The organism is Streptomyces sp. NPDC046915 (genome assembly GCF_040644935.1).
Taxonomy (GTDB): domain Bacteria; phylum Actinomycetota; class Actinomycetes; order Streptomycetales; family Streptomycetaceae; genus Streptomyces.
The window spans coordinates 81,308-137,102 of sequence record NZ_JBEYXB010000002.1 but is presented as its reverse complement, the minus strand read 5'-3'; the positions used below and the strand labels follow the sequence as shown (position 1 = coordinate 137,102).

Below are 55,795 nucleotides of genomic sequence, written 5' to 3'. Positions count from 1 at the left end.
ACGCCCGCAGCGCCGAAGAGCCCGGCGGCCCCCGCTGCCGCGGCGAGCTCGGCCGGTTCGGCGGGTTCGGCGGCTGAGCGAGCCGAGGCGGCCGAGAAGACCCAGGTGCTCCGGCGCATCAAGGCGACCCAGGCGTCCCCGGCAGCCCCCGCGAATCCCGCGGCTTCGGCAGGTCCGGCAGCTTCGGCAGCCGCGGCGGCCATGGCGAGCGCGACACCCCCCGCTCCCCCCGCGCCCAGGGTGCCCCACCAGCCCAAGGCGGCCCAGGCGGCGCACGAGTCCGAGTCCCCCGCGACCACCCGGCTCCCCCGGCAGACCGCCCCGGCCCCGGCAGCGGCCACCCCCGAGGGCAGCCCGGCCGGCGGCGGAGGCGACGGGACCGGCGGCGGCAAGGGCAAGGGCAAGAAGCCCAAGCGCCCCAAGCGCACCGGCTGGCGCCGGCTGCTTCCGACCTGGCGGATGGTGCTCGGCACCTTCGTCGTCGGCGTACTGCTGCTCTTCGGCCTGTTCTTCCTCGGCTACTCGATGGTGCAGATCCCGCCGGCCAACGCGCTCGCCATGAAGCAGAGCAACGTCTACCTCTACGCGGACGGCTCCCAGCTGGCCCGCGACGGCGAGATCAACCGGGAGAACGTCACCCTCGCCCAGATCTCCAAGGACGCCCAGCACGCCGTCCTGGCCGCCGAGGACCGCGACTTCTACACCGAGTCGGCCGTCGACCCCAAGGCGATGATCCGCGCCGCCTGGAACACCGCCACCGGCAAGGGCAAACAGTCCGGCTCGACGATCACCCAGCAGTACGTGAAGAACTACTACCTCGCGCAGGAGCAGACCGTCACGCGCAAGGCCAAGGAGTTCTTCATCTCGATCAAGCTGGACCGCAACAAGTCGAAGGACGACATCCTCGAGGGCTACCTCAACACCAGCTACTTCGGCCGCAACGCCTACGGCATCCAGGCCGCCGCCCAGGCCTACTACGGCCGGGACGCCGCCGGCCTCGACCCGGCCCGCGCCGCCTACCTCGCCGCGCTGGTCAACGCGCCCAGCGAGTACGACGTCGTCGCCCACCCCGAGAACAAGTCGGCGGCCCTCGCCCGCTGGAACTACGTACTGGACGGCATGGTCAAGAAGGGCTGGCTGAGCCAGTCGAAGCGGGCCGGCATGAAGTTCCCGATGCCCAAGGAGCAGACGATCTCCACCGGTCTGTCCGGGCAGCGCGGCTACATCAAGAACGCGGTCGAGGACTACCTCATCGAGAACAAGATCCTCACCAAGGACCAGCTCGAGGCCGGCGGCTACCGCATCACGACCACCCTCCAGAAGAGCAAGCAGGACGCCTTCGTGAAGGCCGTCGACGACAAGCTGATCTCCAAGCTGGACAAGAAGAACAACAAGGCCGACAACTACGTCCGCGCGGGCGGCGCCTCCGTCGACCCCAAGACCGGCAAGGTCGTCGCGATGTACGGCGGCATCGACTACGTCAAGCAGTTCACCAACGGCGCGACCCGGGGCGACTACCAGGTCGGCTCCACCTTCAAGCCGTTCGTGTTCACCTCGGCCGTGCAGAACGGCTCGGCCACGCAGTCCGGCCAGACCATCACGCCGAACACGTACTACGACGGCACCAACCAGCGGCCCGTGCAGGGCTGGAGCGGCGGCGCCTACGCCCCGGAGAACGAGGACACCAAGTCGTACGGCGAGATCACCGTGCGCAAGGCGACCGACCTGTCCGTGAACTCGGTGTACGCGCAGATGGCCGTCGACGTCGGCCCCGCCAAGGTCAAGCAGACCGCGGTCGACCTCGGCATCCCGCCCGCCACCAAGGACCTCCAGCCGTACCCGTCCATCGCGCTCGGCACGGCCACCGCCAGCGTCCTGGACATGGCGGAGGCGTACGCCACGCTCGCCAACCACGGCAAGCACGGCACGTACACGATGATCGAGAAGATCACCAAGGACAACAAGAACGAGGTGCAGCTGCCCGAGCAGAAGACCAAGCAGGCCGTCAGCCGCGAGGCCGCCGACACCACGACCTCCATCCTCCAGAGCGTCGTCCAGACCGGCACCGCGACGTCCGCCCAGCAGGCCGGCCGTCCCGCGGCCGGCAAGACGGGCACCGCGGAGGAGGACAAGGCGGCCTGGTTCGCGGGCTACACGCCCGACCTGGCCACGGTCGTGTCCGTCATGGGCCAGGACCCGGTGACGGCCAAGCAGATGCCGCTGTACGGCGCCCTCGGCCTGCCCCGCATCAACGGCGGTGGCGCGCCCACCGATATCTGGGCGCAGTACACCAAGGCCGCGTTGAAGGGTAGGTCGGCGAGCGACTTCGACCTGGAGCTCCAGCAGGGCGCGGACGTCCAGGCGCCCAGTTCCAAGGCACCCACCCAGCCGGGCACCGGCGGCACGACCGACGGTGGCACCCCGTCCGCCGGCACCCCGAGCACCGGCAGCCCGGACACCGGGGGCCAGACGGCGGGCCAGACGGACGGCGGCACCACCGCGGGCACCACGGACGGCGGCACCCCGACCAACGGCGGGACGACGACGGGCCAGACGGACGGCGGCACCACCGCCGGCACGACGGACGGCGGCAACACCGCCGGCACCACGGACGGGGGCACCACCGCCGGCACCACGGACGGCGGCACCCCGACGGGCGGCGGCCCCGGAGGCACGGGGGACACGGCAGGTACGGACGCCGGTACCCAGGGGCTGGCCAGACGTCAGTGACCGCGGGCATGTGAAAGGGCTGGTGACCAGAGACGGTCACCAGCCCTTTCGCCGCTACAGGTACCGCTACAGGTACCGCGTACCGCTACAGGTACAGACCCGTGGAGTCCTCCGACCCCTCGAACCGGTCCGCGGCCACCGCGTGCAGATCACGCTCGCGCATGAGCACGTACGCGACGCCCCGTACCTCGACCTCGGCCCGGTCCTCCGGGTCGTACAGGACGCGGTCGCCCGGCTCCACGGTCCGTACGTTCTGCCCGACCGCGACGACCTCCGCCCAGGCCAGCCGGCGCCCGACCGCCGCCGTCGCGGGGATCAGGATGCCGCCGCCCGAACGCCGCTCGCCCTCGCCGGTCTCCTGCCGGACCAGAACCCGGTCGTGCAGCATCCGGATGGGCAGCTTGTCGTGATGGGTGCTGTGCACGTTTCTGTTGGCGCTCACGTTCTCGAACCTACCTGCCTTTGCCGCGCGCGGACGCCGCCGGGTCAGCCCTTACGACGGCGAGTCCCCAGGGCGAGCAGCCCGACGAGCCCGACGGCCACGAGCGCCACGGGCACGACACGCTCCAGCCGGGGAGCTCCGTCCTCGTCCACGAACCGGGCCCGCACCTCGCTCACGGCCCGGTTGACCTGGATGTAGGCGCGCCCGAGGGTGTGGTCGATGTTCGAGACCACCTTGGCCTTGGCGTCTCCGACGATGGTCTTCGGATGCACCCGCACCCCGATCTCGTCCAGCGTCTCGGCCAGCACCTCGCGGCGGAGCTTGATGTCCGCCTCGATCTGCGCCGGGGTTCTGGTGTCCGACGTCTCCGCCACCGTACGGCCTCCGAAGTCTGCTGAGTGCGCTTTGTGCTGGACAGTCTGTCAGCTCCGGGGTCGGCAGCACCGTCAGGACCCCCGGTTACGCTAGATCGATGAGCGAGCGACTCCAGCCCGGGGACGTGGCCCCCGCCTTCACCCTGCCCGACGCCGACGGCACCGAGGTGTCCCTGGCCGACCGCAAGGGCCGCAAGGTCATCGTCTACTTCTACCCCGCGGCCCTGACTCCAGGCTGCACCAAGCAGGCCTGCGACTTCACCGACAACCTCGACCTCCTGGCCGGCGCGGGCTACGACGTCATCGGCATCTCCCCCGACGCCCCCGAAAAACTCGCGAAGTTCCGCGAGAAGGAATCCCTGAGGGTCACCCTTCTCGCCGACCCCGACAAGAAGGTCACCGAGGCCTACGGCGCCTACGGCGAGAAGAAGAACTACGGCAAGACCTACCTCGGCGTCATCCGCTCCACGATCGTCGTGGACGAGGAGGGCAAGGTCGAACGGGCCCTGTACAACGTCCGCGCGACGGGCCACGTGGCCAAGATCATCAAGGATCTGGGTATCTGAGGGCCCCCTTCTCCGCTTGGCGGGCGGCTCGCACCGGGAAGACCCTGCGCGGGCCGCCCTTCGCATGCGGGGCGTGACCGTCCGATAAACGGTTCGTTACTCCGTACGAGGTCGCGAACGGGTGGCCGATACGCGGAGAGGCTAAGAACGTGGGGAACACACCGGAACCGGCAGCGACGATGGCCCGCGGAGCCGCGGTCCCGTCTTCGGACCCATACGGCAAGGAACGACTCGCACGACCCGTGGCCGAGGCCCGCAACTGGACGGATCTGATGCGACGGCTCGGACTCAAGACGAGCGGCGGACAGCGACGCGTCCTCCAGGAGAAGGTTCTCGAGCACGAACTGGACACCAGCCACTTCGTCAAGCGCAGCCCATGGCGCAAGTACCCAGACTCGGCCATTGCCGAGGCCGCAGCGTCGTCTTCCTCCCTCCGCGAAGTAGCACTGAAGCTGGGTGCGACCCCAGCGACAGGAACCCTGTCCCACATCCGGCGTCGGATCAGTGCCGCGGGGATCGACGTCAACCACTTCCCCGGTATCGGCAGCTCCGAGCCGGATCTACCCTTCACGACCGAGGAACTTCGGGCAGCGGCTGCCACCGCCAACAGCGTCCGCGGTGTGGCCCGTTCGCTGGGTGTGCCGGACGACAGCCGCTCCCGCGCCACGCTGGCCCGCATGCTGCGCGCCCGAGGGATCGACATCGGGCACTTCTCACATCGGCGTCTGTCGATCCCCGAGGACCGGGTGCGCACCCTCGTACGAGACTCGACAAGCTACGCCGACGTTGTGCGGGGTCTCGGCTTGGAGGTCAATGACACCAATCACAGGCGGATCCGGCGCACAGCCGCGCGCCTCGGTATCGACACAAGTCACTTCAAGCGACGGAGTTGGGGCCGGCCCGAGCGCCCCGCACCTGCGGCAAAGGCAGACAAGGTCCTCGTTGTCCTGTCAGAACACGCCGGTCGGACCAATAGAACGCAGCTTCATCGGGCCTTGGTCGAGATCGGGATGCCGTACATGTGCGTGGAGTGCAGCAACAGTGGCGAATGGCTTGGTCGGCCGATCACCTTGCAGATCGACCACATCAACGGGAACTGGCGCGACAATCGCCAAGAGAATCTGCGCTACTTGTGCCCCAACTGTCACGCGATGACGGAGGCGTGGTGCCGCCGGAAGGGAGCGGCGCCTCTCGCGGGGTAGTCCTTCCGACACGTAGACTGAGCGCCGCCGGTCGAGCACGATGACCGTTTTTGAGCGGCCGTGATGGAATTTGGCAGTCATGCTGGGTTTAGGTCCCAGTGGGTTCACACCCGTGTGGGTTCGAGTCCCACCGGCCGCACACACGTAGGGGGGCCGTCCAACCGGACGGCCCCCCTGATGTCCCTCAGCCCAACAGCTCCCGAACCACCGGCACCAACGCCCGGAACGCCTTCCCCCGATGGCTGATCGCGTTCTTCTCCCCCGGAGAGAGTTCCGCGCACGTCCGCGTCTCCCCCTCCGGCTGGAGGACCGGGTCGTACCCGAAGCCGTTCGTCCCGGTCGGGGTGTGGCGCAAGACCCCCCGCAACTGGCCCTCGACCACCCGCTCCCGGCCGTCCGGCAACGCCAGGGCCGCCGCGCAGGCGAAGTGGGCGGCGCGGTGTTCGTCCGCGATGTCGGAGAGCTGGGCCAGCAAGAGGTCCAGGTTGGCCTTGTCGTCGCCGTGGCGGCCGGACCAGCGGGCCGAGAAGATGCCGGGGGCGCCGTTGAGGACGTCCACGCAGAGGCCGGAGTCGTCGGCGACGGCGGGCAGGCCGGTGGCCTGGGCGAGGGCGTGGGCCTTGAGGAGGGCGTTCTCGGCGAAGGTGACGCCGGTTTCCTTGACGTCGGGGATGTCGGGGTAGGCGTCCGCGCCGACGAGTTCGTGGGGCAGGCCTGCGTCGGCGAGGATCGCCCTGAGTTCGGTGATCTTTCCGGCGTTACGGGTGGCGAGGATCAGGCGGGTCATGCATCCAGTATCAGTGGGTGCAGACCTTGGTCAGTTCGCCGGTCGCGTCCTTGACCGGGCTGAGGTCGGGGGTGCTGTCGCCGTCCTTGATGGCGGTGCGGACGTTGTGGACCGCCTTGTCGAGGTCGTCGGCCGCCTTGTCTACGTCCGCGTTCTCCGTCTTGTTCTTTATCTCCTTCAGGTCCTTGTCGATGTCGTCGAGGGAGGCGTCGGCCCGTTTCGGATTGACGGCCGCGTGCGCGGCGGCGAACTGTAAGTCGGTGACGTCGTCGGCGACGGAGTGGGCGGTCTGCATGCAGTCCAGGGCCTTGTCGACGGCGGAGCAGCTGGCGGCCAGGCAGGCGGTGAGTGCGATGCCGGCGGCGGCGACGGCGAGCGCGGTACGGCGGTTTCGGCACACGGCCATGGCTGGGTTCCCTCCCCTGGTCGGGCCCCCGCGGGAGGCCCCCGTTGGTATCCGTTGGGACGCGGGGGCGGGGGGCCGGGTTGCGTGCGCCGACCGCCCCGCCTGATGCTCCCGACGCCGGCTAGGGGACGTCTCGAATACCGCCTGAGAACCGCATGAGGCCGGCTACTTCGTGAGGACGGTCTCCAGTGCCTTGCGCTGAAGGTCGGCCAGCTCGGTGCAGCCGGCGACGGCGAGGTCGAGCAGGGCGTTGAGTTCGTCGCGGGCGAAGGGCTCGGCCTCGGCGGTGCCCTGGACCTCGACGAAGCGGCCGTCGCCGGTGCAGACGACGTTCATGTCGGTCTCGGCCTTGACGTCCTCCTCGTAGCGGAGGTCGAGGAGGGGGGTGCCGCCGACGATGCCGACGGAGACGGCGGAGACGGTGCCGGTCAGCGGCTGGCGGCCGGCCTTGATGAGCTTCTTGCCCTGGGCCCAGGCGACGGCGTCGGCGAGGGCGACGTAGGCGCCGGTGATGGCGGCGGTGCGGGTGCCGCCGTCGGCCTGGAGGACGTCGCAGTCGAGGACGATGGTGTTCTCGCCGAGCGCCTTGTAGTCGATGACGGCGCGCAGGGAGCGGCCGATGAGGCGGCTGATCTCGTGGGTCCGGCCGCCGATGCGGCCCTTGACGGACTCGCGGTCGCCGCGGGTGTTGGTGGCGCGGGGCAGCATGGCGTACTCCGCGGTGACCCAGCCTTCGCCGCTGCCCTTGCGCCAGCGGGGGACGCCTTCGGTGACGGAGGCCGTGCAGAAGACCTTGGTGTCGCCGAAGGAGACGAGGACGGAGCCCTCGGCATGCTTGCTCCAGCCGCGTTCGATGGTGACCGGGCGGAGCTGTTCGGGGGTGCGGCCGTCGATTCGAGACATGGCGATGAGCCTAGTCGCAGATGGGGGCGGGGCTCCTCCCCCGATGGGAGGAGCCCCGTCCGGGTGAGCCGGAGGCTCACATCATGTCTTCGATCTCCGCCGCGATCGGGTCGGCGTCGGTGCCGATGACGACCTGGATGGCGGTGCCCATCTTGACGACGCCGTGGGCGCCGGCGGCCTTCAGGGCGGACTCGTCGACCAGCGAGGGGTCGGCGACCTCGGTGCGCAGCCGGGTGATGCAGCCCTCGATCTCCTCGATGTTGTCGATGCCGCCGAGCCCGGCGACGATCTTCTCAGCCTTGCTGGCCATGTCCGTCTCCCTGAATTCCATGGTCCGAACCGCTGTGTCGCGGTAATCACAGTTGGTCCGATTTCGCTCGCTTTCATGCCGGACATACCGAATGATGGCGATCGCGACAGTGGAACCGAACCGTACCGACTGGTCTACACCAGCTGACCGACGGTCGCCAAGCCCGGCAGGCGCGGGCATCCCTGATTGGGAATGGTGGGTTCCTTATGCCGTCTTCATCTGCTACAACATGGTCTACACCACTGAGTGGTGTAGACCAGAGACGCCGCCGTCCTCCCTCCCCACGCTCCGGGGCGGCGCCCTGCCCACATGGAGGAAGTATGAGCACCGCCACCGCGCCAGCGGCGGTCCCCACGAAGAAGCGGGGATCCGGCCTGATCCAGGGCCTGCAGAAGGTCGGCCGCAGCCTTCAGCTCCCGATCGCCGTGCTCCCGGCGGCGGGCATCCTGCTTCGGCTGGGCCAGCAGGATGTGCACGACAAGCTCAATCTGCCCGACAAGGTCACGGCGGTGTTCGCCACGGCCGGTGGCGCGATCTTCGACAACCTGCCGCTGCTGTTCTGCATCGGTGTCGCGATCGGCTTCGCCAAGAAGGCGGACGGCTCCACGGCCCTGGCCGCCCTGGTCGGCTTCCTGGTCTACAGCAACGTCCTGAAGGCGTTCCCGGTCACCGAGGCGAAGATCCAGAAGGGCGCGGACATAGCCGCGACCTACAACAACCCCGGGGTCCTCGGTGGCATCCTGATGGGTCTGCTGTCCGCCGTGCTCTGGCAGCGCTACCACCGCAAGAAGCTGGTGGACTGGCTCGGCTTCTTCAACGGCCGCCGGCTGGTGCCGATCATCATGGCCTTCGTCGGCACCGCCATGGGCGTCTTCTTCGGGCTGGTCTGGAAGCCGATCGGCGAGGGCATCTCGAACGTCGGCGAGCAGATCACCGGTCTCGGCGCCGCGGGTGCCGGTCTGTTCGGTCTGATCAACCGCGCGCTGATCCCGATCGGCATGCACCAGTTCGTGAACTCCGTCGCCTGGTTCCAGATCGGCGACTTCAAGGACTCCGCCGGCGCGGTCGTGCACGGCGACCTCACCCGCTTCTTCGCCGGTGACGCGACCGCCGGACAGTTCATGTCGGGCTTCTTCCCCATCATGATGTTCGGTCTCCCGGCCGCCGCGATCGCCATCGCGCACTCCGCCCGCCCCGAGCGCCGCAAGGCCGTGCTGGGCATGATGATCTCGCTCGCGCTGACCTCCTTCGTGACCGGTGTGACCGAGCCGATCGAGTTCTCCTTCATGTTCATCGCCCCGGTGCTGTACGCGATCCACGCGGTGCTCACCGCCCTGTCCATGGCGATCACCTGGGCGCTCGGCGTGCACGCGGGCTTCACCTTCTCCGCGGGCTTCATCGACTACGCGCTCAACTGGAACCTCGCCACCAAGCCCTGGCTGATCATCCCCATCGGCCTGGTCTTCGCGGCGATCTACTACTCGGTCTTCCGCTTCGCCATCACCAAGTGGAACCTCCCCACCCCGGGCCGGGAGCCCGAGGAGGAGGTCGAGGACCTCACCAAGGCGTGAGTCCCGCCCCGGCACGACGAAGGCCCCGGAACCCGAGCAGGGTTCCGGGGCCTTCGTGCACGCGGGAGTCAGATCTCGTACGACTTCCTCGGCGCCGCCAGCTCCACCGGCCCGTCGAAGACCTCGCGGGCGTCGGTCAGGTTGGCCTGGGGGTCGGTCCACGGGGGGATGTGGGTGAGGACCAGGCGGCGGGCGCCGGCGCGGGCGGCCGTCTCGCCGGCCTCGCGGCCGTTGAGGTGGAGGTCGGGGATGTCCTCCTTGCCGTGCGTGAACGCGGCCTCGCACAGGAACAGGTCGGCGTCCCGGGCCAGCGTGTCGAGCGCGTCGGTGACGCCGGTGTCGCCGGAGTACGTCAGCACTTTCCCGCCGTGCTCGATGCGGATGGCGTACGCCTCCACGGGGTGGCGGACCCGCTCGGTGTGCACGGTGAACGGGCCGATCTCGAACGTGGACGGCTTCACCGTGTGGAAGTCGAAGACCTCGCTCATGGAGGAGGCGGTGGGGGTGTCCGCGTAGGCCGTGGTCAGGCGGTGCTCGGCGCCCTCGGGGCCGTGGACCGGGATCGGGTCGCAGCGGCCGCCGTCGTGGCGGTAGTAGCGCGCCACGAAGTACCCGAGCATGTCGATGCAGTGATCGGCGTGCAGATGGCTGAGGAAGATCGCGTCGAGGTCGTAGAGACCGCAGTGGCGCTGCAACTCACCGAGGGCGCCGTTGCCCATGTCGAGGAGCAGCCGGAAGCCGTCGGCCTCTACGAGGTAGCTCGAGCAGGCCGATTCCGCGGACGGGAACGACCCCGAGCAGCCGACGACGGTGAGCTTCATGAAGCAGAAACCTCCGTTGGCGGAATAACCGGGATAACCGGGATAAGGGGCGAAATTGGGGGCTGACGAGGGTCGTGCGGTGCGTCGAGCGTAAGGCGCAAAAGCGCCGGTCGCTCCTCCGCCAGGGGCCGTTGTGGGCGAACTCACCTGTGCTGTCACCGGTTCGGCTGGACCCGGGGCGCAATAGGCTTACGAGAGGGCGCGCAATGGGAATCGCGCGCCGGTAACGTCATCCGTATGGACACGTCCTGGTGGCTCGCGCTCGCGGCAGTGGTATTGCTCGCGCTGGTAGCCACGCTAGTCGACGGCTGGGGGCGGGGCCGCCGGCCGCCGCGGCGCAGGACCCGCCCGCCGGGCCGCCCCGAGGGCTTCCACGGTCGGGCGGCCGGTCCGCACCCCGGGGACATCTGGTGGGCCAACGTCCCCTACGAGGACGGTCCGGGCGGCAAGGACCGGCCCTGCCTGGTGCTGGCGGTGCGCGGCAACCGGGCGACCGTCGCGAAGATCACCAGCAAGTACCACGACGAACGCGCCGGGGTGATCCCGCTCCCGCCGGGTTCCGTCGGGGACGCGCACGGGCGGCCGAGTTTCCTGGAGACGGACGAGCTCAGGCACGTGGCGGTGTGGGACTTCCGGCGCCGGGTGGGCGTGGTGGACCCGGTCCTGTGGGACCAGGTCCGGCACTTGGCGGGCTGAGCACGCCGTCTCGCAGGCCGCGTGTCGGACTCAGCGGACCTCCACGGTCACCTTCCAGTCCTGGATGCCCTTGCAGGACATCTGGCCGGGGCGGCTCGCGCACAGCGGGCGGGACGAGGTCAGGTGGGCCGTGCCGGGCGCGACGGCCTCGAACGCGGCGACCGCGTCGCCCGGCTGGATCACGAACCCCGGGTTGGCGGCCTTCAGCGCGCCGCCCTCGACGGCGACCGGCTTCCAGGGCCGGCCCTTGGTGCCGTCCAGGGTGAGCCGGAGCGTCTGGCCCTTGGCGAGGCAGACGGTACGGCCGTTGTCGGTGGCGTCGAGCTGGGTGCGGGGGGTGCAGGACCCGGCGGACCCGGTGGGGGAAGGGGAGGACGACGGTGACGTGCTCTGGGACGCCGAGTCGCTCGGGGTCGGGGACTGCGACTGCGGGGGTGACTGTGACTGCGACGGCGAGGGGGACACCGAGCCGCCGGCCTCCCCTCCCCCGTCCTGCGAGCCGCAGCCGGCGAGGAGCAGCGCCGCCGCGGTGGCGGCCACGGCGAAGGTGCGGTGGAGCGTCGTACGGGGCATCGGGTGACGGCGCATGGGTGGGGTCCGCCCTTTCCGCGGTGACCGGTCCTGGTACGGATGTGACGTACCGGACGCGCATCCGGATCCACGGAGGGCCCCGGCCGTCGCGGCCGGGGCCCTCCTATCAGCGGCGGTGCGTCAGCTGGTGGTCACGGCCGTGTCGTCCAGGACGAAGCTGGTCTGGAGCGAGGAGTCCTCGGCCCCGCTGAACTTCAGCGTGACCGTGGACCCGGCGTACGAGGACAGGTCGAAGGACTTCTGGGTGTAGCCGGAAGCCGCGTTGAGGTTGGAGTAGGTGGCCAGGGTGGTCGAACCGGCGGTCACCGTCAGCTTGTCGTAGGCGGTGCTGCTGCTGGTCTCCGCCGTGTCGACGTGCAGGTAGAAGGTGAAGGTGGCCTTGCAGCCGGAGGGGACGGTCACCGACTGGGACAGCGTGTCGGTGTGCGTGGAGCCGTAGCCGTCGAGCCAGGCGTAGTACGAGCCGCCGTGGGCCGTCTCACCGCTGTCGTTGGTGATGACGCCGCTGGAGGCGGTCCAGGTGGTGCTGCCGGACTCGAAGCCGGGGTTGCCGAGCAGTTGCGCCGAGGTGCAGGTGCCGCCGCCCCCGCTGGAGCTCACCGTCCAGGTGAAGGAGGCCGAGCCGGAGGCGCCGGTGGAGTCCTTCGCGGTGACGGTGACGCTGTAGGTGCCCGCGGTGGACGCCGTACCGGAGATCAGGCCGGTGGAGCTGTTGATCGACAGGCCGGTGGGCAGGCCGCTCGCGCTGTAGGTGAGGGTGGCGCCCGCGCTGTCGCCGGCGCTGATCTGGAGGCTGGCCGAGCCGCCGGTGGTGGTCGACTGGCTGCCGGGGTTGGTGACGGTCACCGTGTTGCCGGTGCTGGTGCCGGAGGTGAAGGCGGCGGTGCCGTCGGGGGTGCCCCAGCCGGTCGGGCCGTCGTAGCCGGTGCCCGCGGTGCAGAAGTACGAGGTCGAGCAGCTGCCGTTGTTGCCGCTGGTGACGTCGTACAGGTTGCCGGTGTGGCTGTAGGGGTACTTCGCCGGGTAGTCGCTGGAGCCCGGGGCGCCGGCGAGGGCGTACACGCCCGCGATGATGGGTGCCGAGGCGCTGGTGCCGCCGTAGACCGCCCAGCCGGAGCCGCCGTAGGTGTCGTAGACCGCGACGCCGGTGGCGGGGTCGGCGACGGCGGAGACGTCGGCCTCCATGCGCTTGGAGCAGCCGGTGTCGGTCTGCCAGCTCGGCTTGGCGTCGTACGAGGAGCAGCCGGAGCCGGTGCCCTCGGTGCTGGACGTCTTCCACACCGACTCGGTCCAGCCGCGGGAGTTGGAGGACGTGGACAGCGCGGTGCCGCCGACGGCGGTGACGTACTGGGAGGTCGCCGGGTATTCGGCGCCGTAGGCCTCGTCGCCCGAGGAGACGGTGATGGCGACGCCCGGGTGCTTGAAGTAGGAGGTGTCCTCGCTGGTCTGGGAGGAGGACTCGGAGCCGCCCCAGCTGTTGGAGACGAACTTGGCGCCGAGCGCGACGGCCTCGTTCTCGGCGGTGCCGAGGTCGGAGTCGGTCGCGGAGTTGGCCTCGACGAGGATGATGTTGCAGTTGGGGCAGACCGCACTGACCATGTCGACGTCCAGCGCCTCCTCGCCCGCCCAGCCGCTGTCGTTGGACGGCAGGGAGGTGGTGGAGCCGGTCTGGCTGACCTGCTTGAAGCAGCCGTTGGCGACCGTGCACGCCGACAGGCCGTAGGTCGAGCGGTAAGTGGCCAGGTCGGAGGCGGCGTTGGGGTCGTTGTAGGCGTCGACGACGGCGACGGTCAGGCCGGAGCCGCCGGTCGAGGGCAGGGCGTACGCGCTGTGCAGGTTGGCCGGGCTGAGGCCGGAGGGCGCGGCGGCGACCGCGGCGGCGAGCCGCTGCCTGATGTCGGTGCGGCGCTGGGCGAAGCAGGCGGCCTGACCGGGCTTCGCGGTGGCGCACAGGTGCTGGGTGGGCACCTTCTGGCCGGCCTTGCCGGTGGAGTGGAAGGTCTGCCGTTCGGGGGCGGTCAGGGCCTTGGCGTTCTGGGTGGTGCGGGAGGTGTGCGCGGCGGCGGGGGCGGCCTGGGCGCCGGCCGTGGGGGCCGCGACGAGTCCGGCGAAGGTGAGGGCGAGGGCGGGCATGGCGACGGCGAGGAGTCTGCGCAGGCTCCGTCTCCGCCTGCTCGGGCGTGACTCACGCATGGGGTACTGCCTCCATCGGTGGGGTCGAACTGGATGGGCAGGCCCGTGACGCGCGTAGCGGCGGCGAAACCGCGCAGTCATGAGCATGACATTACTGGGGAGATGTGTCCGGAAAGGGGAACACCCCGCGTGCCGAGCTGAGCAAGACATGACAGGGTGCGGGCAGAACGTAGCCCCCACGAGCGGGCGACGGCAGACCCGGACCGGCTTCTTTGCCGTCCTGTGGACAGCGCTTAGCCCCCTCATGAGAGGGGGATGGCGCTTCGATGATGAGCCCTATGCCCAGAGCTGGCCCTGGAGCGTCTCGATGGCCTCCTCGGTGGTGGCCGCCGTGTAGACGCCGGTCGAGAGGTACTTCCAGCCGCCGTCGGCCACGACGAAGACGATGTCGGCGGACTCCCCCGCCTTGATCGCCTTGTTGCCGACGCCGATCGCCGCGTGCAGGGCGGCGCCGGTGGAGACGCCCGCGAAGATGCCCTCCTGCTGGAGGAGTTCACGGGTGCGGGTGACCGCGTCGGCCGAGCCGACGGAGAAGCGGGTGGTGAGCACGGAGGCGTCGTACAGCTCCGGTACGAAGCCCTCGTCGAGGTTGCGCAGGCCGTACACCAGGTCGTCGTAGCGCGGTTCGGCGGCGACGATCTTCACGTCCGGCTTGTGCTCGCGCAGGTAGCGGCCGACGCCCATCAGGGTGCCGGTGGTGCCCAGGCCCGCGACGAAGTGGGTGATCGAGGGCAGGTCGGCGAGGATCTCCGGACCGGTCGTGGCGTAGTGGGCGCCCGCGTTGTCCGGGTTGCCGTACTGGTAGAGCATCACCCAGTCCGGGTGCTCGGCGGCCAGCTCCTTGGCGACGCGTACGGCGGTGTTGGAGCCGCCGGCCGCCGGGGAGGAGATGATCTCCGCGCCCCACATGCCGAGCAGGTCCCGGCGCTCCTGCGAGGTGTTCTCCGGCATCACGCACACCATCCGGTAGCCCTTGAGCTTGGCGGCCATGGCGAGGGAGATGCCGGTGTTCCCGGAGGTCGGCTCCAGGATCGTGCAGCCGGGGGTCAGCCGGCCGTCCTTCTCCGCCTGCTCGACCATGTGCAGCGCGGGACGGTCCTTGACCGAGCCGGTCGGGTTGCGGTCCTCCAGCTTGGCCCAGATACGGACCTCGGGGGACGGCGACAGCCGCGGCAGGCGCACCAGAGGGGTGTTGCCCACCGCGGCCAGCGGGGAGTCGTAGCGCATCGCTGATCAGCGGCCGATCAGGCCATGCCGCCGGCGACGGCGGGCAGGATCGTCACGTTGTCGCCGTCGGACAGCTTGGTGTCGATGTTGTCGAGGAAGCGGACGTCCTCGTCGTTCAGGTAGACGTTGACGAAGCGGCGCAGCTGGCCGTTGTCCACGATGCGGGCCTGGATGCCCGAGTGCCGGGTCTCGAGGTCGGCGAACAGCTCGGCGAGGGTCTCACCACTGCCCTCCACCGCCTTCTGACCGTCGGTGTAGGTGCGGAGGATGGTGGGGATGCGGACCTCGATGGCCATGGTTGCGGGCTCCTGTCGGAAGGTGTCTGGTCTGTGGGCGCGCGGCGGCGCGGAGTGCGGGTCGTGCTCGGGGTGCCGCGGCTCAGGCCGTACGGCGGCAGGGCAGCGTCAACAGATGGCGCTGTTCAGCCTGCACAGGTCGACGTGCAGCCGCGCCACGAGCAGCAAACTCGGCGCCTTCTCGCTCACGTCGTTCAGAACCATGGGCTCATCGTATCGATTCCCGGTGCGGGTCTCGGAGTGTGATCTCGCATGCTGGATGAATTCTGATCGAATAGTGAGATCAGTAGCTCTCCACGACCTTGACCTCCTCCTCCGTGACCTCGCCCTCCACGATGCGGTACGAGCGGAACTGGAAGTCGCCGAGGCCGTCGGTGTCGGCGGTGGACACCAGGACGTAGTGGGCAGCGGGCTCGTTGGCGTAGCTGATGTCGGTGCGGGACGGGTAGGCCTCGGTCGCCGTGTGGGAGTGGTAGATCACCACCGGCTCCTCGTCGCGGTCGTCCATCTCGCGGTAGAGCTTGAGGAGGTCGCCGGAGTCGAACTCGTAGAACGTGGGCGACATGGCCGCGTTCAGCATCGGGATGAAGCGCTCGGGACGGTCCGAACCCGCCTGGCCCGCTATGACGCCGCACGCCTCGTCGGGGTGGTCCTTGCGCGCGTGCGCGACGATCTGGTCGACGAGGGCCTGGGTGATGGTCAGCATGGTGGCCAATATAAGCAGTAGGGCCGCCCCGTACCGAGGTGTGGTACGGAGCGGCCCGTATGCCGGACGCCCTGAGCGGCAGCCGGAGCGGGTGCCACGAGAACCCGCTGCGGCCGGACGTCCGCGGGGAAGGTCAGGGGGCGAAGGTCAGCCCACCTTCTCCATCTCCGGCTCCGGCTCGCGGCGGTCGGCGACCTCCGGGTTCCGGGCCTTCAGCACCAGCCAGCCGACGCCGAGGGCGGCCGCCCAGCCGGCCATCACGTACAGGCAGACGCGCGAGTCGGCATCGTACGCGATCAGACCGGTGACGAAGATCAGGAAGGCGATGGCGATGTACGAGCACACCGCGCCGCCCGGCGCCGGGAAGGAGGAGGCGGGCAGCCGGCCCGCGTCCACCGCACGGCGGTAGAGGACGTGGCTGACCAGGATCATCAGCCAGGTCCAGATGCCGGCCGCGGTCGCCACCGAGGTGACGTAGCCGAAGGCCTTCTCCGGGACGATGTAGTTGAGGATCACGCCGATGCCCATGAAGGCGACCGAGACGGTGATGCCGAGCGCGGGGGTCTTGGAGGCGGAGAGCCTGCTGAAGGCGCGGGGGGCCTCGCCGTTGTCCGCGAGGGTGCGCAGCATGCGGCCCGTGGAGTACATGCCGGAGTTGCAGGACGAGAGGGCGGCGGTGAGCACCACGAAGTTGACGATGCCGGCGCCGGCCGGGATGCCGATCATCGCGAACGCCTTCACGAAGGGGCTGACGCCCGCCGCGAACTGGGTCCACTTCACCACGCACAGGATGACGGTGAGGGCGCCGACGTAGAACAGCGCGATGCGCCAGGGCAGCGTGTTGATGGCCTTCGGGAGGGTCTTCTCCGGGTCCTCGGACTCCCCGGCGGTGACGCCGACGAGCTCGACGGCGAGGTAGGCGAACATGACGCCCTGGAGGGTCATCAGGGAGGAGCCGACGCCCTTGGGGAAGAAGCCGTCGAACTGCCAGAGGTTGGCGACGGAGGCGGTGTCGCCGGCGGCGCTGAAGCCGAAGGTGAGCACTCCGAGGCCGATCACGATCATGCCGACCAGCGCGGTGACCTTGACCATCGAGAACCAGAACTCGATCTCACCGAAGAGCTTGACCGAGATCAGGTTGGCCACGAACAGCACGACGAGGAACACCAGTGCCGTCACCCATTGGGGGATGGCGGGGAACCAGTAGTTGACGTAGATCGCCGCGGCCGTCAGCTCGGCCATGCCGGTGACGACCCACATCAGCCAGTAGGTCCAGCCGGTGAAGTAGCCGAAGAACGGGCCGAGGAACTCGCGGGAGTACTCCGCGAAGGAGCCTGAGACCGGACGGTAGAGCAGCAGCTCGCCGAGCGCGCGCATGATGAAGAAGATGATCACGCCCGCCAGGGCGTACATCAGGATGAGGCTGGGGCCGGCCTTGGCGATGTTCGCCCCGGCGCCCAGGAACAGGCCGACGCCGATGGCGCCGCCGATCGCGATCATCTGGACCTGCCGGCTGCCGAGCCCGCGCTCGTAGCCCTCTTCCGGGGCCTCAGTGGCCTCGCTGACCTGCGAAGAGGTCATGTGTGGTGCGCCTTTCTCCATGCCGACCCGGGCCGCTGGTCGGCCTCGGACCGGGTTTCGATCCCCCCGGATGACTGGAGTGAGCGGGTTTCGCGAGCCCGCTCGTGCCTGGCCGGCGGTTGCCGGCTCGGTGGCGCACCCGGCCGAACATGGGTGGTGTTCGCCGGGCGGTCGTGAAGATTTATCACGGCCGCAATATTGGTCATCCGTGCGGAATGTGGCGCACCGCATAGGAAAAAGCGGACAAAGAACGCTCGAATGCGGCAAAATGGGCCGCAACGGTAACGCGATCGTTATCCGGATTTGAGCGTCCGCTGAGCGAACAGAAAACGAACAGGAAATCGGACGAAATCAGGGCATCAAGTCATCAAGGCATCAAAGTGGAGACGAGCGTCTCCTGGAGCCCGCCCAGCCAGAGGTACGCCATCACCATCGGCTTGCGCGGGTCCTCGTCCGAGAGCCGGTAGAGCAGGTCCGTGTCGTCCTCGTCGGCGATCTCCAGCCGGGCCCCTATCGCCAGGCGGAGATCGTTGAGGGCGCCCAGCCAGTGCCGGGACTCCTCGGAGCTCAGGCTGAGGACCGTCTCGTCCTCGCCGGCGGACCCCAGCTCGTCCAGCGAGCGGATCACCGACAGCGCGTTCTCCCGCTTGCCCGCCCGCAGGTCGTTCTCGGTGAAGCGGCGGAACTCGGCGGAGTGCGCGCGCTGCTCCTCGGCGGCCCCCGGCGAGGCGGGGGCCTGCTCCGGGTCGCTGTAGGCGTCCGGGAAGAGGCGTCGCAGCACCGGGTCGGCGGGCGGCTCGCTCGGACCCTCGGCGAACAGCTCGGCGAGCGGGTCGGCGGGGGCCTCCTCGGTGGGGCCGGGGCCGATGAGTTCCAGGAGCTGGACGGCCAGCGACCGGATGATGGAGATCTCGACGTAGTCGAGCGCGACGGCCGCGCCGCCGCCGGGGAGCGGTTCGAAGGTTCCGGGCATCGGTGGGTCGTTTACTCCGGTCTATTTCCGGTTACTTCCGGTTACTTCCGGTCCTGCTGAAGGGTGGCCCACAGACCGTAGCCGTGCATCGCCTGCACGTCGCGTTCCATCTCCTCGCGGCTGCCGCTGGAGACGACCGCCCGGCCCTTGTGGTGGACGTCGAGCATGAGCTTGGTGGCCTTGTCCTTGGTGTACCCGAAGTACGTCTGGAAGACGTACGTCACATAGCTCATGAGGTTGACCGGGTCGTTGTGGACGATCGTCACCCACGGGACGTCGGGCTCGGGGACGGCGAAGACCTCCTCCGCCGACTCGGTGCGTTCGATCTCTACGGGAGCAGGTGACGTCACAGTGCCATGCTGCCACGCACGCCAGAAATCGTCACACTGACGAGATTGGAGTAGCATCGACTGCCATGCCGCATACACCGGGGGACAACCCCCGGACCCCCGGCCGGGGCTGGGGGTACCCGGAGAGTCGTGACTAGGAGAGCTTTCGTGGCTGTAGCGGACCTTGGGCTGCCGGTGGACGTTCCCTCGACGGCGCTCTTCACCGACCAGTACGAGTTGACGATGCTCCAGGCCGCTCTGAAGGCGGGCACCGCCGAACGGCGCAGCGTCTTCGAGGTCTTCACCCGGCGGCTGCCGGACGGGCGTCGCTACGGCGTCCTGGCGGGCGTCGGCCGGGTGCTGGACGCCGTGGAGAACTTCCGCTTCGACAACGACGTCCTCGGCTTCCTGCACGAGCGGAAGATCATCGACGGGAAGACACTCGACTGGCTCGCCGGCTACCGCTTCTCGGGCGACATCTGGGGTTACCCGGAGGGCGAGATGTACTTCCCGGGCTCGCCCCTGATGCGGGTCGAGGGCACCTTCGCCGAGTGCGTGCTGCTGGAGACGGTGATCCTGTCGATCCTCAACCACGACTCGGCCATCGCGGCCGCGGCCTCCCGGATGAACTCGGCCGCCGGCGGCCGGCCGCTGATCGAGATGGGCGCCCGCCGCACCCACGAACTGTCCGCCGTCGCCGCCTCGCGCGCCGCCTACATCGGCGGCTTCGCCTCCACCTCCGACCTCGCCGCCGGCTTCCGCTACAACATCCCGACCGTCGGCACCTCCGCCCACGCCTTCACCCTGCTGCACGACAGCGAGCGGGACGCCTTCCAGGCGCAGGTCGACTCGCTGGGCCGGGGCACGACCCTGCTGGTGGACACCTACGACGTCGCGGAGGCGGTCCGGACGGCCGTGGAGGTCGCCGGGCCCGAGCTGGGCGCCGTGCGCATCGACTCCGGCGACCTGCTCCTGGTCGCCCACCGGGTGCGGCAGCAGCTGGACGAGCTGGGTGCGCGGGACACGAAGATCATCGTGACCTCGGACCTGGACGAGTACGCCATCGCCTCGCTGGCGGCGGCGCCGGTGGACGCGTACGGCGTCGGCACCCAGCTGGTGACCGGCTCCGGGCACCCGACGTCCGCCATGGTCTACAAGCTGGTCGCGCGCGCCGAGTCCGACGAGCCGAGGGCGCCGCTGACGCCGGTGGCGAAGAAGGCCAGGGGCGGCAAGACCTCCATCGGCGGCCGCAAGTGGGCCGCGCGGCGGCGGGACGCGTACGGGGTGGCGGAGGCCGAGGTCGTCGGCACGGGCCCGGTCCCCAGGGAGCTCGCCGACCGGCAGCTCCTCGTCGAGCTGGTCAAGGGCGGCGAGATCGTCGCCCGCGAGCCGCTGGACGCCGCCCGTGACCGGCACGCCGCCGCCCGCGCCGACCTGCCCCTGTCCGCGACCCAGCTCTCCCGCGGTGAACCGGTCATTCCGACGGAGTACGTGCACACGGGCTCGGGTAACTAGGTCACATCCCCGGAGCTCCGGGTAGCCGGGGCAGCTCCCCGGAGCGCGGGGCCGCGCCCGCGCGCGGTGCGTGCCCCCTCCCGCGCCGGGTGTGAAGTCTCTAGGCTCGGAGGTTCCCGGCCGGGCCCGCGCCCCCTCACCACCCGAGATCCCATAGCCGAAGGACACCGACCATGCGCCGCGCCTTGATCGTCGTAGACGTGCAGAACGACTTCTGCGAGGGGGGCAGCCTCGCGGTGGCCGGTGGTGCCGACGTGGCCGCCGCCATCACCGAGCTGATCGGGCAGGCCCCCGCCGGCTACCGGCACGTGGTGGCCACCCGCGACCACCACATCGCGCCCGGCGGCCACTTCGCCGACAACCCCGACTTCGTCCGCTCCTGGCCCGCGCACTGCGTCGCCGGCACCGAGGGCGTGGGCTTCCACCCGAACTTCGCCCCCGCCGTGGCCTCGGGCGCGATCGACGCCGTCTTCGACAAGGGGGCGTACGCGGCGGCGTACAGCGGCTTCGAGGGGGCGGACGAGAACGGCCTCGGCCTGGCGGACTGGCTGCGGGCCCGGCAGATCGACGAGGTGGACGTGGTCGGCATCGCCACCGACCACTGCGTGCGCGCCACCGCGCTGGACGCCGCCCGCGCGGGCTTCCGCACGCACGTGCTGCTCGACCTGACCGCCGGGGTGGCCGCGGAGACCACCGAGCGGGCGCTGGAGGAGCTGCGCGAGGCGGGGGTGGAGCTGTCCGGCAAGCCGGTCGTCTCCGCCTGAGCGGGCCCGTCCCCCGCTGCCCCGCTCCCCCTCAGGCCCGGGCGGCCGGCTGTCTCAGCAGGGCCCGGATCGGACGCCACAGCTCCGTGACCAGCTCGGGCGGGGTGACACCGTTGTCAGGGGCCGTTCGCCATATCAGGCCGTCCGGGTGGTGCAGTACGGCGGTGATCTCGTCCGGGGTCGGCGGGGCCGCGTTGCCCCGCAGATAGACCGCGCGCATGCCGAGATTGCGCAGCCTGGTCAGGGCGCGGGCGCGGTTCTGGGCGTGCACGAGCACTCGCACGCTTCCGGGGCCGCCGGCCGGGGGGCGGGGCAGGTTCAGCGCCACCACCACCGTGCCGTTCGGCAACTTGCAGAAACCTCCTGCGGCCATGCGGTCATACCCCCGTGTCGGTCGGTGTCAATAAGAGAGCCACAGGACGCACCTAAACACGATCGGCGGCAGCCCGCCAAGGGGCTACCGCCGATACGCTTCTGACCTGCGAAAACGCGGACTACTTCACCGCGGGTCCGACTTCCAGCTCGATCGTCGAGCCGTCGTGGGCCTGCTTCAGGATCTTGATCTTGGTGTTGGTGTCAGTGATCTTGACCCCGGCCGCCGGGTTCGAGGCGTCGTAGTAGGTGCTGGTGTGGTCGTTGAAGACCGGCACCCCCTTCAACGACTTGATCTTCGCCGCGACGTCCGCCTTGTGCAGGGTGATGCCGTCGGTGCGCTCCAGGCTGAAGGGCGAGTCGTAGGCCTGGATGCGGTTGCGCATCAGCGTGCCGTCGGTCCACTTCAGCGGGGTCGGGTGCGAGTCGATCGGCAGGATCAGGCCGGTGCCGGCGTGGTCCTTGGTGTTGTTGTCCGCCTGGGAGGTGTCCCACTTCCAGATCAACAGACCGTTCTGGTACGGGTAGTGCTCCACCCAGTCCGGACGGGTCGACGTGAAGCCGAAGTTGTACGGGCCGACCTTGAGGGTCTTGTCGTACGACACGTACTCGCGGTTCTCGGCGATGTAGTACTGCTTGTAGTCCTTGGTGAAGGACGAGCCGATGCGGGAGAAGCCGTTCACGGTCCAAGCGGCGTCCGCGCTCTCGGCGTTGTCGGAGAACAGCGCCGAACCGTCGGCGGTCAGCGTGATCTCGTCGGCCGCGAAGCCCTTCAGGGCCACACCGCCGTCCGTCTGGTAGCGGAAGCGGAGCTGGATCTTCTTGCCCGCGTACGCGTCCAGGGAGTACGACAGCTTCTTGTAGCCGTCGACCGTGCCGGTCAGGGCCGGGGTGTTGCTGGCGTCACGCGGGATGGCCTGGCCGTCCACCGTGCCGTCCAGCGCGGTCCAGTTGGTGCCGCCGTCGGTCGACACCTCGGTGTAGACGTAGTCGTAGTTGGCCTCGGTGTCGTAGTAGCCGTCGAGGCTCAGCGTCGCCGAGGACTTGCCGGTGAGGTCCACGGAACGGGTCAGCGTGTTCTTCAGGTCGTTGCCGCTGCCGCTCCACCACTGGGTCGAGCCCTGCGCCGGGGTGACGACCTGGGTGGTGACCGCCTTGTCGGGCAGGTTGACCACCAGCGCCTGCCGGTGCTTGGTGTTGTACTCGGCGACACCCAGCTTGTGCCAGGACTTGATGCCGGCCTTGGCGGTGTCGTAGTTGAGCCAGCCCAGCTGGAGCTTGTCCCAGGCGTTCATGTCGCCGGGGAGGTCACCGATGGCCTCCTTGCCGGTGCCCAGCCAGGAGCCGGAGGACATCAGCGTCCAGAAGCCGGTGGAGTTCTCGCCGCCGTTGGTGTCGTACTCGTCCGGCAGGCCGAGGTCGTGGCCGTACTCGTGGGCGTAGACGCCCAGGCCGCCGTTCTCCGGCTGGATGGTGTAGTCGCCGACCCAGATGCCGCTGTCGCCGATCTGCGTGCCGCCGAGCTTGTTGCCCGTCGGGCCGGTGGCGCCGGCGTCGGTGCCGAAGGCGTACCAGCGGTGGGCCCAGATCGCGTCGGTGCCCTGGACGCCACCGCCCGCGGACTCGTCCTCACCGGCGTGCACGATCTGGAAGTGGTCGATGTAGCCGTCGGGCTCGTTGAAGTTGCCGTCGCCGTCGTAGTCGTAGCGGTCCCACTGGTCGAACTGCGCCAGGTCCGCCTTGACGGCCGCGTCGGACTTGCCGGCCGCCTTCTGCTGCGCGACCCAGGCGGTCACGCCGTCGCTGACGACGTTCCACACGCTCGGGCAGTTGGTGGAGCCGCAGGCGTTGTTGCCGTAACGGGCCTCGTTGTACGGGACCTTGACCCAGTCGGCGACCTCGCCGTCCACCGAGTAGCGGCCCGAGGACTGCTTCTCGTAGTACTTCTTCACCGACTCGGTGTTCTTGCCGGTGCCGAAGTACAGGTCCTGGAAGTGCTTCTGGTTGTAGTCCTTCTGCCAGGCCGTCGAGTTGTCCTTCGTACGGTCCGGCGCGGCTATCTTGTTGTGCAGGGGGCCCGCGGTGCCGCCGTACTTCGGGTCCGTCTGGTCGCCGAACTCGACCAGGATGGTGAAGATCTTGTCGGTCTTCTCCCGGCTCAGCTCGACGTACTTGCCGTCGCCCTTCTTGCTCTTGAGCTGGACGACCTTCGAGCCGTTGCGGTCCTTGGCCTTGGCCTTGCCGGATATGACCTGGTTGAGGGCCTCTTGGCGCTGGGCCTTCTGGGTCTTGCTCAGCGGTCCGTCGAGGTCGTGCTCCCGCTGCTTCACCGGCGCCGGGTCGTGCCGGTTGGTGGCAGCGGACTTGGCGGTGGTGCTCGCCTCCGCAACGGCGAAGGTCGAGAACGTGGCGGAGGCCGCCGCGAGCGCGACGCCGATCGCGGCCGCTCTGAACGTCCAGGGTCTGCTGGTCACTTGAGTTCCTCCCCCGCGCCCGCGCACACGGAAAGAGGGTCCCGGTCATGGAAGGAAGCCCGTGCGCGCCTGATCAACGCGTGTAGTCAAGTGACGACATTTGACTAGAGGTTTAAGAGAAAAGACAGACCTTGACTTGAGCAGGTCAAGTGCACTATGCGGAGCCGGGGTTCGCTTTACGAACACCTCGCGTCCCACTCGACGGGCGCGTGAGCCTGTCCACTTGCTGGACCCCATGACTCCGTGCGCCCCCTGTGCACCGGTACCGTGGGTTAGGTCACGCTTACCAGGCGTTCCACTCGGGCATGCAGGCGAATAGAGTCGAATGGTGGAACGCCCGGAAGTCGGCGGAAACACAGGCCGGCGTCCCGTCTCACCCCCAAATCTTCCGAGGACACGATTGCCATGCCTCGTCCGACCGCCGCACAGCTCGCCTACGGTTCCTGCACCGTGATCTTCTCGACGCTCGCCATGCTGCTGCTGTCACAGACGAGTTCGGGCCTCGGGATCGCGGTCATCGCCCTCGCCGCGCTCGCCCTCGGGCTCCTGGTCGCCATGACGGTCCCGCTGCCGAAGCCACGCACGCTCGCCGGCCCGGCCGAGGAACCGGCCCCGGCCCCGGCCCCGGCCCCGGCCCCGGCCCCGGTGGTCCGCGAGCGGGTGCCCGTGCGGCGGGAGCCGGTGGCCGCCGCCGTCGAGCCGGTGCGCGAGCCCACGGCCCCCTGACACCCCCGGGCCGTCAACCGGTGCTGACCACCACCGTCTTGGCGGCCTTGTCGTGCAGTCCCTGCTTGTAGGGCTTGTCGAAGAAGCTCCAGCCGCCGCAGATCGCCGTCCAGATGCAGGCGCAGCAGAAGGCGAACGGCAGCCACAGCACCAGGGCGCGCAACAGTGAGGTCTGCCTGGAGGGCGTGCTGCCGTCGTTCAGGTTCGCCACCCGCATGCGCAGCCACTTCTTGCCGAGGGTCTGGCCCGACCTGGCGATCAGGATCGTGTCGTAGGCGACGTAGCACACGGCGGCGATGAGCGACTGCGTGAGCCCCTTGCCGACCTCGATCCGCTCACCGCTCATCTGGTACTCGCGCACCCCGAACCCCCAGGTGAGCAGCCAGACCACGATGCCCACCAGGATCATGTCGATGATGCGGGCCAGGGTGCGCTTACCACTGTCCGCGAGCGGGGGCATACCGGCGAGCGGGTCGCTGGGGTAACCGCCGGCTCCGGGAGGACCGCCGTAGGGCGGGGGCTGACTGCCGTACGGCGGCTGCTGACCACCGTAGGGCGGCGGCTGCTGACCACCGTAAGGCGGCGGCTGCTCACCGCCAGGGGGCGGGGGCTGCTGACCACCGTACGGCGAGCCCGGCCCCTGGTCCGGCGGGGGCGGTTTCCTGAACGGGTCGTCCTCCGGGGGCTGCGGTCCGGAGCCGGGGGGCGGTTCGCTGCTCATGGCCCGAGTCGATCGCGAACACCCCGGCTCCGCACCCGGCGGACGGCCGTCCGGAGTACGCGGTCCGCTCAGCCCGCCACGAAGGTGTGGGCCGCCTTGTCGTGCCAGCACTGGTGCCACGGGCGGTCGAACAGGCACCACAGCACGCCGACGACGCCGATGCCGAGCAGGCCGGGGACGCTGTAGACCAGCCAGCGGCGCAGGGCGAGCCCGAACGACGGCGGCTCGTGCCCCTCGATGTCCCGCACCTGAATACCGCACAGCTTCTTGCCCAGCGTGCGGCCCCACTTGGCGGTGGGCAGCACCTCGTACAGCACGCCCGCGAGGAGCAGGACGGCGAGGACGATGCCGAGGCAGGCGCCGGTCGTGCCGTCCAGCAGCCAGACCGTGACGGTACGGCCGGACAGCTTGGCCGCGTCGATCTTCTCCTGGACGTGGTCGGCCACCTTGGCGCCCAGCGGTACGGCGGCCGCGGCGGTGACCGCGCCGAGGACCAGCGTGTCGACCAGACGGGCGGCCAGCCGCTTGCCGAGGCCCGCGGGCCGTGCCGCCGCCTGCCGTCGCGCGACCGCCTGGAACGGGTCCTCGACCGGCGGCTTCCACGGCGTCACGGGCTGCTCGTCCCCGGCGCCCGCGAGCCGGTGCACCTGCTGCGCCCAGGACGACTGCCCGCCGCCCACCCCGCCGGCCATCGGGGTGCCGCCGCCGGACAGGGGGGCGCCCGCCTGGGGAGGCACCGAGGCGGAGGCCGGAGCCCCCGGCGTCTGGGAGACCGGCCCCGCCTGAGCACGGCCCGCGTCACCCTGCGCCTGCCCGGGGACCTGGGCCTGGCCGTGGCCCGGGGCGCTTCCCTGGGGCGGGGCCGAGGCCTGGCCGGGAACCCTGGCCTGGCCCTGGCCCTGCGCCTGCGCGGCTGCCGCGCGGGCCGCGGCGGCCTTCCCGGCGCCGAACCCGGGCCCGGACGGGGCTCCGGAGGAGGCCGCGCCACCCGCTTGCGAGCCGCCGGAACCGGCCCCGACGGGGCCCTGCACACCGAACCCGGACCTGGAGCCGCCCGCCCCCTGGCCACCCGGCGCCCCGCCGCCGCCCTGGCCGGGGGCCGGGCCGTTCGGGGAGACCGGCCGGAACGTCATCGTCCCGTCGTCCGCCGGACCGGCGGAGCCGCCGGTCGGGCGCCGGAAGACGAAGGTGCCGCCCGAGTCGATGTCGCCGGGGGCCGGATCGGCGGGCGGGATCGTCGCCGTGCCGTCGGTGCGGGCCGACCGGCCGTCCGGCTGGGCCGGGGAGTCGGCCGGCACCCGCGGATCGGCGCCCCACGAGACCCGGCGGTCCTGGTCGCCGCCGAAGCCGGACTGCTGCGCCCGGTCGGCACCCCACGCCGACGCCGGCTGCGCCGGGCCGCCACCCGGCGGGTCCTCGTCGAAGAAGTGCGGGCCGGTCTCCTCGACCGACGGCGGGGCCGACGCCGGACCCTGTGACCGGTCCGGCCAGCTGCCGGGCGGCGGGGCGAGCGTCTCGCCGTCCTCCGGCGCCGGCCGGCTGGTGCCCGGCACCCAGGCGGCGCCGTTCCAGTACCGGACGTAGCCGGGGATGGACGGGTCCGGGTAGTAGCCCTCGCGGGGCCTGTCGTCGCCGGGGGCCGGGGTTGGGGCGCTCATGTCCGCGTCGTCCCGTATCTGCTCGGGGGTCGTATAGGGGGCTCCACATCTATCAGACGCACGCCATCCCGAGCGCCAGTCACGCAGGACCCACCCCTTTCCGGGCGACCCCGTGCTAGGGCTTCACACGTCCCGTTGCCCTGGGTTCGAAAAAAGTCCCCGAACCCGCGTAATGCCCGGATCCCGGCCCCCTCTCTCCTCGTACGGGCCACCTCCCGGCGGCCCCGGAGAGAGAGGAACGGCACGTCATGCGGCACACCGTGGTGGAACGCGAACTTGAACTGCTGCTCATCCTGTCCCCCGAGTGGAGCATCCCGGTCCCGGCCCGGCTCGGTTACCGCTCGGACGACCCGTACGCCGTCCACATCACCTTCCACATCACCTCCGAACAGCCCGTGAACTGGACGTTCTCCCGCGATCTGCTGGTGCAGGGGGTGTTCCGGCCGTGCGGGCAGGGCGATGTCCGGGTGTGGCCGACGCGGGTGGAGGGGCGCGGCGTCGTCCTGATGGCGCTGAGTTCACCCGACGGTGACGCCCTGCTCCAGGCGCCGGCCGCCCAGCTGTCCGCCTGGCTGGAGCGCACGCTGCGCGCCGTGCCCCCGGGGAGTGAGGCCGAGCGCCTCGGGATCGACGACGCGCTCGACCATCTCCTCGCCCAGTGACCCTGGCGGGGAACCGTCAGAACAGCTTGCCGGGGTTGAGGATTCCCAGCGGGTCGAACACCTGCTTGACCGCGCGCTGCATCTCCAGGCCCACCGGGCCGACCTCGCGGGCGAGCCACTCCTTCTTCAGGACGCCGACGCCGTGCTCGCCGGTGATGGTGCCGCCGAGTTCCAGGCCCAGGGCCATGATCTCGTCGAAGGACTCGCGGGCCCGGCGGGACTCGTCGGCGTCCTGGGCGTCGAAGCACACGGTCGGGTGGGTGTTGCCGTCACCGGCGTGGGCGCACACGCCGATGGTCAGCCGGTACTTCTCCGCGATCCGCTCGACGCCCTCGAGCATCTCGGCGAGCCGCGACCGGGGCACGCACACGTCGTCGATCATCGTCGTGCCCTTGACGGCCTCCAGGGCGACGAGGGCCGTCCGGCGGGCCTGGAGGAGGAGTTCGGACTCGGCGGCGTCCTCCGCCGGGACCACCTCGGTGGCGCCCGCGGCCTCGCACAGCGCGCCGAGGGCGGCGAGGTCGGCGGCGGGGTCCGGGGTGTCGAAGGCGGCGAGGAGCAGCGCCTCGGTGGTCTCCGGCAGGCCCATGTGCCCGAGGGCGTTGACCGCCTTGACGGTCGTACGGTCCATCAGTTCGAGGAGGGACGGCACATGGCCGCCCGCCATGATCCGGCACACGGCGTCGCAGGCGTCGGCGGCGGAGGAGAACTCGGCGGCCAGCACCAGCTGCCGCGGCGGCTTGGGCCTGAGCGCGAGCACGGCCCGCACGACGATGCCGAGCGAGCCCTCCGAGCCGACGAACAGGCGGGTCAGGTCGTAGCCCGCCACGCCCTTGGCGGTGCGGCGGCCGGTGGACATCAGGCGTCCGTCGGCGAGGACGACGTCGAGGCCGAGGACGTACTCGGCCGTCACCCCGTACTTCACACAGCACAGCCCGCCGGAGCCGGTGCCGATGTTGCCGCCGATGGTGCACATCTCCCAACTGGAGGGGTCCGGCGGGTAGTACAGGCCGTGCTCCTCGACGGCGCGGGAGAGGGCGGCGTTGATCACGCCGGGTTCGACGACCGCGACGCGGTCGACCGGGTTGATCTCCAGGATGCGGTCCATGCGGGTCAGGGACAGCACGACGCAGCCGTCGGAGGCGTTGGCCGCCCCGGACAGGCCGCTGCGGGCGCCCTGCGGGACGACCGGTACGCGCAGCTCGGTGGCGGTGCGCATGACGTGCTGGACCTCCTCGACCGTGCGCGGCAGCACCACCACGGCCGGGGTGCCGGCCGGGCAGAAGCTCGCCATGTCGTTGGCGTAGGAGGCGGTGACATCGGGGTCGGTGAGGATCGCCTCGGCCGGCAGGCCCGCGAGCAGCCGGTCGGTGAGGTTGCCCTGGGCTTCGTCACGCGGGGCTTCGATACGGCTCATGATCACAGCGTCGCACCCGGGGCCATCGGTGTGAACCCCGTCCACGGCTCCCTTGGGCCACCCGGATGTGCTCGTCGTATTGACGCACAGTGTGCGCCATGGAGAAGCGACAGTCCGGTCCGGGAACGTCCCTGGTGGCCGAGCGGCCCCGGCGGCGCCGTCGCCGTCTGCTGCGACGGGTGCTGGTGGTCTCGGTGACGGGCACCGCGGCGGTCGGCGGTGCGCTGATGCTGCTGCCGAAGGAGACCCCGCACAGGGCCGGCCTGCCCGCGGCGGGCCCGAGGGCGCAGGCACCGGCCGTGGTGACCGCCGGGGTGCCGGCCGCGCTGCCCGACCTGACCCGGTTGATCGGGGACCGCGAGAGGCATCTGCGGACGCATCCGCGGGACGCGCGGGCATGGGCGGTGCTGGGCACCGCCTATCTGGAGCGGGGCCGGCGGACCGCCGACGCCGCGAACTACCCGCGGGCCGAGCGTGCGCTGCGGGAGTCCCTCGACGTCAAGGGCGCGAAGAACGTAGAGGCGCTGGAGGGGCTCGCGGCGCTGGCGAACACGCGCCGGGACTTCGAGGTGGCCCGGGACTGGGGCGAGCAGGCGCAGAAGCTGGCGCCGAAGCGCTGGACGACGTACGGGGTGCTGATCGACGCCTACACCGGGCTCGGCGACTACAAGGCGAGCCGCGGCGCGCTGGACAAGCTGCTGGCGTTGCACACCAAGGGCGCCGCCCGCCCGGCAGTGATGGCGCGGGCGTCGGCCGTCTACCGCGACCGGGGCTGGCGCGAGGACGCGGCGGCCCAGCTGGCCGACGCGGCGGCGGCCGCCCGGACCCCCGCCGAGCAGGCCGACTACCTCGCCCGCGCCGGGCAACTGGCCTGGGAGCGCGGCGACCGCGAGGACGCGCTGCGGCACTTCCGGGCGGCCCTGCGCGTCGACCCCGGCCAGCGGGCCGCGGCGGCCGGCCAGGGTCGCGTCCTGGCCGCGCTGGGGCGGACCTCGGAGGCCCTGACCGCCTACCGGGCGGCGCTCGCCGAGCGGCCCTGCCCCGAGTACGCCCTGGAACTGGGCGAGTTGTACGAGTCGCTGGGCAGGGAGGAGGAGGCGAAGGCGCAGTACGACCTGGTGCGGGACCGGGCGGCACGGGACGAGGCCGACGGCGTGGACGAGGAGCTGCTCCTCGGGCGGTTCGAGGCGGACCACGGGGACCGGGAGGAGGCCGTCGAGCGGTTGCGGGACGAGTGGGGGATGCAGCCGGGCATCGAGGTGGCCGACGCGCTGGGCTGGGCGCTGCACCGGGTGGGTGAGGACGAGGAGGCGCTGGAGTTCGCCCGGATCGCGACGGACAAGGACAAGGGGGGCGGGGTGCGCAGCGCGCTGTACTCGTTCCACCTGGGCATGATCGAGGGGGAGCTGGAGCTCACCGCGCCCGCGCGGCGCCATCTCCAGGAGGCGCTGCGGATCAACCCGTACTTCTCGCCGTTGCGGGTGCCGGTCGCGCGGGCGGCGCTGGCCCGGCTCGGCGAGCCGCCCAAGGAGGATCCGCCGGAGAGCTGAGCTACTGCTTGTAGTAGACCGAGAACCGGCGCGCCCCCACCTGACCCGACGCGAAGCCCACGCACAGCCACGGGGTCGGGGACCGGCGCACGGCGAGGCCCTCGGGTTCGCGGAAGTCGAGGGAGTAGCCGGCCTCGGTGCGCCGCTGCTGGAGGAGTGCGCCGGTGCGGATGTCGAGGCAGGACAGGTAGGTGTTGCCGTGTCCGGCGGGCGGGTTGGCGTCGTCGTAGGCCGATCCGGCGAGCTGGTAGAGGTGGTCGCCGCACAGCGCGTACCCCTGGAACGGGATCTCGGGGTCGGGGTGGGCGCCGCTCTGGGCGAGGTCGGCGACGGGGTTCGCGTAGTCGCGGGCGACGAAGGCGTCGAGGTCCCAGACGCGGTAGCGGGGAACGTCGTCCAGGCGGTGGCGGACGGCGATGCGACGGGTGGCCATGCACACGGCCGGCTGGTTGTCCGTCGAGCCCTTGACCGGGTAGCGGATCTTGACGTCCTGGGCCGTACGGGTGGCCCCGTTCGCGAAGTGGAAGCGGGTGACGCCCCTGCCGTAGCCGTGCAGCGCGTCGGCCTCGGTCCAGATCCAGGCGGTGCCGTCGGTGTCGTTCTGCACGCCGGTGCTGACGCCGTGCCCGAAGCCCTTCAGGTACATGTGCCCCAGCGGGGCGCCCTTGTGGTCGAGCCGGTTCAGGCACAGGTCGCCGGCTTCGCGGCCCGCCTTGGTGACCTGGAGGACGTACAGGTGCCGGTTCACCTCGTCGAAGGCGAAGGACTGCGCGACCGTCGGCTCCCGGAGGGTGCCGAGCCGGTGCAGCCAGCGCTGGGCCGGCGCGGCCAGGTCGACGCGCTGGTCCACTGTGCTCACGGGACCACCTCACCTCCTGCGGGTGCCGCTCTGGCACCCGCAGGACATGAGAGCGTCAACCGGTGTTACCCGGTAGCCCGTTCGGCGGATTCACAGGTTCCCGCGGCGCTCCTGCTCCCGCTCGATCGCCTCGAACAGGGCCTTGAAGTTGCCCTTGCCGAAGCCCATGGAGCCGTGCCGTTCGATGATCTCGAAGAAGACGGTCGGGCGGTCCTGGACCGGCTTGGTGAAGATCTGGAGCAGGTAGCCGTCCTCGTCGCGGTCGGCGAGGATCTTCAGCTCGCGCAGGGTCTCGACGGGCACCCGGGTGTCGCCGACCCACTCGCCGAGGGTGTCGTAGTAGGTGTCGGGCGTGTTCAGGAACTCCACGCCGGCCGCGCGCATGGTGCGTACCGTCTGCACGATGTCGCCCGTGTTCAGCGCGATGTGCTGGACGCCGGCGCCGCCGTAGAACTCCAGGTACTCGTCGATCTGGGACTTCTTCTTGGCGATCGCGGGCTCGTTGATCGGGAACTTCACCTTGAGCGTGCCGTCGGCGACGACCTTCGACATCAGGGCGCTGTACTCGGTGGCGATGTCGTCGCCCACGAACTCCTTCATGTTCGTGAAGCCCATGACCTTGTTGTAGAACTCCACCCACTCGTTCATCCGGCCGAGTTCGACGTTGCCGACGCAGTGGTCGACGGCCTGGAAGGTGCGCTGGGCGGGCGGCTCGACCATCGGCTTGGCGGCGACGTAGCCGGGCAGGTAGGGGCCGTCGTAGCCGGAGCGGTCGACGAGGGTGTGGCGGGTCTTGCCGTACGTGGCGATGGCGGCGAGGACGACCGTGCCGTGCTCGTCCTTCAGCTCGTACGGCTCGGCCACCGAGCGGGCGCCGTGCTCGATGGCGTAGGTGTACGCGGCACGGGCGTCCGGGACCTCGATGGCCAGGTCGATGACGCCGTCGCCGTGCTCGGCCACGTGCTGGGCGAGGAAGTGGCCCCAGGTGGTGGCGGGCTTGATCACCGAGGTGAACACGAAGCGGGCGGAGCCGTTCTCCAGGACGTAGGCGGCGGTCTCGCGGCTGCCGTTCTCCGGTCCGGAGTAGGCGACCAGCTTCATGCCGAAGGCGGTGGAGTAGTAGTGCGCGGCCTGCTTGGCGTTGCCCACGGCGAAGACGACCGCGTCCATTCCCTTGACCGGGAAGGGGTCGGCCTGCCGGGCGGTCGTGTCGGGAGTGTGGTGTGTGGTCTGCGTCATGTCCGAAGGGTGGCTCCGGTCTGCAAGGTGCGCAATAGTTTGCGTATTCGCTGAGCATTCTGCTCAGTGGCACGACCGTTTCGACGGGCTTTCTGTACAGGATGACCACCCGGGAGGCGGGTATGGGGATCGATCAGCTGGACGGGCGCATCATCGTGCTGCTGGCCCGGGAGCCGCGGATCGGGGTCCTGGAGATGTCCCGGCGGCTGGGGGTGGCGCGGGGCACGGTGCAGGCGCGGCTGGACCGGCTTCAGTCGAACGGAGTCATCCGCGGATTCGGTCCGCAGGTGGACCCGGCGGCCCTCGGCTACCCGGTCACGGCGTTCGCCACGCTACAGATCCGGCAGGGGCAAGGAGCCGATGTACGGGCCCACTTGGCGACCGTGCCGGAGGTACTGGAGCTGCACACCACCACCGGCAGCGGGGACATGCTGTGCCGCCTGGTCGCCCGCTCGAACGCCGATCTCCAGCGGGTGATCGACCGGGTTGTCGGCTTTGATGGCATCGTCCGGGCCGCCACGGCGATCGTGATGGAGAACCCCGTCCCGCTGCGGATCATCCCGCTGGTGGAGCAGGCGGCGGAACACCCGGAGGAGAGGACGTCCTAGCCGACCTGGGGTGAGGCCGCGTGAGCTTCTGGGAGTATCTGGCCGACCGGCACCAGCAGTTGCTCGCGGATGCCTGGCAGCACGCCTCCGCGGTGCTCCAGTGCATGGTCGCGGCCACCGCGCTGGGCGTGCTGATCGGCGTCGCCGCCTACCGCAGCGACTGGGCGGGCAGCCTGGCGACCACCGCCGGCTCGACCCTGCTGACCGTCCCGTCGCTCGCCATGATCGGCCTGCTGATCCCGGTCGTCGGCCTCGGTGTGGCCCCCACGGTGATCGCCCTGACGCTGTACGGGCTGCTGCCGGTCGTCAGGAACGCGATCGTCGGGCTGCGCGGGGTCGACCCCGACCTGGTGGACGCGGCCCGGGGCATCGGGATGTCCCGCCGGGCCCGGCTGCTGCGGGTGGAGCTGCCGCTCGCCTGGCCGCCGATCCTGACCGGCATCCGGGTCGCCACCCAGATGCTGATGGGCATCGCGGCCATCGCCGCCTACGCCTCCGGACCCGGCCTCGGCAACGAGATCTTCCGCGGGATCGCCTCGCTGGGCAGCGCCAACGCCCTGAACCAGGTGCTCGCGGGCACCCTGGGGATCATCGTCCTGGCCCTGCTGTTCGACGCCGCGTACGTCCTCCTCGGCCGGCTGACCATTCCCAGGGGGATCCGTGCCTGAGCTGTCCACCACGGGGGCGGCCATCGATCCGGAGCACCCCTGGCGGCCGCCCACGACCGGCGTCGCGGCCACCGGCGCCTACACCTCCGGCCCCACGCCTGTCCTGACCGGACCGCCCGCCTCCGGGGGGACCGTGTCTGAGACGTCCACGACCGAGGCCGCCACCGCACCCGAGACCACCCCGACCGGCATCACGGCCACCACCGCCCACCCCTCCGGCCCCACGTACGCCCTGACCGGACCGCCCACCCCCGGGGAACCCGCGCCTGAGACGCCCACGACCGAGGCAGCCACCGAGCCCGAGAACCCCTGGCCGCCGCCCCCGACCGACATCCCGGCCACCGGCACCTACACCTCCGGCCCCACGTGCGCCATGACCGGACCGCCCGCCTCCGGGGGGACCGTGTCTGAGACGCCCACGACCGAGGCCGCCACCGCGCCCGAGACCACCCCGACCGGCATCACGGCCACCACCGCCCACCCCTCCGGCCCCACGCCTGTCCTGACCGGACCGCCCGCCTCCGGGGGGACCGTGTCTGAGACGCCCACGACCGGGGCGACCACCGCGCCCGAGACCACCCCGATCGGCATCACGGCCACCACCGCCCACCCCTCCGGCCCCACGCATGCCCTGGCCAGACCGCTCATCCCTGGAGGGGACCGTGTCTGAGACGTCCACGACCGGGGCCGCCATCGAGTTGGAGAGCCTCACCAAGCAGTACCCCGGCAGCCCGCACCCGTCGGTCGACCACGTGAGCATGACCGTCGAGGCGGGCGAGACGGTGGTTCTGGTCGGGCCGTCGGGCTGCGGGAAGTCCACGACGCTGAAGATGATCAATCGGCTGATCGAGCCGACCGGCGGCCGCATCCGCATCGACGGCGAGGACGTCACCGGCATGGACCCGGTGCGGCTGCGCAGGAGGATCGGGTACGCCATCCAGTCCTCCGGGCTCTTCCCCCACCTGACCGTCGCCCAGAACATCGCACTGGTGCCGAGGATGGCCGGCTGGCCGAAGTCCAGGGTCCGGGAACGGGTGGCGGAGATGCTCCACCTGGTCGGACTGGACCCCGGCGAATTCCAGGACCGCTATCCGCGCCGGCTCTCCGGGGGTCAGCAGCAGCGCGTCGGCGTGGCGCGGGCGCTGGCGGCCGATCCGCCGGTGCTGCTGATGGACGAGCCGTTCGGCGCGGTCGACCCGGTCACCCGCGACCACCTCCAGGACGAGCTGCTCAGGCTCCAGCGGGAACTGCGCAAGACGATCGTCTTCGTCACCCACGACTTCGACGAGGCGATCAAGCTGGGCGACCGGATCGCGGTGCTGCGCGAGCGTTCCCGCATCGCCCAGTTCGACACCCCGGAGGCGATCCTCACCGACCCGGCGGACGAATTCGTCTCCGGCTTCGTGGGCGCGGGCGCCGCCCTGAAGCGGCTGAACCTCACCCGCGTACGGGACCTGAGGGTCGGGAGCTGCCCGACGGCGACCGTGGACACCCCGCTTCAGGAGGTCCTCGGCAGGCTGCGCGGCAGCGGCACCACCGAGATCCTCCTGCTCGACCGGCACCGCCGCCCCCACAAGTGGCTCAGGCGCCGAGACCTGATGCGGGCCCGCGGTTCGCCGGCCCGCGCGGGCAGACCGGTGCGGCACACGGTGACCCGGGAGGCGACGCTGCGGGACGCGCTGGAGGCGGTGCTGAGGAGCGACTCGGGGCGGGTTCCGGTGACGGGACGGCACGGCGTGTACGAGGGCGTGGTGGACATGGAGACGCTGATGAACCGCGTGCGTGAACTGCTGGACGCCGACCGCGTCAACGCCCTGGAGCACCGGAGCGGGTGGCCGCGTGACGGGGAGCGGGCGAGGTGATCACGGCCGAGGTGGAGCGACCGGCGGAACCGGGAGGCGCGGCGGAGCCGCGGGGAGCCGCGCCGCCGACGCGGCCCGCCGGGAGGCGGTTCACCTGGCAGCAGCTGACGCTCGTACCCGCGTTCCTCGTCGCGGTGCTGCTGGCGACCTGGCTGTGGTTCCGGCAGGCGCACCTGGACGCGGTCTCGGCGAACGCCCTGTCGAACGGTCAGGTCTCCAAGGCCCTGTGGCAGCACATCGAGCTGACCGTGATCTCGACCTTCTTCGTCCTGGTCATCGCCGTCCCGCTGGGCGTGCTGCTGACCCGTGCGACCTTCCGGCGGGCCGGCCCGGTGGTGACGGCCCTCGCCAACGCGGGCCAGGCGACACCCGCGATCGGCCTCCTGGCCCTGCTGGTGATCTGGCTCGGCATCGGCCGGAGGGCGGCCCTGGTCGGCATGATCGCCTACGCCGTCCTGCCGGTGCTGGCCAACACCGTCGCGGGCCTGAGGGCCAACGACCCGACCCTGCTGGAGGCGGCCCGCGGCATCGGGATGTCCCCGCTCGGCGTGCTGACCCGGGTGGAACTGCCGCTGGCCGTCCCGCTGATCCTCGCGGGCGTCCGTACGGCCCTGGTCCTCAACGTCGGCACGGCGACCCTGGCCACCTTCGGGGGCGGCGGCGGTCTCGGCGTGCTGATCACCGCCGGCATCACCAACCAGCGCATGCCGGTGCTGGTGCTGGGCGCGGTGCTCACGGTCGTACTGGCCCTGCTGGTGGACTGGCTGGCCTCGCTGGCCGAGGTGCTGCTGCGGCCACGGGGGCTGGAGACGGGGAGTTGAGACGGCTCGCCGCTCCGCTGGCCGCCGGCGCGCTGCTCGTGGCCTCCGGCTGTGGCCTGAGCAGCGGCTCCCCCATGGCCGACGACGTCGGGCCCGGCTCGCTCGGACGGGGCGAGCCGCTCAAGGGCGCCCGTCTCACCGTGACCTCCAAAGCGGACACGGAGAGCCTCATCCTCGGCGCGATGGCGGGGATCGCCTTCCGGGCGGCCGGTGCGGACGTCCTGGACCGGACCGGCATCCAGGGTTCCATCGGCAGCCGGGAGGCGGTCAGGGGCGGGGACGCGGACGCCATGTACGACTACACGGGCACCGCCTGGATCACGTACCAGGGCCACAGCGAGCCCATCCCCGACCCGCACAAGCAGTGGCAGGCGGTACGCGACGCCGACCTGCGCAACGGGCTGACCTGGCTGCCGCCGTCCCGGCTGAACAACACCTACGCGCTGGCCATGAACCGCGCCGCCTTCAGGAAGTACGGCACCCGGACGCTGTCCGACGTGGCCGCGCTGTCCCGGTCGCGTCCCGGGGCGGTGACGCTGTGCGTGGAGGGCGAGTTCGCCAACCGGACGGACGGGCTGCGGGGCATGCAGCGGGCGTACGGCATGCGCGTGCCGGCCAAGGACATCACGCAGATGGACACCGGGATCATCTACACCCAGGTGGCGAAGGGGAGTTGCACGTACGGGGAGGTCTTCACCACCGACGGCCGCATCAAGGCGATGGACCTGGTGGTGATGGAGGACGACCGGAAGTTCTTCCCCGACTACAACGCGGCCCCGGAGATCAACTCCCGGACCCTGAAGCGGTGGCCGGCCATCGCGGGCGTACTGGACCCGGTCACGAGGAGGCTCGACAACACGGTGGCGCGGGAGCTGAACGCGAGGGTGGACGTGGGCGGGGAGGATCCGCATCAGGTGGCGTTGGAGTGGCTGCGGGCGGAGGGGTTCGTGCGGTAGGCGCGCGCCGCTGACGCAAAGGAGTCGATGCAAAGAAGACGATGCAAAAGACCTGTTGCAAAGAAGACTTTGCAAGTCTACCTTTGTACGCATGACGGAGCACGAAGAGCGGAAGTACCGGCGCCTGGATGCCCACGCACTGCGCGGCCTCGCCCACCCGCTGCGGATGCAGCTGCTGGCCGCACTGCGGCAGCGCGGCCCGGCCACCGCATCCCAACTGGCCTCGCGGCTCGGCGAGTCGAGCGGCGCGACCAGCTACCACCTCCGTCAACTCGCCGCACACGGCTTTGTCGAGGACGCCCCGGAGCAGGGCAAGGGGCGGGAGCGCTGGTGGCGGGCCGTGGAGGAGGGGGTGGACTTCGACGGTACCGAGTTCGAGGGCGCCGGCCCCGAGGTGCGGGGGGCAGTCGAGATGTTCCTGCACGAGATCGCGCACACCCATGCCCGGGAGCTGTCCACCTGGCTCGGCACCCGTGACCACTGGCCCAAGGCCTGGCAGCGCGCCACCGACATGAGCGACATGACGCTACGGCTGACGCCCGAACTCGCCGCCGAACTCACCCACAAGGTGCACGACCTGATCGACGACTACCGCAACCGCGTGCCCGACGCGGACACCCCCGGCGCCGAGCAGGTGCGCGTTCACACGCACCTCTTCCCCATCGAAACCGACTGAGACGAACCGAGAGGCTTCCCCATGTACACGCATGTCTTACTCTCCCAGCACCACATGGCCGAACTCCGCGCCCAGGCCGATGCCTACCGCCTCGCCGCCCAGGCCCCCGCCGCCAGGCGCCCCGGTGTACTGCGCACCCGCCTCGGCTGGACCCTCGTGGAGGTCGGCCTGCGTCTCGCGGCCACGCGCGAGCCGTCCCCGGCGATGGCCTAACAGCTCGACGATGGCCTAACAGCTCGGTACGGAGCCCTTCCCCTTCTCCAGGGCCACCAGGGAGTTCACCGCTCCCTTCAGCGTGGTCACCGGAACCAGCCTGAGCCCCTTCGGCAGCTCACCCTTGGCGTCGGCGCACTCGGCCTTGGGGACCAGGAAGACGGTCGCCCCGTCCCGCCGGGCGGCCTGCGTCTTGAGGCCCACACCGCCGACCGCGCCCACCGTGCCGTCGGCGTCGATCGTGCCCGTACCGGCGATGGTGCGGCCACCCGTCAGGTCGCCGCCGCTGCCGTCACCGTGCAGTTTGTCGATGATCCCGAGGGAGAACAGCAGTCCCGCGCTGGGCCCGCCGACATCGGCGAGCTTGAGGGTGACCTTGACGTCCTTGCTGTTCAGGCTCAGGTACTTCAGCGCCGCCTCGGTCGCCGCGTCCTGGGACTGCTGCATCTGCTCGATGTTGTGCTTCTCGATCTCCTTGACGGTGTCGCCGCCCGGGTAGACCGCGTCGCGCGGCATGACCGCGCGGTCCGTGCGGAACCAGTTGTCGAGCACCTCGCCCAGCGACACGCGCGTGTCCGGAGAGGTCGCCACGATCGTCGTCATCCGCAGCTGCCCGCTCGTCGCGCGGGTCGGCGCGCCGGAGACGGTGATCACGGCGGTGCCCTTGTTCTTGCCCAGCACGTTCGCCGTCATCCCCGGCTGCGCCACCGAGAACGGCAGCGGCGCGAAGACCGCGGTGGCGATCAGGGCTACGACGGGGGTGGCGCAGACGGCGACGGCCTGGAGGCGCGTGAGACGAGAGAGCACAGGTTCAATCTACGGGACGAGCACTTCCGGCCACGGCCCGGTCAGCCCACGTCAGCCCGCGTCAACCCGCGTACAAGTCCCGTCGCGCCCGTATCCGCGCCCCGCCAGGTTCAGCGCAGGGCTTCCGCGACCTCCCTCGCCGCGTCGACGACCCGCGGCCCCACCCGCTCCGGCACGGCGTCCGCGAGCATCACGACACCCACACTGCCCTCGACCCCCGTGACCCCGAGCAGTGGAGCCGCGGCCCCGCTGGCCCCGGCCTCGAGCTCCCCGTGCGTCAGGATGTACCCCGGCTCCGCCGACGGCGACTGCCGCGCGGAGAGTATCGCCCTGCCGGCGGCTCCCCGGTCCAGCGGATGCCGGAACCCCGCCCGGTACGCCACGTGATAGTCCGTCCACGTCGGCTCGACCACCGCGACGGCCAGCGCCTCGCTGCCGTCCACCAGGGTGAGATGCGCGGTCGCCCCTATGTCCTCCGCCAGCGACCGGAGCGCGGGCAGCGCGGCCTCCCGTACCAGCGGATGCACCTGCCGCCCCAGCCGCAGCACCCCGAGCCCCACCCGGGCTCGTCCGCCCAGGTCACGGCGTACGAGGGCGTGCTGTTCGAGCGTGGCGAGCAACCGGTACACAACGGTCCGGTTGACGCCCAGTTTGGTGGAAAGCTCGGTGACGGTCAGCCCATGGTCCGTGTCGGCCAGCAGCTTGAGGACACGCAGTCCCCGGTCGAGCGTCTGAGAGGTCTCCGCGGTCACGACGCCCACTCCTTAGTGGTGAGGTCGGCAACCCCTGCGCGGCGGATGCGTCACCGAGTCCCGTCAGCGACGCGCTTCAGAGGCCGCCGATCGGCAGGACGGCCCGGCGGCTCCGGGCCCAGTCGCTTCACGGCTGCGCTCCGCGGCGGCGCTGCCACGGGGCGTGTGCGTAGCGGGACAGTAGCGAAGCCGGTTCGCTGAGCGGAAGCCTCCGTCCAGAATCCGGGCATCGTCCGACATGACCTGCGACCTTCGTCCGGATACGTACGGCGCGCCCCGGGCGCCGCACGCCCCGTCACTTCATCCGTGTCGCCCACTCCTGCACCTTGGCGATCCGCTGCCGCAGCTGACCGGCCGTCGCCTCGGCGCTCGGCGGGCCGCCGCACACGCGCCGCAGCTCGGTGTGGATCACCCCGTGCGGCTTGCCGCTCTGGTGCACATACGCGCTGACCATGGTGTTGAGCTGCTTGCGCAGCTCCATCATCTCCTTGTGCGAGACCACCGGCCGCCGCTCGGCGGGCAGCTCCAGCAGGTCGGCCTCGGTGTCCGGCTTCTTGCGGCTGTGCGCGATCTGCCGGGCCTGCCTCTTCTGGAGCAGCATCTGCACCTGGTCGGGTTCGAGGAGCCCGGGGATGCCGAGATAGTCCTGCTCCTCCTCGCTCCCCGGGTGGGCCTGCATGCCGAACTCGGCGCCGTCGTACAGCACCCGGTCGAAGACGGCCTCGGACTCCAGCGCCTCGAAGGAGAACTGCTCCTGCTCGCCGGTGTCCTCGTCCTGCTCCTTGTTCGCCTCGTCCATCTCCTTCTCGGACTCGGCGTACGGGTCCTCCTCGCCCTCCTTCTTCGGCTTGTCGAGGGCGTGGTCGCGTTCGACCTCCATCTCGTTGGCGAAGGTGAGCAGGTCGGGGACGGTCGGCAGGAAGACGGAGGCGGTCTCGCCGCGGCGCCGGGACCGTACGAAACGCCCGACGGCCTGGGCGAAGAAGAGCGGGGTGGAGATGGTGGTGGCGTACACGCCGACCGCGAGCCGGGGCACGTCGACGCCCTCGGACACCATGCGGACGGCCACCATCCAGCGGTCCTCGTTCCCGCTGAAGTCGTCGATCCGCTTCGAGGCGCCGGCGTCGTCGGACAGCACGAGCGTGGCCTTGCTGCCGGTGATCTCCCGGATCAGCTTGGCGTACGCGCGCGCCGAGTCCTGGTCGGAGGCGATGACGAGGGCGCCCGCGTCCGGGATGGCCTTCCTGACCTCGGTCAGCCGCTGGTCGGCGGCGCGCAGCACGGCGGGCATCCATTCGCCGCGCGGGTCGAGCGCGGTGCGCCAGGCCTGGCTGACGGCGTCCTTGGTCATCGGCTCGCCGAGCCGGGCGGCGACCTCGTCACCGGCCTTCGTGCGCCAGCGCATGTTGCCGCTGTAGGAGAGGAAGATGACGGGCCGGACGACGTGGTCGGCGAGCGCGTTGCCGTACCCGTACGTGTAGTCGGCGGCGGACCGCCGGATCCCGTCCTGCCCCTCCTCGTACGTCACGAAGGGGATGGGGTTGGTGTCGGACCGGAACGGCGTACCGGTGAGCGCGAGCCGCCGGGTGGCCGGCTCGAACGCCTCCAGGCACGCCTCGCCCCAGGACTTGGAGTCGCCGGCGTGGTGGATCTCGTCGAGGATGACGAGCGTCTTGCGCTGCTCGACCCGGTTGCGGTGCAGCATCGGCCGCACGCCGACACCGGCGTACGTCACCGCGACGCCCTGGTAGTCCTTGCCCAAGGGCCCCGCGCTGTACTCGGGGTCGAGCTTGATGCCCACCCGCGCGGCCGCCTCCGCCCACTGCTTCTTCAGGTGTTCGGTCGGCGCGACCACGGTCACCTGCTGCACGACGTGATGGTGCAGCAGCCAGGAGGCGAGCGTCAGCGCGAAGGTCGTCTTGCCGGCACCGGGCGTGGCGACGGCGAGGAAGTCACGCGGCTGCTCCTGGATGTACTTCTCCATGGCCCCCTGCTGCCAGGCACGCAGCTTGCTGGCGGTACCCCATGGGGCGCGGCCGGGGAAGGCGGGAGAGAGGTGGTGGTTGTGCGTGGAGGAAGCGGCGGTGGTAGTCACGGTCTCCGTGCGGGGGTTGGGCGGCTCGGCTGGGTATGACAACCGGGCCACCCTACCGGCGGCCCGGCGGTGCCCATGCGCGGACGAGGGCGGGTCGGGGTGGGTGGGATCCACGTCACAGCACGCGGAGTCGCGCGGCGATCACGGCGACGTCGCTCTCCTTTCCCGAGGCCACATCGATGACCAGGTCGTACGCCGTGTCCTGGTCGACGGCGGCGAGATCGACGCCGTTGAGGGCGAGGAAGGTGGCGGTGGCGAGCCAGGCGGTGCGCTTGTTGCCGTCCACGAGGGGGTGGTTCGTGGCGAGGGCGTGCAGCAGTGCGGCCGCCTGTTCGTACAGGTCCTCGTAGGCCGCCGTACCGAACATGCGGGCGCGCGGCCGGTGCACAGCCGATGCGAGCAGCCCCGGCTCGCGCGTCTCGGGCGCCCGGCCGCCGAAGGCGATCTCGGCGAGGGCGGTGACGTCGGCGACGGTCAGGTGACGGGTCACTCGCCCAGCCTCCTCAACAGGTCGGCGTGCGCCCCGGCCAGCCGCTCCGCGACGGCCCGTACGGCCAGGGCCTCCTCGCGGAGACACCTGTGCACGGCCTCCAGCACCACCTCTTCCGCGGAGCGGTCCTGCGCGTCCGCGAGGTCGTCGAGGGCCTGACGGGTGGCGGGGTCCAGGGAGACGGTCAGTTGGTGCATGCGGAGGAGAGTAGGGGCGGGGCCACGGCTCGGCGACCGGTTTACGGCGGCTCAGCGCTCCCGCAAGCGCGTCGTCACCCAGGCCCCCACCAGCGCCACCCCGGCCATCGGCAGGAACACCGCGGCGAAGGCGGCCGGGTGGGTGCCGGAGGCGGTCGTGGCCTGCGCCGCCGTGGTGGCCGCCGTACTGCCGCCGCCCAGGGTCGCGAAGGCGGCGCCCGCCGCCGCGAGCAGGACGACGTTGGCGAGGGCGTCGGAGATCTGGAGGGCGGCAGAGTTGGCGCCGGCCTCCTCAGGGGCGGAGAGCTGGAGCAGGAGCACGCTGGTGGACGAGATGACCAGCCCCATGCCGAAGCAGCCGAAGGCCCAGGCAACGGCCGGCGTCCAGGCCGGCACGGAGTGGACCAGCACGCTCGGCGCGGCGGCGACGGCGGCCGCCACCAGCACCATCCCGACGGTCATCAGCCGCTCCCGGTACGGCTCCACGCGCACCCGCGACTGCACCCAGGAGGCGAGCGCCCAGGTCCCCCCGCCCGCCGCGAGCGAGAGGCCGGCCAGGGTCGGGGACAGCCCCCGCTGGGTGACCAGCATCAGCGGCACGAAGGACTCGGCGGCGATGAAGGAGCCGGCGGCCACCCCGCGCAGCAGCACGACCGACGGCAGTCCGCGCGCCGCCCGGTAGGTGCCGCGCGGGAGCAGTCCGAGCACGGCCGGTACGAGCAGTGCGGCGCCGGCGGCACCGGGCAGCAGGGAGATCCACCGCAGGTCCTGCGCGGCGTACTGGAGCAGCCCCGCGCCGAGGGAGATTCCGAGTGCGAGCCGGATGCGGCGCCGGTCGAGAGCGGCGACCGCGCCTGCCTCGACGGGTCCTCCGGCCCGCCGCCGTATCTGCGGCAGCGCGAGCCCCAGCGGGAAGACGACCAGCACCGGGATGCCGAGGAACACCCACCGCCAGCCGAGGTGCTCGGTCACCGCACCCGCCGCCAGGGGGCCCACGACCGACGGCACGACCCAGCTCGCCGCGAACGCCGCCATGATCGCCGCCCGCAGCCGCTCGGGATAGGCCCGGCCGACGACGACGTACAAGGCCACGATCACGAGTCCGCCGCCGAACCCCTGGACGGCCCGCCCCACGATGAACATCCACATCGTCCCGGCGGTCCCGGCCACCACCAGCCCGGCCGCGAAGGCCCCGATCCCGGTGGTCAGCGCCCCCACCGGTCCCCGCCGGTCGGACCACTGCCCGGAAAGCACCATCCCGAACAGACTCGTCGTGAAGTACCCCGAGAACGCGAACGCGTACAGCGACACCCCGCCCAGCTGCCGCGCGGCGACCGGCATCGCCGTACCCACCGCGGTCGCCTCGAAGGCGATCAGCAGCACGACCGACACGATCCCGATGCTCAGCGCGCGGTAGGACCGCCCGAGGACCGTGTCCTCCGGGCTGTCGACAAGGGTGTCGGCGACTCCGGTGTCGCGTCGTTCAAGGGCAGCCATGGTCGCCAGCGTAAGGTGCGCAGCTCGGTTTGACCCCTGTCCGAAGTCGCCCTCGACCTGCGACCTTGGTCGTACGCCCCGTACCCCCCGGCCTGCCCCGCCCCCCTTTCATGAACGGCGTGTGGCAGTCCTATTGCAGCCCCGGCGATTCCCTTGAGGCCCTCCCGGGGCGACCGTACATTCATTTCACGAACACGGCCGTGTGCCCGAGTGGTTCAGGGACTCGCCTGCGCTGCATCCATCGGCGAGCTCCGCTCGCGGGGAGTCACGTGGGTCCGATTCCCACCACGGCCGTGGGGACGAGATTCAGTCACGGCCGTGTGCCCGAGTGGTTTAGGGACTCGCCTGCAAAGCGAGTTACGTGGGTTCGATTCCCGCCACGGCCTCTGGTTGCCTGACCAGGCAAGACAGAAGGGCGGCACCCTCACGGGGGTGCCGCCCTTCTGGCCCTCCGTCTCAGTTCCCGTCTCAGTTGACCATCGCGGGCATCTCCGTCCCGGACGGCTGCGCGATACCCACTGGGCTCAGACAGACATCGCACTCTGGGCCCGAGCCCACGGCGCCTCTACGATGTGCCCCGTGGACTGGGGGACTCTCGCGGGCACAGCGCTCGGTGCCGTTCTGGGTGTCAGCACTACCCTCCTTGGCGAACGGTCACGATGGCATCGGGAGAATACGTCCCGCGAGCGTGCCGCAAAGCAACAGCTGTACGGCGAATACCTTGCGGCACTCTGGCTGACGAGACATCGGCTACGAGACCTGAAGCGAAGCGCCGGGATCATCAGGGAAGAACGCATCAAGCAGGCAGGGGAGATCCTTGGGTCCGCCAATGCCTTTCAGCTCCTCTATCAGATGCACATCATGGCGCCCGAGCCTCTGAGTGACGCGGCCGAGCAAGCCTTCTTGAGGCTCCGAAACCTACGAGATCGCTTCGATGAGCACGACGTGACTACAGATCCAGAATGGTCCGCGACTCAGGCAGCGTTGGGTGAAGCTCTTGAGGCCCTCCGGCACGCCATGCGTGCAGACCTTACTTCTCTCTAGGCTCACGAAGTGAGGCGAGCCATCTCACGAGGGATGCCCCAGCTCAGCTCTTCGCCACCTGACTGACACGTATGCCAGCCGTACCATCGCCGCCGTCCCGCCGGTCTGCTTCGGGTTTCCAGATCAGGCCGTCCACCTGCCGTGCGATGTCTGTCCGCACGGCATCCACCATGTGCTGATAGCGGGCGGCCATGGCCGTGGTCGACCACCCCATGAGGCCCATGACGGCCCGCTCGGGGACACCGAGGATGAGTAGGACCGTGGCGGCCGTGTGGCGCGCGTCGTGCAAACGCCCGTCCCGCACTTCCGCCTCTGTCAGGAGAACTTTCCACTCGGTCCAGTCCCGGCGGTGGGACGGGCTACGGCCGTATTCGTCCGGGAAGACCAAGCTGTTGTCCTCCCAGCGCTTCCCGGCCACCGTTCGCTCCACTCCCTGCGCCTTGAGGTGCGCACCGGTGGTGGACAACTCCGGGTTGGTTCGTCGCCTCTGAGGGCAGTACCCGGCGGCCTTGCGTCCGCAGGGCTCCGTACACCCGTGGGCGTACTGCGGGCGGTGGCGACTACGGCGGACAACAGGGAATCCACCCTCAAGGTCCACGTCGTCCCACGTCAGCCCCAGCGCCTCCCCTTGACGCAGTCCGAGGGCGAGCGCGACGGCCCGTCGTGCGGAGTCGCGGTGCCGGTCAGCGGCCTTCAGCAATCGCTGTACCTCTTGGACGCTGTAGGGCTCCACCTCGCAATCCCCCGCCGCCGATGCCTTGGCCAACAGGACAGGGTTCTTGCCGAGGTGACCGTGCACGTTGAGGCACCTTCCGCGCGGGGAATCACTGCCCGCCGAATATTTGCCCAATGCCCATTTGGCATCCGAAATCCCAAGGCTGACACTTCCTGGGCGGCGGGGGGCAAACCCTTACCTTGACCCATTCGCAGCCGTTGTAGATTGTGCATTGAAGGTGCGTCTCGTAGTGGCAACCGGCGGCAGATTGCGCGCACGGTTTCACTTGCGGTGTCGCTTGTGCCGTGCCGCTCGGCATCGCCCAGCCACCTAATATCAGAACGGCAGCACCAGCGGCGGTCGCGGCACGAGCCATTGTCCTCCTGATCATTGCAGGCTCCAGCAGCTAATGGGGTATTGCGTATCGGCTTTCTGGGTCCCCAGGAGACTCGACCGAGGGCGCCGCGAGCGGCCATTCATGGCTTGTCCGACATGGCGGAAGCAAGCTCGTCACAAACCAGTGTGACTCGCTGTCTCTCGTGCTGCAATCTCGGGTGTCCCTGCGAGAGGTTTCACATTCGACTATCGAGGCGTCACCAAGAGTTGGGCTCGCAGGTTCCGTCCTGCAAGTCCGTTGCGAACAGCGGCGTCTGGGCGCCCACGTGCCCCGTCTCAGTTTCCGTCTCGTTCGTCGCCAGTGGGTTCGATTCCCGCCATGGCCTCTGGTGTCTTGACCAGGCCAAAAGAAAAGGGCCGGTAAGACGGACGGCGAGAACTGCGAGTCCATGCAGTCCTACAACCCCAGGGCGAAGAAGGACCAGTTCACTCCCGCGGCATACAGCCAGTACGTCAGAGCACGCCGCCCGCTTCGTCCTGGAAGAGTTCCGTCCAGTAGTGCCAGTCGGCGTCGGTCGTGGTGCCGGTGGGGTCTACGGATGCCAGGGTGTGGATCATGGCTGCGGCCAGTTGGTCGTAGGCCTCGGTGGTCAGTTCGTGGTTCAGGTGGTCGTCGATGGTCCGCTCGTGGTGCAGCAGCCAGAGGGTGAAGGCGAGGGTGGAGACGTCCGTGTTCAGCGGGTACAGGGTCGCCTCGGGCTCGCTGTAGTTCAGGACCGCGCCCGTCGTGCCGTCGACCACCAGGCTGTTGTCCTCGACGAGGTGGCCGAGGCGTATGAGGCGGTCGGCATGGGCGGGGAGGTCCTCCAGCGGGTAGTCGTCGGGGCGTTCCGAGGTGAAGTACTCGGTCAGCGTGGGGAGGGGGACGTCCGTGTCCAGGTGGAAGAGGACCGCGTCCTCGGGCAGGCCGGTCTCGCGCAGGAAGCGGCGCGTCGGCCCGTGGGTGAGCGTGACGGGGAAGTCGACCTCCTCGAAGCGGGCCACCCGGCCCTGGCCGAACTCCTGGTCCAGCAGCCGGCCGGGGAGGTCCAGGGCGAGGCCGGAGTCCGTGCCGGGGCCCGCGACCAGGGCGAGGGGGCGGATCAGCGCGGCCGCCTTCCAGTACGGCGGGATCTCACCGTCCGTGCCCTCCTCGAAGAGGGCGAGGAGGCGGCGGGACGCCTCGGTGGCGGCCTTGGTGCCGTAGCGGCCCGCGTAGGCGGCGAACTCGCCGCGCAGACCAGCCAGTTCCTCGGTGACGGAGGCGAACCGCACGAGTGCCTCGAGCGAGGGCGCGAACGGGCGGCTGTCCATCGCGTCGAAGAGGAACGTGGTCGTGATCTCGCCCGTGCCGCCGTCGAGGAGGAGGGATTCCGGGTCCATGCCCGCCGGGTTGAGCAGTGCGCCTATCACCAGCCGGTCCCGCAGGTTCTCCGCCGGGTCGTCCGTGGCCTGCGCCAGCGTGCGCAGCCCGTCCGTGCGCAACGGCTCGAAGGTCAACAGGCCGCCACCGGCGGGCAGTCCGGGGCCGGTCAGCCAGTGGCGCGTCGGCGCGTGCGTGACGTACGGACCGAGGTCGTCCTCGGTCAGGGTGATCGCCGCGACACCGGCATCGGTCGTGCTCATCGCTCCCCCGCGATTTCAGTCGTACCTGGTACGTCCCGTCGGAGCGGCCAGGAGCAGCCGTCCCCCACTGCTCAGCACACTACGCCGCCCCACTGACAACGCGCCCCGGGAAAAGGACGCCAGGCGCCCCGGGCCCGTTCCGCCACGACCTCGGGCGCCGGGGTGAGCACGATCACGTACAGCGGGCGGGCGGACGTCAGGTGAGGTAGATCCCGCCCAGTACCACCACGACCGCCGCCACCACGAACAGCAGGATCCACAGCAGCAGCTTGCCGACCGCGGGCGGTGGTTCGTAGCGCGGCTGCTCCTGGGGCTCCTGTTCGCTCACTGGCCGGTCACCACCGCGGCCTGGGGGCGGATCGGGAGGCGGTTGACCGGGCGGCCGGTCGCCGCGCGGACGGCGGAGGCGATGGCCGCCGGGGAGGTGACCACCGGTACCGCGCTGACCGCCTTGGCGCCGAAGGGGGCGACCACGTCGCGTTCCTCGACCAGTTTGACGATCTGGATGTCGGGGGCGTCCAGGGCCGTGGGCAGCGCGTACCCGGTGAGGTCGGGGTGGCGGATCAGGCCGCGCGGGGTGCGCAGGTTCTCGGTGAGCGCGATGCCGACGCCCTGGGTGACGCCGGCCTCGATGCGGGCGGTGAGCTGCGCCGGGTTGAGCACGCGGCCCACGTCCTGGGCCACGGCCAGCTCCACGACCCGTACCGAGCCGAGTTCGATGTCGACGTCCACCACCGCGCGGATCGCGCAGAAGGCCAGGCCCACGAAGGCGTCGCCCTGGCCGGCGGCGTCCAGCGGTTCGGTGGGGTGCGGGCGGCACTGGGCCGTCGCCCAGAGTTCCTTGCCGTCCAGCGCCTCGGTGACGGTGGTGGACAGCACGCCGTCGTACGAGGTGATCTTGCCGTCGGTGATCTGGAGCAGCTCGGTCGACATGCCGAACTTGTGTGCCAGGGGTTGCAGCAGTTGGGTGCGGACCATCTTCGCCGCCCGTTCCACCGCGCCGCCGGACACCCAGGTGTGCCGTCCGCGGCAGCTTCCGCCGGCCGGGGGCTGGTCGGTGTCGACGGGTGCCACGTGGACCTCGTCGATGCCGAGGGTCTCCTGGACGATCTGCCGGGCCAGGGTCGTGAAGCCCTGGCCCGTCTCCACGGCCGCGCACAGGACCGTGGCGATGCCGTCGTGGACCTTCACCGTCGCCGTGGAGACCTCGTCGGCGCCCTCCGCGCCGAGCATGTGCACCATGCCCAGGCCGTAGCCGACGCCGCGGCGCACCGCACCCGGTTCGCCCGCGCCCTCGGGGCCGCCGGGCAGCAGCCACTCGTCCTCGGGTGTGTCCTTGGGCAGCGCGGGGAGCGGGAAGTCGCGTACCGCCTGGAGGAGTTCGGCGACGGGGGCCGGGCAGGTCACCGTCTGGCCGATCGGGAGGACGTCACCGGTCGCGAGCGCGTTGCGCAGGCGCAGTTCCGCCGGGTCCAGTGCGAGCTTCTTGGCGAGCTTGTCCATCTGCGCCTCGTAGGCGGCGCACACCTGCATGGCGCCCTCGCCGCGCACGTGGCCGGAGGGCGGGTTGTTGGTGCGGACGGCCCAGCCCTCGATGAAGGCGTTCGGGACGACGTACGGGCCGCAGGCGAAGGAGACGGCGGCGGCCAGGGACTCCGCGGAGGTGTCGGCGTACGCGCCCGCGTCGAGGAGGATCTGGGCCTCGACCTTGACCAGCTGGCCCTCGGTGTCGGCGTGGTGCCGGTACCGGAGCAGGGTGGGGTGGCGGTGGGTGTGGCCGAGGAAGGACTCCTCGCGGGTCGCCGTCAGCTTCACCGGGCAGCCGGTCTTGAGGGCGAGCAGGCCGAGCGGGAGCTGGAAGCCCTGGTCCTCGCGGTCGGCGGTGGCGCCCGGGACGCCGGTGACGACGATCTTCACCCGTTCGGGGGTCAGGCCGAAGACGGCGGCGGCCGTGTTGCGGTCGCTGTGCGGGTCGGTGGAGGCCAGGTAGAGCTCCACTCCGCCGTCGGGGCGGGGCACGGCGAGGCCGGCCTCCGCGCCGATGGGGGCGGGGTCCTGGCGGCCGATGCGGTACAGGCCCTCGACGACGATCTCGCCCTGCGCGTCCGGGTCGCCGTGGCGCAGCGGGATGTGCCGGATCAGGTTGCCGTCGGGGTGCAGCGGTTCGGCTTCGAAGGCCTGCTCCGGGTCGGTCACCGGGTCGAGCACCTCGTACTCGACGATGACGGCCGCCGCGGCCATCCGCGCGGTGTCCGGGTGGTCGGCGGCGACGGCGGCGATGGGCTCGCCGTGGTGGCGTACGACCTCGGAGGCGAACACCGGGCGGTCGGGGGTGCCCCGGCCGTGGCGCGGGGTGCCGGGGACGTCCTCGTGGGTGACGACGGCCCGTACGCCGGGCATCTCGCGCGCGTGGGAGGTGTCGATCGACACGATGCGCGCGTGCGCGTGCGGGGAGCGCAGTACGGCCGCCCAGAGCAGGCCCTCGGCCCACAGGTCGGCCGCGTACGGGAAGGTGCCCTCGGTCTTGGCGCGGGCGTCGGCCGCGGGCAGGGAGACGCCGAGGCCGTGCGGCAGCGGTTCGGCGGCGGGGGCGGGCTCCGCGGCGGGGGTCGCGGTGGCGGAATCGTTGCTCACGCCTGGCCTCCGTCCTGGCCGTAGTGCTGGTCGTGCGGTACGGGACCGCCGAAGACCCCTCCGGAACCACCGAAGGTCCCCGGTGAGTCGAAGGCCGACGCGTTGACGCCGCCGGCTCCCGGGCCCGCCTGGTGCGGAATGCGTACGCCGTCCGTGTCCGTGTCCGACTCGGCGGCGGCATGCGCCTCGCGTTCGGCGACGACCTCCTGGACGGCGTCCAGGACGCCCCGGTAGCCGGAGCAGCGGCACAGGTTGCCGCACAGCGCCTGGCGGGCCTCCAGGTCGGTCGGGGCCGGGTTGCCCTCCAGCAGGTCGTGCACGGTCATCGCCATGCCGGGGACGCAGAAACCGCACTGCACCGCACCGCAGTTGGCGAGGGCCCGCTGTACGTCGGAGGGCCGGCCGTCGGCCGCGAGGCCCTCCACGGTGCGCACCTCGCTGCCGGCGGCGGTGACGGCGGGCACCAGGCAGGAGGCGACGAGCCGTCCGTCGACCTGGACGTTGCAGGCCCCGCACTCGCCCTGCGAGCAGCCGTCCTTGGCCCCGGCGAGCCCGAGGCGCTCGCGCAGCACGTACAGCAGCGACTCGCCGATCCAGGCGTCGGTGACGGGGCGGTCGGCGCCGTTGACGCGCAGGACGTAGGAGGCGAGGGGGTGTTCGTCGTGCGCGGCGGGCGGGGGCGCCTCCTCGGCTTCCCGCGCCGCGTCCTGGGCTGTCTGCGTGGCGTCGGGTGTGGCCGCGGGGCCGTCGCCCGTGACGGCCTCTTCGGCGGCCTCCGGCTCGGGGCCGGTGTCCACGTCCGTCTCGGGGGCCGCGGGGGGCTCAGCGAGCCTCTCAGGGGCCTCTGCGGCCTCCTGTGCCTCCGGGGGCGCCTCGGCCGGCCCGGCGGCTTCGGCCTCGGGTGCCTGCCCGGCCGGCGGCCCGGCGTACGGCGTGCCGGGCCGGAATCCCTCGTGGGCGGGCTGCCCCACCGGCTGTTCGCCGTCCGGCTCGTGTTGCCGCCCCCAGGGCTGACCCGCCGTCTCCGTCGCCCAGGGGGCGGGGGCGCCGCCCGGGAGGGTGGCCGGTGCGTTGCCGCCCCACTGCTCGACCAGGGAGGTTGTGGTGAACTCGCCCGATTCGTCCGGAAGGTCGCCGCCGGCGACGGGGATGGACCACTCCCCGGTCACATCGTGCCCGGGGGCCGAACCGGCGGGCGCGGGCCCGTCGAAGGTCCACTGCTGTGTGGTGGCGGGGTTGTACGCGAACCGGTCGTCCGCCCCGGTGTTCCCGCCCTGCGGTACGGCGTTCGGGTCGGGCCACCGGGCGCCGGCGTCCGGCACCGCCCAGGTGCCGCCGGCCGCCGGGTCGGCGCCGGGGTCCACACCGGGGGCCACCGTTATCTGCGGCGGCACGTAGCCGTGTCCGGGCGCGGCCAGGAGGGCGTCGATACCGCCCTCGGGGAGCTTCACGAAGGCGGTGGCCCCGTCGTCGTAGTCGCCCTGGGGCAGCGGGTCCCAGCGTCCACCGCCCTGGGACGTGCCCTCCGCGTGCTGGTCGTCGGTCACGACAGCGCCCTCCCCAGTGCTCGTCGGGCCAGCGCGGCGACAGTGCGCCGCAGGTGCAGTACGGCGGGCGGAAGCTGCGGTACGGAGCCGTCCTGTTCCGGCGCCGGATCCGGGATGCAGGCCGCGGCGACGTACTCGCCGAAGGCGTTCAGTGCCTCGGGGACGATCGCGCGGTCGTTGTCCCAGTCGATGAGCCGGGCGACCCACTGCTCGGCCTCCAGGGGCCGCAGCGGCATCGGCGCCACGGCGCCCACCGCGCACCGCACTCCGCGTCTGGCCGGGTCGAGGACCAGCGCCACGGAGGCGATCGAACGGCCGGGCCCGGTCCGCCCGGTGGCCTTCAGGAAGACCTGCGGGGCGTGCAGCAGCGGCACGCGCACGTAGCCGATGAGTTCACCGCCGCGCAGCATGTCGACCCCGGCCAGCAGGTGTGACACCGGGATCTCCCGGCGGACCCCGCCCTGGCCCGCGATGATCAGCGTCGCCTCCAGGGCGGCCAGGACCGGCAGCGCGTCACCCGCGGGCGCGGCCGAGGCGATGTTGCCGCCCAGGGTGCCCGCGTTGCGGATGTGCGGCGGGCCCGCGGCGCGCGCGGCGGCGGCGAGCGCCGGGATGAGGGCCGCGAAGTCGGGGCGGCCCATGCGCGCGTGCGTGAGGCCGGCGCCGAGCAGTGCGTGGCCGTCCAGGTACTGCCAGCCGCGGATCTCACTGATCCGGCCGAGGCCCACCAGGGCGGCGGGCCTGAGCTGTCCGGAGTTGACGGCGGCCATCAGGTCGGTGCCGCCCGCCACCGGCACGGCGGTGGGCATGGCGGTGAGCGCCGCCACGGCCTCGTCCAGCGTCGTGGGCAGCGTGACGGCCTGCGCCGCCTGCGGTGCGTGCGTGGTCAAACCGGCTGCCCCTTCCACTGCCCCACCTGGTCCCACCTGTGTTGCCGTACGGTACGTGCTGACAGGGCGGACGTGGCAACTCTGGCACATCTTCGCAGGGCCGTAACGCGTGGGTCCGCTAGGAGGCATTGGGGGCTTTTCCGCCACCTTCACCCACTTGTCCAGTTTCGTCTACCCGTTCGGGGGCGGGCCCTCGATCGGGCGCCCGAGCACGCCCGGCCGCCGCTGCCACGGCCGGGGCCCGGCCGGCGGGCGGTAGGCGACGCCCAGGGCGTCGAGCCTGCGGTAGTGGGCGGCCATCCGGCGCTCGAAGCCGTCGAAATCCCGTTCCGCCGGGGCGGGCAGGGCGCTCCAGGCCACCTCGGCGAAGGCGGCGAGCCGCGGAAAGGCCTGGTAGTCCACGCGCGCGGAGTCCTCCATCACCTCCGTCCACACGTTGGCCTGGGTGCCCAGCACACGGCGCGCCTCCTCCTCGGTGAGCTGCGGTGGAACCGGCTCGAAGCGGTAGACGTCCTCCAGGGTGCGCACGAAGCCGATCGGCACGGGTTCGTCCGCGCCGGCGTCCTGCCGGTGGTCCAGGTACACGTACTGCTCGGGGCACATCACGACGTCGTGGCCGGCCCGCGCCGCGGCGATCCCGCCGCCGTACCCGCGCCAGGACGAGACGGCCGCGCCGTCGGCGAGTCCGCCCTCGAGGATCTCGTCCCAGCCGATGAGTCTGCGTCCGCGCGCGGAGAGCCACTTCGCGAAGTGGCCGATGAACCAGGACTGGAGTTCGTCCTCGTCCGCGAGACCGAGTTCCTTGATGCGGGCCTGGGCGGTGGCCGACAACCGCCACTGCTCCTTGGGGCATTCGTCGCCGCCGATGTGGATGAACTCGGACGGGAAGAGGGCGAGTACTTCCTCGAACACCGTCTCGTAGAAGCGAAGGGTGTCGTCAGTGGGGGCGAGTACGTTCGGATTGACCCCCCAGGTGTCCCAGACGGAAAGGGCGGTGGTGTCGATGACGTCGGTGTTGCCGAGCTCGGGATACGCGGCGATGGCGGCCTGCGAGTGGCCCGGTACGTCGATTTCCGGGACCACGGTGATATGCCGCTCGGCGGCGTAGGCGACGATCTCCCGGATGTCGTCCTGGGTGTAGTGGCCGCCGTGCGGCTTCTCGTCCCACAGCGGTGAGGCCCGATGTCCGAATTTCGTCCGCGTCCGCCAGGATCCGGTCCCGGTCAGTTCCGGATACCGCTCGATCTCGATGCGCCAGCCCTGGTCGTCCGTCAGATGGAGGTGGAGGACATTGAGTTTGTGCGCGGCCAGGAGATCCAGATAGCGCAGCACGCCGTCCTTGGGCATGAAGTGCCGTGCCACGTCGAGCAGGAGGCCGCGCCAGCGGAAGCGCGGTGAGTCCTCGACGATCCGGTGCGGGATCACATGGCTGGCGTCCGGGCGCACGGGAGCGCGCCGGAAGGCGTCGGGGCCGAGCAGCTGACGCAGGGTCTGGGCGCCCCAGAAGACCCCGGCCGCGTCGCCGCCGCGGATCTCGACGCCCCGGTCCGCGACGACGCCGAGCCGGTACGCCTCCGGCTCCAGCGTGTCGTCCAGGCGCAGGCGTACGGAATTGCGCGCGTCCTGCGGCCCCGGCGGCAGGGGCAGGCCGAGGGCGGCGCCGAGCGTGGCGCGCAGCCAGCGCTCGGTGGTGCCGGTGCCCGGGGCGGCCCACAGGGTGGTGTCCCGGTCGAGTGTGACGGCGCGGCCAGTCGGGCCGTCGTCGATGGTGCGCGGTGCCGGAATCAGTTCGCTCACGTCAGCCCTCGTCCCCCGGTCGCCGGAACGGCCGGTCGCCGAAGCGGTCGTTGCAACATGCGCAACGTCCGTTTCACACATCACAACACCAGGAAGGCTAGAGGCGCGTCGACACGCCGACAAGAGGTCTCGACCACTTCCCCGCGCGGGCGCACGAAAGCCCCCGGGGTGTGTCACACACCCCGGGGGCCTCGCCGACGGCTACCTGCCGCTACTTGTCCTTGCCACCCTCGTCGCCGCCGCTGCCCATGGAGTCGTAGATCTCCTTGCACATCGGGCACACGGGGTACTTCTTCGGGTCACGGCCCGGCACCCACACCTTGCCGCACAGCGCTACGACGGGGGTGCCGTCGAGGGCGCTCGCCATGATCTTGTCCTTCTGGACGTAGTGGGCGAAGCGCTCATGGTCGCCGTCACCGTGGGACACCTGCGGCGTCGGCTCAACGAGGGTCCCCGTACCAGTCCCGCGCTCGGGCTCGAGAGTGCTCATACGCCCCAGGGTACTGAAGCTCACACGCATCAGTTGAGCGTAGGGTCGTCCGGATAGGTGGCCACCATCGCCAGCTCGCTGCGCTGGCGGCGCAGGACCTCGCGCCAGAGTGTTTCCGGGGACGGGGACGAGACGTCGCCGGGCTCGGATTCGACGACGTACCAGGCACCCTCCACCAGCTCGTCCTCCAGCTGGCCGGGGCCCCAGCCGGCGTAACCGGCGAAGATCCGCAGGGAGCCGAGGGCCGAGGCGAGCAGCTCCGGCGGGGCCTCCAGGTCGACGAGCCCGATCGCGCCGTGCACCCGGCGCCAGCCGAGCGGGGTGCGGTCGCTGTTGGCGCCGCCGGGGATGACCGCGACGCCGAGCGCCGAGTC

55 protein-coding genes, 3 tRNA genes and 1 pseudogene (1 of these 59 only partly in view) are annotated in these 55,795 nt (G+C 70.9%); 21 read left to right on the top strand and 38 right to left on the bottom strand.

The annotated features are described in order from the left end of the window. Positions 1-459: 459 nt before the first annotated feature. Complete coding sequence (locus ABZ915_RS05375) at positions 460-2,730, top strand: transglycosylase domain-containing protein (RefSeq protein ID WP_361797695.1); 2,271 nt, start codon at positions 460-462, stop codon at positions 2,728-2,730. An 85-nt stretch (positions 2,731-2,815) separates the two neighbouring features. On the opposite strand, the gene ABZ915_RS05370 is transcribed toward ABZ915_RS05375, so the two are convergent. Both ABZ915_RS05370 and ABZ915_RS05365 read right to left on the bottom strand, forming a co-directional pair. Continuing rightward, positions 2,816-3,172, bottom strand: coding sequence for a co-chaperone GroES (locus ABZ915_RS05370; protein ID WP_361796174.1), 357 nt, complete (start codon positions 3,170-3,172; stop codon positions 2,816-2,818). 44 nt (positions 3,173-3,216) lie between these two features. After that, complete coding sequence (locus ABZ915_RS05365; protein WP_361796171.1) at positions 3,217-3,546, bottom strand: DUF3618 domain-containing protein; 330 nt, start codon at positions 3,544-3,546, stop codon at positions 3,217-3,219. A gap of 98 nt (positions 3,547-3,644) precedes the next feature. Here ABZ915_RS05365 and bcp point away from each other — a divergent pair, with 98 nt between their 5' ends. The 3 genes from bcp (at position 3,645) to ABZ915_RS05350 (ending at position 5,453) form a co-directional block, all read left to right on the top strand. Next, complete coding sequence (gene bcp, locus ABZ915_RS05360; RefSeq protein WP_132851546.1) at positions 3,645-4,112, top strand: thioredoxin-dependent thiol peroxidase; 468 nt, start codon at positions 3,645-3,647, stop codon at positions 4,110-4,112. Between the two features lie 242 nt (positions 4,113-4,354). Beyond that, positions 4,355-5,314, top strand: coding sequence for an HNH endonuclease signature motif containing protein (locus tag ABZ915_RS05355; RefSeq protein ID WP_361796167.1), 960 nt, complete (start codon positions 4,355-4,357; stop codon positions 5,312-5,314). 54 nt (positions 5,315-5,368) lie between these two features. Then, positions 5,369-5,453, top strand: a tRNA-Leu gene (locus tag ABZ915_RS05350). 45 nt (positions 5,454-5,498) lie between these two features. Here ABZ915_RS05350 and rdgB read toward each other — a convergent pair. The 4 genes from rdgB to ABZ915_RS05330 all read right to left on the bottom strand — a co-directional run bounded on the left by rdgB (position 5,499) and on the right by ABZ915_RS05330 (position 7,720). Continuing rightward, complete coding sequence (gene rdgB, locus ABZ915_RS05345; protein ID WP_361796164.1) at positions 5,499-6,101, bottom strand: RdgB/HAM1 family non-canonical purine NTP pyrophosphatase; 603 nt, start codon at positions 6,099-6,101, stop codon at positions 5,499-5,501. Positions 6,102-6,111: 10 nt separating this feature from the next. Beyond that, positions 6,112-6,507, bottom strand: coding sequence for a hypothetical protein (locus tag ABZ915_RS05340; protein ID WP_361796161.1), 396 nt, complete (start codon positions 6,505-6,507; stop codon positions 6,112-6,114). 165 nt (positions 6,508-6,672) lie between these two features. Further along, entirely contained in the window at positions 6,673-7,410 is a 738-nt protein-coding gene (gene rph / locus ABZ915_RS05335) for a ribonuclease PH (RefSeq protein WP_361796158.1), read from the bottom strand. Positions 7,411-7,486: 76 nt separating this feature from the next. Next, on the bottom strand, positions 7,487-7,720 hold the full coding sequence (locus ABZ915_RS05330) for a PTS glucose/sucrose transporter subunit IIB (RefSeq protein ID WP_132851550.1): 234 nt from the start codon (positions 7,718-7,720) through the stop codon (positions 7,487-7,489). A 320-nt stretch (positions 7,721-8,040) separates the two neighbouring features. Here ABZ915_RS05330 and ABZ915_RS05325 point away from each other — a divergent pair, with 320 nt between their 5' ends. Beyond that, positions 8,041-9,291 carry a PTS transporter subunit EIIC gene (locus ABZ915_RS05325; RefSeq protein WP_361796155.1) on the top strand — a complete coding sequence of 417 codons (1,251 nt, stop codon included), beginning with the start codon at positions 8,041-8,043 and terminating at the stop codon, positions 9,289-9,291. A 68-nt stretch (positions 9,292-9,359) separates the two neighbouring features. On the opposite strand, the gene ABZ915_RS05320 is transcribed toward ABZ915_RS05325, so the two are convergent. After that, positions 9,360-10,112 carry an MBL fold metallo-hydrolase gene (locus tag ABZ915_RS05320; RefSeq protein ID WP_361796152.1) on the bottom strand — a complete coding sequence of 251 codons (753 nt, stop codon included), beginning with the start codon at positions 10,110-10,112 and terminating at the stop codon, positions 9,360-9,362. 237 nt (positions 10,113-10,349) lie between these two features. Here ABZ915_RS05320 and ABZ915_RS05315 point away from each other — a divergent pair, with 237 nt between their 5' ends. Beyond that, positions 10,350-10,808, top strand: a complete 459-nt coding sequence (locus ABZ915_RS05315; RefSeq protein ID WP_361796149.1) for a type II toxin-antitoxin system PemK/MazF family toxin — start codon at positions 10,350-10,352, stop codon at positions 10,806-10,808. 30 nt (positions 10,809-10,838) lie between these two features. On the opposite strand, the gene ABZ915_RS05310 is transcribed toward ABZ915_RS05315, so the two are convergent. The 9 genes from ABZ915_RS05310 to clpS form a co-directional block, all read right to left on the bottom strand. Then, entirely contained in the window at positions 10,839-11,396 is a 558-nt protein-coding gene (locus tag ABZ915_RS05310; protein WP_361796146.1) for a hypothetical protein, read from the bottom strand. A gap of 123 nt (positions 11,397-11,519) precedes the next feature. Further along, a complete protein-coding gene (locus tag ABZ915_RS05305; RefSeq protein ID WP_361796143.1) occupies positions 11,520-13,592 on the bottom strand; it encodes a putative Ig domain-containing protein in 2,073 nt (690 codons plus the stop codon). Positions 13,593-13,868: 276 nt separating this feature from the next. Then, positions 13,869-14,819 (bottom strand): cysteine synthase, encoded by a 951-nt coding sequence (locus ABZ915_RS05300; RefSeq protein WP_361796140.1) that lies wholly within the window; start codon positions 14,817-14,819, stop codon positions 13,869-13,871. 17 nt (positions 14,820-14,836) lie between these two features. Beyond that, positions 14,837-15,115 carry a MoaD/ThiS family protein gene (locus ABZ915_RS05295; protein WP_361796137.1) on the bottom strand — a complete coding sequence of 93 codons (279 nt, stop codon included), beginning with the start codon at positions 15,113-15,115 and terminating at the stop codon, positions 14,837-14,839. Between the two features lie 108 nt (positions 15,116-15,223). Then, entirely contained in the window at positions 15,224-15,319 is a 96-nt protein-coding gene (locus ABZ915_RS05290; protein ID WP_361450311.1) for a putative leader peptide, read from the bottom strand. A 79-nt stretch (positions 15,320-15,398) separates the two neighbouring features. After that, complete coding sequence (locus tag ABZ915_RS05285) at positions 15,399-15,821, bottom strand: M67 family metallopeptidase (protein WP_361796134.1); 423 nt, start codon at positions 15,819-15,821, stop codon at positions 15,399-15,401. 147 nt (positions 15,822-15,968) lie between these two features. Further along, positions 15,969-17,402, bottom strand: coding sequence for an amino acid permease (locus ABZ915_RS05280; RefSeq protein ID WP_361796131.1), 1,434 nt, complete (start codon positions 17,400-17,402; stop codon positions 15,969-15,971). Between the two features lie 367 nt (positions 17,403-17,769). Further along, positions 17,770-18,375 (bottom strand): DUF2017 domain-containing protein, encoded by a 606-nt coding sequence (locus ABZ915_RS05275; protein WP_361796128.1) that lies wholly within the window; start codon positions 18,373-18,375, stop codon positions 17,770-17,772. A 41-nt stretch (positions 18,376-18,416) separates the two neighbouring features. Beyond that, positions 18,417-18,782: an ATP-dependent Clp protease adapter ClpS gene (gene clpS / locus ABZ915_RS05270; protein WP_361796125.1), complete on the bottom strand. Its 366-nt coding sequence runs from the start codon at positions 18,780-18,782 to the stop codon at positions 18,417-18,419. Between the two features lie 90 nt (positions 18,783-18,872). Here clpS and ABZ915_RS05265 point away from each other — a divergent pair, with 90 nt between their 5' ends. Continuing rightward, entirely contained in the window at positions 18,873-20,219 is a 1,347-nt protein-coding gene (locus ABZ915_RS05265; RefSeq protein ID WP_361796122.1) for a nicotinate phosphoribosyltransferase, read from the top strand. A 173-nt stretch (positions 20,220-20,392) separates the two neighbouring features. Continuing rightward, positions 20,393-20,983, top strand: coding sequence for a nicotinamidase (locus ABZ915_RS05260; protein WP_361796119.1), 591 nt, complete (start codon positions 20,393-20,395; stop codon positions 20,981-20,983). Positions 20,984-21,014: 31 nt separating this feature from the next. On the opposite strand, the gene ABZ915_RS05255 is transcribed toward ABZ915_RS05260, so the two are convergent. Then, positions 21,015-21,356, bottom strand: coding sequence for a hypothetical protein (locus ABZ915_RS05255; protein WP_361796117.1), 342 nt, complete (start codon positions 21,354-21,356; stop codon positions 21,015-21,017). Positions 21,357-21,477: 121 nt separating this feature from the next. Beyond that, a complete protein-coding gene (locus ABZ915_RS05250) occupies positions 21,478-23,829 on the bottom strand; it encodes an immune inhibitor A domain-containing protein (protein WP_361796114.1) in 2,352 nt (783 codons plus the stop codon). 405 nt (positions 23,830-24,234) lie between these two features. Between ABZ915_RS05250 and ABZ915_RS05245 the strand changes: the two genes are divergently transcribed. Next, positions 24,235-24,555, top strand: a complete 321-nt coding sequence (locus tag ABZ915_RS05245; protein ID WP_361796111.1) for a hypothetical protein — start codon at positions 24,235-24,237, stop codon at positions 24,553-24,555. 13 nt (positions 24,556-24,568) lie between these two features. Here ABZ915_RS05245 and ABZ915_RS05240 read toward each other — a convergent pair whose 3' ends face one another. Next, the gene (locus ABZ915_RS05240) at positions 24,569-25,276 is read right to left on the bottom strand and encodes an RDD family protein (RefSeq protein ID WP_361796108.1); all 708 of its coding nucleotides are present in this window, start codon (positions 25,274-25,276) and stop codon (positions 24,569-24,571) included. Positions 25,277-25,344: 68 nt separating this feature from the next. Beyond that, the gene (locus tag ABZ915_RS05235; protein ID WP_361796105.1) at positions 25,345-26,934 is read right to left on the bottom strand and encodes an RDD family protein; all 1,590 of its coding nucleotides are present in this window, start codon (positions 26,932-26,934) and stop codon (positions 25,345-25,347) included. 248 nt (positions 26,935-27,182) lie between these two features. On the opposite strand from ABZ915_RS05235, the gene ABZ915_RS05230 reads away from it, so the two are divergent. Beyond that, entirely contained in the window at positions 27,183-27,596 is a 414-nt protein-coding gene (locus tag ABZ915_RS05230) for an SsgA family sporulation/cell division regulator (RefSeq protein ID WP_361796102.1), read from the top strand. A 16-nt stretch (positions 27,597-27,612) separates the two neighbouring features. Here the strand turns inward: ABZ915_RS05230 and ABZ915_RS05225 are convergent, their stop codons facing one another. Next, positions 27,613-29,019, bottom strand: a complete 1,407-nt coding sequence (locus ABZ915_RS05225; protein WP_361796099.1) for an FAD-linked oxidase C-terminal domain-containing protein — start codon at positions 29,017-29,019, stop codon at positions 27,613-27,615. 92 nt (positions 29,020-29,111) lie between these two features. Between ABZ915_RS05225 and ABZ915_RS05220 the strand changes: the two genes are divergently transcribed. After that, positions 29,112-30,563: a tetratricopeptide repeat protein gene (locus ABZ915_RS05220; RefSeq protein ID WP_361796096.1), complete on the top strand. Its 1,452-nt coding sequence runs from the start codon at positions 29,112-29,114 to the stop codon at positions 30,561-30,563. A gap of 1 nt (position 30,564) precedes the next feature. On the opposite strand, the gene ABZ915_RS05215 is transcribed toward ABZ915_RS05220, so the two are convergent. Together ABZ915_RS05215 and hppD are read right to left on the bottom strand one after the other, a co-directional pair. Beyond that, a complete protein-coding gene (locus ABZ915_RS05215; protein WP_361796093.1) occupies positions 30,565-31,422 on the bottom strand; it encodes a Teichoic acid biosynthesis protein C (Precursor) in 858 nt (285 codons plus the stop codon). 90 nt (positions 31,423-31,512) lie between these two features. Further along, positions 31,513-32,661: a 4-hydroxyphenylpyruvate dioxygenase gene (gene hppD / locus ABZ915_RS05210; protein ID WP_361796090.1), complete on the bottom strand. Its 1,149-nt coding sequence runs from the start codon at positions 32,659-32,661 to the stop codon at positions 31,513-31,515. 122 nt (positions 32,662-32,783) lie between these two features. Between hppD and ABZ915_RS05205 the strand changes: the two genes are divergently transcribed. From ABZ915_RS05205 to ABZ915_RS05170, 8 genes are all read left to right on the top strand, one after another. Further along, positions 32,784-33,269 (top strand): Lrp/AsnC family transcriptional regulator, encoded by a 486-nt coding sequence (locus ABZ915_RS05205; RefSeq protein WP_361796087.1) that lies wholly within the window; start codon positions 32,784-32,786, stop codon positions 33,267-33,269. Between the two features lie 20 nt (positions 33,270-33,289). Continuing rightward, positions 33,290-33,937 carry an ABC transporter permease gene (locus tag ABZ915_RS05200; RefSeq protein WP_361796084.1) on the top strand — a complete coding sequence of 216 codons (648 nt, stop codon included), beginning with the start codon at positions 33,290-33,292 and terminating at the stop codon, positions 33,935-33,937. Further along, positions 33,930-34,607, top strand: coding sequence for a hypothetical protein (locus tag ABZ915_RS05195; RefSeq protein ID WP_361796081.1), 678 nt, complete (start codon positions 33,930-33,932; stop codon positions 34,605-34,607). The genes ABZ915_RS05200 and ABZ915_RS05195 overlap by 8 nt, the downstream gene beginning before the upstream one ends. After that, positions 34,600-35,799: a betaine/proline/choline family ABC transporter ATP-binding protein gene (locus ABZ915_RS05190; protein ID WP_361796078.1), complete on the top strand. Its 1,200-nt coding sequence runs from the start codon at positions 34,600-34,602 to the stop codon at positions 35,797-35,799. The genes ABZ915_RS05195 and ABZ915_RS05190 overlap by 8 nt, the downstream gene beginning before the upstream one ends. Beyond that, complete coding sequence (locus ABZ915_RS05185; RefSeq protein WP_361797692.1) at positions 35,799-36,620, top strand: ABC transporter permease; 822 nt, start codon at positions 35,799-35,801, stop codon at positions 36,618-36,620. The genes ABZ915_RS05190 and ABZ915_RS05185 overlap by 1 nt, the downstream gene beginning before the upstream one ends. A gap of 74 nt (positions 36,621-36,694) precedes the next feature. Next, positions 36,695-37,576, top strand: a complete 882-nt coding sequence (locus ABZ915_RS05180; RefSeq protein WP_361797689.1) for a glycine betaine ABC transporter substrate-binding protein — start codon at positions 36,695-36,697, stop codon at positions 37,574-37,576. A gap of 91 nt (positions 37,577-37,667) precedes the next feature. Beyond that, positions 37,668-38,252: a helix-turn-helix domain-containing protein gene (locus ABZ915_RS05175; protein ID WP_361796075.1), complete on the top strand. Its 585-nt coding sequence runs from the start codon at positions 37,668-37,670 to the stop codon at positions 38,250-38,252. Between the two features lie 21 nt (positions 38,253-38,273). Next, positions 38,274-38,465, top strand: coding sequence for a hypothetical protein (locus tag ABZ915_RS05170; RefSeq protein ID WP_361796072.1), 192 nt, complete (start codon positions 38,274-38,276; stop codon positions 38,463-38,465). Between the two features lie 15 nt (positions 38,466-38,480). On the opposite strand, the gene ABZ915_RS05165 is transcribed toward ABZ915_RS05170, so the two are convergent. From ABZ915_RS05165 to ABZ915_RS05140, 6 genes are all read right to left on the bottom strand, one after another. Beyond that, on the bottom strand, positions 38,481-39,272 hold the full coding sequence (locus tag ABZ915_RS05165) for a S16 family serine protease (RefSeq protein WP_361796069.1): 792 nt from the start codon (positions 39,270-39,272) through the stop codon (positions 38,481-38,483). 110 nt (positions 39,273-39,382) lie between these two features. Further along, entirely contained in the window at positions 39,383-40,024 is a 642-nt protein-coding gene (locus tag ABZ915_RS05160) for a helix-turn-helix domain-containing protein (protein WP_361796066.1), read from the bottom strand. A 295-nt stretch (positions 40,025-40,319) separates the two neighbouring features. Next, positions 40,320-42,119, bottom strand: a complete 1,800-nt coding sequence (locus ABZ915_RS05155; RefSeq protein WP_361796063.1) for a DEAD/DEAH box helicase — start codon at positions 42,117-42,119, stop codon at positions 40,320-40,322. Positions 42,120-42,234: 115 nt separating this feature from the next. Next, positions 42,235-42,609: a type II toxin-antitoxin system death-on-curing family toxin gene (locus tag ABZ915_RS05150; RefSeq protein WP_361796060.1), complete on the bottom strand. Its 375-nt coding sequence runs from the start codon at positions 42,607-42,609 to the stop codon at positions 42,235-42,237. Continuing rightward, the gene (locus tag ABZ915_RS05145) at positions 42,606-42,806 is read right to left on the bottom strand and encodes a hypothetical protein (RefSeq protein ID WP_361796057.1); all 201 of its coding nucleotides are present in this window, start codon (positions 42,804-42,806) and stop codon (positions 42,606-42,608) included. The genes ABZ915_RS05150 and ABZ915_RS05145 overlap by 4 nt, the downstream gene beginning before the upstream one ends. 51 nt (positions 42,807-42,857) lie before the next feature. Then, on the bottom strand, positions 42,858-44,303 hold the full coding sequence (locus ABZ915_RS05140; protein ID WP_361796054.1) for an MFS transporter: 1,446 nt from the start codon (positions 44,301-44,303) through the stop codon (positions 42,858-42,860). A gap of 196 nt (positions 44,304-44,499) precedes the next feature. On the opposite strand from ABZ915_RS05140, the gene ABZ915_RS05135 reads away from it, so the two are divergent. Both ABZ915_RS05135 and ABZ915_RS05130 read left to right on the top strand, forming a co-directional pair. Beyond that, positions 44,500-44,597 (top strand) — tRNA-OTHER (locus ABZ915_RS05135). A gap of 20 nt (positions 44,598-44,617) precedes the next feature. After that, positions 44,618-44,689, top strand: a tRNA-Cys gene (locus ABZ915_RS05130). A gap of 701 nt (positions 44,690-45,390) precedes the next feature. On the opposite strand, the pseudogene ABZ915_RS05125 reads toward ABZ915_RS05130, so the two are convergent. The 9 genes and pseudogenes from ABZ915_RS05125 to ABZ915_RS05085 all read right to left on the bottom strand — a co-directional run. Continuing rightward, positions 45,391-46,140, bottom strand: a pseudogene (locus ABZ915_RS05125) (site-specific integrase); the annotation flags it as partial. A 771-nt stretch (positions 46,141-46,911) separates the two neighbouring features. Continuing rightward, positions 46,912-48,063: an SUKH-4 family immunity protein gene (locus ABZ915_RS05120; RefSeq protein WP_361796051.1), complete on the bottom strand. Its 1,152-nt coding sequence runs from the start codon at positions 48,061-48,063 to the stop codon at positions 46,912-46,914. Between the two features lie 196 nt (positions 48,064-48,259). Next, positions 48,260-48,391, bottom strand: a complete 132-nt coding sequence (locus tag ABZ915_RS05115; protein WP_361796048.1) for a hypothetical protein — start codon at positions 48,389-48,391, stop codon at positions 48,260-48,262. Beyond that, positions 48,388-50,697, bottom strand: a complete 2,310-nt coding sequence (locus ABZ915_RS05110) for a molybdopterin cofactor-binding domain-containing protein (RefSeq protein ID WP_361796045.1) — start codon at positions 50,695-50,697, stop codon at positions 48,388-48,390. Before ABZ915_RS05110 ends, ABZ915_RS05115 begins: the two co-directional genes overlap by 4 nt. After that, complete coding sequence (locus ABZ915_RS05105) at positions 50,694-52,244, bottom strand: 2Fe-2S iron-sulfur cluster-binding protein (protein ID WP_361796043.1); 1,551 nt, start codon at positions 52,242-52,244, stop codon at positions 50,694-50,696. Before ABZ915_RS05105 ends, ABZ915_RS05110 begins: the two co-directional genes overlap by 4 nt. Then, positions 52,241-53,134, bottom strand: a complete 894-nt coding sequence (locus ABZ915_RS05100) for an FAD binding domain-containing protein (protein ID WP_361796040.1) — start codon at positions 53,132-53,134, stop codon at positions 52,241-52,243. Before ABZ915_RS05100 ends, ABZ915_RS05105 begins: the two co-directional genes overlap by 4 nt. A 171-nt stretch (positions 53,135-53,305) precedes the next feature. Continuing rightward, positions 53,306-54,922 (bottom strand): beta-N-acetylhexosaminidase, encoded by a 1,617-nt coding sequence (locus tag ABZ915_RS05095; RefSeq protein ID WP_361797686.1) that lies wholly within the window; start codon positions 54,920-54,922, stop codon positions 53,306-53,308. A gap of 220 nt (positions 54,923-55,142) precedes the next feature. After that, the gene (locus ABZ915_RS05090) at positions 55,143-55,421 is read right to left on the bottom strand and encodes a DUF3039 domain-containing protein (protein ID WP_310777786.1); all 279 of its coding nucleotides are present in this window, start codon (positions 55,419-55,421) and stop codon (positions 55,143-55,145) included. 29 nt (positions 55,422-55,450) lie between these two features. Next, positions 55,451-55,795, bottom strand: the 3' portion of a protein-coding gene (locus ABZ915_RS05085; RefSeq protein WP_361796037.1) for a YqgE/AlgH family protein. 228 nt of this gene lie beyond the right edge of the window; the window shows 345 of its 573 coding nt (coding positions 229-573); the start codon falls outside the window, past its right edge; the stop codon is at positions 55,451-55,453.

Bases quoted from the DNA above. Each gene is read 5' to 3' on its own strand.
- ABZ915_RS05375 (WP_361797695.1), top strand. From the start codon at position 460: ATGGTGCTCGGCACCTTCGTCGTCGGCGTACTGCTGCTCTTCGGCCTG.
- bcp (WP_132851546.1), top strand. From the start codon at position 3,645: ATGAGCGAGCGACTCCAGCCCGGGGACGTGGCCCCCGCCTTCACCCTG.
- rdgB (WP_361796164.1), bottom strand. From the start codon at position 6,101: ATGACCCGCCTGATCCTCGCCACCCGTAACGCCGGAAAGATCACCGAA.
- ABZ915_RS05340 (WP_361796161.1), bottom strand. From the start codon at position 6,507: ATGGCCGTGTGCCGAAACCGCCGTACCGCGCTCGCCGTCGCCGCCGCC.
- rph (WP_361796158.1), bottom strand. From the start codon at position 7,410: ATGTCTCGAATCGACGGCCGCACCCCCGAACAGCTCCGCCCGGTCACC.
- ABZ915_RS05330 (WP_132851550.1), bottom strand. From the start codon at position 7,720: ATGGCCAGCAAGGCTGAGAAGATCGTCGCCGGGCTCGGCGGCATCGAC.
- ABZ915_RS05325 (WP_361796155.1), top strand. From the start codon at position 8,041: ATGAGCACCGCCACCGCGCCAGCGGCGGTCCCCACGAAGAAGCGGGGA.
- ABZ915_RS05320 (WP_361796152.1), bottom strand. From the start codon at position 10,112: ATGAAGCTCACCGTCGTCGGCTGCTCGGGGTCGTTCCCGTCCGCGGAA.
- ABZ915_RS05315 (WP_361796149.1), top strand. From the start codon at position 10,350: ATGGACACGTCCTGGTGGCTCGCGCTCGCGGCAGTGGTATTGCTCGCG.
- ABZ915_RS05310 (WP_361796146.1), bottom strand. From the start codon at position 11,396: ATGCGCCGTCACCCGATGCCCCGTACGACGCTCCACCGCACCTTCGCC.
- ABZ915_RS05305 (WP_361796143.1), bottom strand. From the start codon at position 13,592: ATGCGTGAGTCACGCCCGAGCAGGCGGAGACGGAGCCTGCGCAGACTC.
- ABZ915_RS05300 (WP_361796140.1), bottom strand. From the start codon at position 14,819: ATGCGCTACGACTCCCCGCTGGCCGCGGTGGGCAACACCCCTCTGGTG.
- ABZ915_RS05295 (WP_361796137.1), bottom strand. From the start codon at position 15,115: ATGGCCATCGAGGTCCGCATCCCCACCATCCTCCGCACCTACACCGAC.
- ABZ915_RS05290 (WP_361450311.1), bottom strand. From the start codon at position 15,319: ATGGTTCTGAACGACGTGAGCGAGAAGGCGCCGAGTTTGCTGCTCGTG.
- ABZ915_RS05285 (WP_361796134.1), bottom strand. From the start codon at position 15,821: ATGCTGACCATCACCCAGGCCCTCGTCGACCAGATCGTCGCGCACGCG.
- ABZ915_RS05280 (WP_361796131.1), bottom strand. From the start codon at position 17,402: ATGACCTCTTCGCAGGTCAGCGAGGCCACTGAGGCCCCGGAAGAGGGC.
- ABZ915_RS05275 (WP_361796128.1), bottom strand. From the start codon at position 18,375: ATGCCCGGAACCTTCGAACCGCTCCCCGGCGGCGGCGCGGCCGTCGCG.
- clpS (WP_361796125.1), bottom strand. From the start codon at position 18,782: ATGCTACTCCAATCTCGTCAGTGTGACGATTTCTGGCGTGCGTGGCAG.
- ABZ915_RS05260 (WP_361796119.1), top strand. From the start codon at position 20,393: ATGCGCCGCGCCTTGATCGTCGTAGACGTGCAGAACGACTTCTGCGAG.
- ABZ915_RS05255 (WP_361796117.1), bottom strand. From the start codon at position 21,356: ATGGCCGCAGGAGGTTTCTGCAAGTTGCCGAACGGCACGGTGGTGGTG.
- ABZ915_RS05245 (WP_361796111.1), top strand. From the start codon at position 24,235: ATGCCTCGTCCGACCGCCGCACAGCTCGCCTACGGTTCCTGCACCGTG.
- ABZ915_RS05240 (WP_361796108.1), bottom strand. From the start codon at position 25,276: ATGAGCAGCGAACCGCCCCCCGGCTCCGGACCGCAGCCCCCGGAGGAC.
- ABZ915_RS05235 (WP_361796105.1), bottom strand. From the start codon at position 26,934: ATGAGCGCCCCAACCCCGGCCCCCGGCGACGACAGGCCCCGCGAGGGC.
- ABZ915_RS05230 (WP_361796102.1), top strand. From the start codon at position 27,183: ATGCGGCACACCGTGGTGGAACGCGAACTTGAACTGCTGCTCATCCTG.
- ABZ915_RS05220 (WP_361796096.1), top strand. From the start codon at position 29,112: ATGGAGAAGCGACAGTCCGGTCCGGGAACGTCCCTGGTGGCCGAGCGG.
- hppD (WP_361796090.1), bottom strand. From the start codon at position 32,661: ATGACGCAGACCACACACCACACTCCCGACACGACCGCCCGGCAGGCC.
- ABZ915_RS05205 (WP_361796087.1), top strand. From the start codon at position 32,784: ATGGGGATCGATCAGCTGGACGGGCGCATCATCGTGCTGCTGGCCCGG.
- ABZ915_RS05180 (WP_361797689.1), top strand. From the start codon at position 36,695: ATGGCCGACGACGTCGGGCCCGGCTCGCTCGGACGGGGCGAGCCGCTC.
- ABZ915_RS05175 (WP_361796075.1), top strand. From the start codon at position 37,668: ATGACGGAGCACGAAGAGCGGAAGTACCGGCGCCTGGATGCCCACGCA.
- ABZ915_RS05170 (WP_361796072.1), top strand. From the start codon at position 38,274: ATGTACACGCATGTCTTACTCTCCCAGCACCACATGGCCGAACTCCGC.
- ABZ915_RS05145 (WP_361796057.1), bottom strand. From the start codon at position 42,806: ATGCACCAACTGACCGTCTCCCTGGACCCCGCCACCCGTCAGGCCCTC.
- ABZ915_RS05140 (WP_361796054.1), bottom strand. From the start codon at position 44,303: ATGGCTGCCCTTGAACGACGCGACACCGGAGTCGCCGACACCCTTGTC.
- ABZ915_RS05120 (WP_361796051.1), bottom strand. From the start codon at position 48,063: ATGAGCACGACCGATGCCGGTGTCGCGGCGATCACCCTGACCGAGGAC.
- ABZ915_RS05090 (WP_310777786.1), bottom strand. From the start codon at position 55,421: ATGAGCACTCTCGAGCCCGAGCGCGGGACTGGTACGGGGACCCTCGTT.